Origin of the sequence: Pseudomonas sp. SWRI99, assembly GCF_014270125.1 — a bacterium.
Lineage (GTDB): Bacteria > Pseudomonadota > Gammaproteobacteria > Pseudomonadales > Pseudomonadaceae > Aquipseudomonas > Aquipseudomonas hamedanensis.
Genome location: NZ_JABWQR010000040.1, coordinates 1 through 46,016 on the forward strand (window position 1 = coordinate 1; position 46,016 = coordinate 46,016).

Here is a 46,016-nt window from a genome sequence, read left to right on the forward strand (position 1 = left end):
ACAGTTGGGATTGGGTGAATCTGATGGAAATGAGGCGGCTGGTCGGCCGTCATCGCGAGCAGGCTCACTCCTACAATGGTCATGTGGCGAATATGCACTTTGTGTACGACACAGCACCCATGGGAGCGAGCCTGCTCGCGAAGAGGCCCGACGGCTCGCCGCAACACTTGGAAATGAGTAACATGGCAGCCCTCCCCGCAGCCCACGTTCTGCGCCCTGCCGAATAAGCCGATTCCATGCCCTTCGAACTCAGCGTTGACCTCACCACCCTGGCCATCCTGGCCGCTGTCGCCTTCCTTGCCGGTTTCATCGATGCCATCGCCGGTGGCGGCGGTCTGTTGACCACGCCCGCCCTGCTGACGGCCGGCCTGCCGCCGCATCTGGTGTTGGGCACCAATAAGCTCAGTTCGACATTCGGTTCGGCCACCGCAAGTTTCACCTTCTACAAACGCAAACTGTTCCACCCGCGACAGTGGACCCATGCGATTGTCGGCACCTTGGTCGGCGCGCTCACCGGGGCCATCGTCGCTCATTACTTGCCGGCGGAGTGGCTGAACAAAATGCTTCCGGTGATCGTTTTCGCCTGTGGCCTGTATCTGTTGTTTGGCGGCACGCCGAAAGCGCCGCTGGACAGTGACGCGCCGATCAAAAAGAAATGGCAATCGACCCAAGGCTTCAGCCTCGGCTTTTACGACGGTGTGGCGGGCCCCGGCACTGGCGCGTTCTGGACGGTGAGCAGCCTGCTGCTCTACCCGATCGACCTGGTCAAGGCCAGCGGCGTGGCGCGCAGCATGAACTTCGTCAGTAACATTGCTGCGTTGTCGGTGTTCATATTTTCCGGTCAGGTCGACTGGGTCATCGGCCTGTCCATGGGCCTGTCGGTGATGGTCGGCGCGTTCTTTGGCGCACGCACAGCGATCAGCGGCGGCGCCAAGTTCATTCGTCCGGTGTTCATCACCGTGGTGCTCGGGCTGACGGTACGCCTAGCCTGGCAGCACTGGTTCAGCGTGGCCTAAGCGGCGCGCCACGTAGACGTCGATCAGGTAGCGTGCAATCGATCTGGACGCCGGCAACGGCGGCAGCGCATGCACGTTGAACCACTGGGCGTCTTCGATTTCATCTTCCTGGCAGACGATCTCGCCGCCCGCATATTCAGCGTGAAAGCCGAGCATCATCGAATGCGGGAACGGCCAGCACTGGCTGCCCATGTACTGAATATTCTTTACTTCGATCTGCACTTCCTCACGCACTTCACGAATCAGGCACTCTTCAGCCGACTCGCCCGGCTCGGCAAATCCGGCGAGCGTGCTGTAGACACCGGCGACGAAGCGCGGCGAGCGTGCCAGGAGGATTTCGTCGCCGCGGGTGATCAGCACGATCATGCTCGGTGAAATTCGCGGATAGCTGCGCAAGTCACACGGCTGGCAATACATCGCCCGCTCGCGTGGCACTTGCGTCATGGCTTGTCCGCAATTGCCACAGAAGCGATGCTCACGGGCCCAGGTGCCGATCTGCGCGGCGTAACCAAGCACTTTATAGATCGTCTGGTCGCCTTCCAGCATGAACGCCCGCAAACCTTTCCAGCCGCATCCCGGCACCTCGCTTGAACGGTGCAGTTCGAGCAGGTAGACCGGCTCGCCGTCGAGATGGCCAATGCCGTGTTCGGCAAGGACGCAGAGGTCCTGACGCTTGAGCCACTGCCGTGGGAACAGTGCGCCATTGTCATCGAACAGAAAGCCTTCGGGGCTGCGCGCGACGGCCCAGCCGCCGGGTTGGTCGGTGTCCAGTACTGCGGTGGTCCAGCGAGATGTCATGGTTTCTCAGTCCAGAAATTCGGGTTTCTGTTTGCTCATATGGGCGGCCATGGCCACGCGCAAGTCGTTCGATTGCAGCATGGCGGCGTTCCAGGTGGCAACGTATTCGAGGCCGTCGTCGATGCGATGGTCGCGCATGTAGCTGATCATTTCCTTGGTACCGGTGACCGCAATCGGCGACTTCGAAGCGATGTCGCGGGCGATGGCGAATACGTCCTCAAGCAACGCGTCCTTGTCGCTGTAGACGCGATTGACCAAGCCAATGCTGCGGGCCTCGTCAGCGCCGAAGGTGCGTCCGGTGTATGCCAGTTCACGCAGCATGCCGTCTCCGATGATCCGCGGCAACCGTTGCAAAGTGCCAACATCGGCGGCCATGCCGATATCGATTTCCTTGATCGAGAACTGCGCATCTTCGGCGGCGTAGCGCATGTCACAGGCGGCGATCAGGTCGATCGCACCGCCCAGGCAATAACCCTGAACCGCGGCCAGTACCGGCTTGCGGCAGTGGTCGACGGCATTGAACGAGGCTTGCAGGGCTAGGATCTTGCGCCGCAGCAAACGCGCGTTGCGGCCAACGTCCTTGCCCAGTTCATTGGCAACGCCGGCGAGCATCATCAGATCAATGCCAGAGGAGAAGTGTTTGCCATTGCCGCTGAGCACCACCACGCGCACTTCGTCGGTGTCATCGATCCACTGGAAGATTTCGATGATCTCGCTCCAGAACGCCGCGTTCATCGAGTTGATCTTTTCCGGACGATTGATCTGCACATGAGCGATGTTATCGGCCAGTTCGACGCTGAAGGCGGAGTATTGAGGCATGGCAGTGTTCCTTTTACCGGGCGGGAAATGAGGCTCGAACTATAACAAGGCCATGGGGTGGCGGTTCGGCCAAACACGGGACTGGCTGACGTCTTGCGCCAGCCAGTCCGGCCTCTTCGCGATCAGGCTCGCTCCCACAGGGAGAATGCATTTGATCGTTCTCACGCTCTGCGTCCCAAGATCAAAAGATCGCAGCCTTCGGCAGCTCCTACACAGAGCGTTTAAGGCGTTTGTTTTAGACCGACTTTGTAAAGCGAACCGTTTTCGTCATCCGTCAGCACATACAGATAGCCATCCGGCCCTTGTCGCACATCGCGGATGCGCTGATTCAACTCGCCCAGCAAGCGCTCTTCGTGCACCACCTTGTCGCCGTCGAACTGCAGGCGGATCAGCTCGTGAGTGACCAGCGCGCCGATGAACGCATTGTGCTGCCACGGTTTGAAGCGGTCAGCATCATAGAACGTCATGCCTGTGACACCCGGTGACTTCTCCCAGACATGGTGCGGCGCCACCGCCCCTTCGACAGTCTTGCCCTGCGCTTCGGGGATGGGCTGCATCGAGTAGTTGATACCGTGGGTTGCCAGCGGCCAGCCATAGTTCTTTCCGCGCTCGATGATGTTCACTTCATCGCCACCGCGCGGACCGTGTTCGTTTTCCCACAGCGTGCCGGTCCACGGGTTAAGCGCCGCGCCTTGCGGGTTACGCAGGCCATAGGCCCAGATCTCGGGGCGCACGCCGGACTGGCCGACAAACGGGTTGTCGTCCGGCACCTTGCCGTCGGGGTAGAGGCGTACGATCTTGCCTTGCAGCTTGTCGAGATCCTGCGCGGTGGGCCGGTCGTTGTTCTCGCCCAGGGTGATGAACAGATAACCGTCGCGGTCAAACACCAGCCGCGAGCCGAAGTGATTGCCCACCGAGAGCTTCGGCTCCTGACGGAAGATCACCTTGAAATCCTTCAAACTCTTCAAGTCATCGGACAGCCGTCCGCGCCCAACCGCGGTGCCGGCCTTGTTCCCCGCGCCGCCACCTTCGGCATACGACAGATAGACCAGGCGATCCTCCTTGAAGTCCGGCGACAGCACCACATCGAGCAAACCGCCCTGCCCCTTGGCCCAGACCTGCGGCACGCCGGAAATTGGCGCCGACAGCTCCCCGTCGGCAGTCACCACGCGCAGATTGCCCGGCCGCTCGGTCACCAGCATGCCTTGACGGTCCGGCAGAAAAGCCAGCGCCCAAGGGTGCTCAAGCCCTGCGGCAAGGGTGGTGACTTCGAGCGTGCCCTGTTCGCTGTTCAGCTCTTTGGGCACGGCGGCAAATCCCGGCGTGCTGATCAGCGCGCCGGCACACAGTGTGGCTAGAAGAGTTTTACGCAACATGCACGATTCCTTTTGTTCGTTTGAAAGGCTGACAGAACCGCAGTCCTGCCGTTCAACGGTTGCTGCCGGTATCCCGCGGGGGCGGGTTGGGAATGAAGGTTGGCGGTTTGGCCGGCACCGAGCGAATCGGCTGACCGTTGCCAATCCCGCGGTTTTCCAGGGTGGGCTGACGCGGCGTCGGCACGGTATTGGGCGCGCGGACCGGGGGCGTGCTCGGCTGGGTGCCCTGCATGCTGTTGGGGTTGGCCCGGCGGACCGGGCTGTTATAGGGATTGTTGCTGTTGCCGGTTGGGCTTTGAGCCAACAGGACGTCCGCCTGAACCAGACCGCCACTGAGGGCCAGGACGACGATGCCAAGCACGATTCGGTTCATGACGCTGCCTCTCGATGGACCGGGGATAGAGCCTTCGAGCCCACGCTACGCTCAGGGTTCGGATTTGTTAACCCGTCAGCCTTAAACAACATGTAACACGACTTGACCAAGTGACGGCCAACCCTGCATTCCGGGGAAACTTTCCGTAACGGCCGCAGGTCATCCGATCATCACTCGGAGAACTGACCATGGCTCGGGCAATCTGGAAAGGCGCAATCAGCTTCGGACTGGTACACATCCCTGTTGCGCTGGTTTCAGCGACATCCTCGCAAGGCGTGGACTTCGATTGGCTCGACAGCCGCAGCATGGACCCGGTCGGCTACAAGCGCATCAACAAGGTCACCGGCAAGGAAGTGACCAAGGAAAACATCGTCAAGGGTGTCGCCTACGAAAAGGGCCGTTATGTGGTACTCAGCGAAGAGGAAATCCGCTCGGCACATCCAGTGTCGACGCAAACCATCGACATCTTTTCCTTCGTCGACGCCGAGCAGATTCCCCTGCAAAACATCGACACGCCTTACTACCTGGCCCCCGACAAGCGCGGTGGCAAGGTCTACGCCTTGCTGCGAGAGACCCTGAGCAAGACCAACAAGGTAGCCCTCGCCCGCGTGGTGCTGCATACGCGGCAATACCTCGCGGCATTGATGCCGCTGGAGTCGGCGCTGGTGCTGGTGAAGTTGCGCTGGCCGCAGGAAGTGCGCAGCCTCGATGAGCTGGCATTGGGCAGCGAAGTGACCAAGCCGCAGTTGGCCAAGGGCGAGCTGGACATGGCCAAACGTCTGGTGGAAGACATGAGCGGCGACTGGAGTCCCGAAGATTACAAGGATGAATTCGAAGACAAGATCATGGCCCTGGTCGAGAAGAAGGCCCACGAAGGCAAGATCGAGGACGTCGAGACAGAGGCTGGCCAGGAAGAGCGCAAGACAGCCGATGTTATCGATCTGACCGAGCTGCTTAAACGCAGCCTGGGAGGGAAAACGGCGGCGAAGCCGAAGGCCAAATCAAGCGCTAAGGCGGCGCCGGCGAAGAAGACCAGGAAGGCGTCAGGTGGTTAATGCTTTGAAGCGAATGGCCCCTTCGCGAGCAGGCTCGCTCCCACATTGGATTTGGGTGTATGCCAGTTCAGCGTTCACTCAAAACCCTGTGGGAGCGGGCTTGCTCGCGAAGGGGCCAGCAAGGCCAATCTAGGAATCAGATCAGAATGAAGATCGCCAGCAACCCAGCGAAAATCGCCCATTTCTCCAGGTAATACCGCGTGCGATTACGTTTCTTCAACTCTTTGCCACGCAAACGAATCTTGTAGATTTTGGTGAACAAGCGGTTGATGCCGCCAGTCTTGTCGCCGGCATCGTTCGGCGCACCTGCCGCCGACATTACGGTACGGCTGAACCAGCCGTTGAATGCCGCCGCCCAGCGATACTTCATCGGGCGCTCGATGTCGCAGAACAGAATGATGCGGTTTTTGTCGGTGGTGTTTTCCGCGTAATGGATAAACGTCTCATCGAACATTACCGCTTCGCCATCGCGCCAGTGGTAATTCTCACCGTCGACATTGATGTAGCAACCGGCGTCGTTCGGCGTGTCCAGGCCCAGATGATAGCGGTAGGAACCTGCATAAGGATCGCGGTGGCGCACCAGTTTCGAACCCGGTGGCAGTTCGGCAAACATCGCCGCTTTGATCGAACCGATGCTCTGCACCAGTTCAGTGGTGCGCGGACACAGTTTCATCGCCGAAGGATGGCTATCGCCGTACCACTTCAGGTAGAAACGTTTCCAGCCAGTCTTGAAAAACGAGTTGAAACCGACATCGTCGTACTGGTTCGAGCGCTTGATCTCGCCAGCGCGCAACAGGTTCTGGCCTTCGGCGCGAATCTCTTCCCAGTGCGCCTGCAGCGGGCGCAGATCGGGGAAATCCGCCGGATCCAGATATGGCTTGTTGGGGATTTTCGAGAACAGATAAAGGAAGCAGTTGATCGGCGCGAGAAACGTCGAGTGGTCACTCAGTTGCCGTCCCAGCTTGTGGCGGACACGTCCACGCAAATGAACGTAGGCAATGGAAATGACATAGATAGCAGCAATGATGAGTTTCACGGAAATCGTCACACGTCAGAAGTGAACAAACTGCGCGCCCCGGCGGCCTGAGGCCCAGCGTCTTATGCAGCGGTCTGAATACACATGGCACGTCCCTGGCCCGCGCCGTAACCGGACGCTCGGTGAAAAGGTGGCATTTTAGCCACACTTTGTAACCGATAGTGAACCTTCATCTGTGAAAAACTGTGCGGCGCCTGCGAACACGCGCCGGCCGTGGCTCGTCATGTTTCGTTAAAAAGAACCGACCATGCCGGCGCAAAGATTGAAATCCTTGCGCCGGCGTTCGGCCCGAGTGATCAGTAACGGTAAACGGCGGCGGCGCCCGTCTCGGTCGGCATCGAGCGCTCGGGCGGTACAACCACCACGTCGCCGCCCTGGCGGATCACCGCCAGAATCAGCTCGTCGAGTATGTCCTCCGAATGAATTTTTGCGCTGGGCGACGCGTCGCGATTGATTGCATTGGCCGCCAGGGTGCCGGCAATCTCACGTTCGGCTTCAACCAGCAACAAAGCCACCCTGCCCTCTGCCGCTGCTTTGGCAATGTCCGGCAAATCGCGCCCTGCGGTCCCTTGACCGAGCGCCACGCCAAAGCGATCGAACGCTTTGTCCAGTGCATCGTCGTGGCGCTGGCGCAACAGGGTTGCGCAAGTCGCGGCGAGCTGCGCTGGCTGCAACGTCGCCGGATCGCGCTCGATGCCATCAGGCAACAGAAACGGGTTATGGCTTACGGCACGAAAAACCGCCTGGTTTTCCGCCAGAGCGACCAGCACCAGCGGCAGGCAGCACTGGCGTGAGCAGTGTTCGGTAATCGCCTTGTCGACAGCGCGGAAGAAGCGCTCGCGGTCGATGTTGATTTCGTCTTGCTTACCGCCGCCGCCCGACTCATGCATCATCGGGTCACCGCGCTCGCCGCCACCGCTGAAACCGTCGGGGTGGCCCTGTTGATCGCGCGGCGTCAGTTCGTCGCCAAGCGCGTCGACCTGACGGGTGGGAACCGCGGCAGGCAGCTCGACCTCCTCCATTTGCTGCGCCGTGCCTTGGTACATCCGCACGCTGTCACGGGACAGGCAGAGCACCTGGCAGCGATCAGTCACCGGCGCCAGCCGCAGCAACGGTTTGAGATACGGGTGGCTGTTGACAATGACAATTTCCCGCACCGCCTGCTGCAGCCCCAGAACAATGAAATGCTCATCGCCAGCGAACACTGCAATGGACGCCGGGCAGGTGTTCCAGAACGCCTGATCGTCCAGCAGCTCATGAAACGGCGCGAGCAGACGATCCTTGTCTGCCTCGGGACTGTGTTCCTCAAGCAGACCTTCCAGTTGCCTGATCAGGTTCTTGAAGCGGATCGGGTCTTGCGTGCGCTCCGGAAAGGTTCGATGAGCCGGCATGAACAGGCTGAGGTTGAGACGACCACTGAGCGCCAGCAGCGTGCCCAGCGTCTCGTGGGTAAACGGTTGAATCCGGGCCATGACAACACTCCTTACTCTTTCTCCAGATCAGCTTGTTTGGCGAGGAACTCGTCCTCGAGCAGGGCGTCGATTGCCGCTGGCGAATCTTCCCGCACCGGCGGTGCCGTCAGGCGTCCGGTGGATTCGACGCGCGGCGACAAGCGCCCCACGAGATGCTCAAGGGCATGGCTGATTTTCTTCGCCGCGCCGGCGACGGCCAGCTCGAGACTTTCGGCGTGATGGGTGGCTGAAAGCGAGGTGTGCCCCTTCGGATGGGCCTCGATCTGGCAGCGCTTGTCCTGCGCTCCGGCTTTTTGCGCATTGACATCGCCAACGTGAATTTCCAGCCGGGTCAAAAACGATGAGTAGCGGTCCAGCTCATCGACCACCAGGCTGCCCACCCACTCCTGCAGTTCGGCGCTGCCTTCGATATGGTTACTGTCTACTTGTACTTGCATGGTGAAATACTCCGCGTGCTGGGGTCCGTGTTTTCGTCAGTCATCGTCATTCTCCTCTGAGGCTATGCCGGATCCTGCGGGACCTTTCGGCAACCGTAGCGACGAGGTCTTCAGGCAATCTCGCTGTTCGCGCGCAAGGCTTTGCACGGTGAATTCATAGGCGTCGTCCGCCGCGTTTTTCAGCAATTGCCAGTCGTCGCGAGTGATCCACTCGTGCAGCAGCAATTCGTCGGCCCGCGAAATCAGCGTGCGGTGATAATCCTCCGGAAAATCCAGGCGATAGGCGTCGTCTTCCAGCAACAGGCGCCACGCTTTCAGTTCCATTTCAAGATCGGTTTCACTCACGGCGGTGTCCTTCTCGAGTCGGTGGTTTCACATCACGCTCGATGTGAAACCACGCGTTGCACACGGCTCAGCTCACTTGGTCGAGCAGGTCTTTGCGAATGATCTGGCGAACCGTGGCCAGGTGTGTTTCTTCCTGGTCCAGTGCGTGCTTGAAGCGTTTGGCGATCAGCGGATGACCGCCCTTCTGCGCCAGTTCGATGAGCAACTCCCAAGCCGCGTTGTCCTCCAGTTCAATGGTCAGGATCGCACTCATCGACTGCGACACGGTGGTGCGCGGATCGGTCAACACTTGCAGCACGCCCATCGCCTTGACGCCGGCCACGTCCGCGCACGGCGTCATCGCAGTGGGGTCGCCGCCGAGAGTTTCGATGGCTTCACGCACGATGTTCATGTGTTCCAGCTCCTCGGCCTGAATCTGCCGTAGCGTGTCGACCAGCGCTGGATCGGCGCCGGGTGCCGACGTGGCCTTGGCGACCATGGCTTCATACAGGCGCACGCCGGTGCGCTCGAACGCCAGACGCTCGCCGAGTTTGTCGATCAGCACTTCCGGGGCCTTGCCGATGGTTTTGTCTATCGCGGTCTTGACCATGCCTTTGGTGGTTGCCGGCGGCGGCACCGAACCGATCAGGTCAGCCTCGCGAATCGCGCGTTCACGTTCAGCGGTGTAGTCGCTCATGTCGCCCGGCACATCGGCCGGAAACATTCGGGTCGCCTCCAGTTGACGAGCCGTGCCTTCTGGCGAGGTTTGAACGCCGGTGCGATTGGTGCCGAGGGTTACTTGAGGTTCGCTCATTGCTGTTCTCCCACTTCGTTGAGTTCCGTACCGGGTTTGAAGGTGTAACCGGCCGAGACGATATTGGCGGGCACGCCTTCGCTGTTGAGCTGAGCGCGGTAATCAAGGGAGGGTCGTGCTTCGCGCTCCTTGGGCACGTAGTCGATGCCATGCGCACGCAGGTCAACCTCGCGCGACAAGGTTTCGCGCACGAAATCTCGCTGACTCTTGAACTCGATCATGCGCGGCAGTGGCCCGGCGAGCACTTCGGCGGGATCGCGTCGTTCGTACTTTTTGAACAGTTCACACGCAAGGTTGAGGTGCCCCAGTTCGTAGTCGACAAAACGTTCCCACATCGCTTTCAACCGCGGGTTTTCCTCCTGCTCGGCGCAACTGGCGTAGGTGTAGACCTCCATCGCTTCGTGGACCAACCACTTTTCCATGAACGTCTCGGCAGGGTCCTGCAACGACCCGTACTGGGTGACATGTTGCTCTTCGACGGAGGCGATCTCGGCGTACAGCGCACGCGCCACCGGATCGGCAAACAGCGGGCCGATGTTCATGTAGTAATCGTGAGTCTGGTATTCGGCGCCGGTTATCAGCGCGGCATGGATTTTGGTGATCAGCGCGGCGCTGTCTTTTTCGTAGTTATCGCGCAAGTCGTCGCCGGGTGCGCGATGGTGCTCGCTGGTCGGCCGACCGGGCACCAGGTCCGTGTAGCCTTGCAGGATGTTATTGGCATCCTTGCCTTCGAGCCGGTCGAGCATGGCCGCGTAGCGATACAAGTGATCGAAGTCTTCGAGCAGGCCAAACCGGTAAGTCTGCGCCTGATACGGATCCGGCTCGTTTTGTGCGACCGCCGCCGTGACTTCTATCGCCACTTGCTCATAGGCCACTGTGGTTTCAAGTGGCGAATGGTCGGCCGAGAGCAGCCAGTTGATCGAGGTCATCTGATGCTGCTCGGCGCGGCGAATCTGCGCGAGCGGCAATTGCAGTTCCTTGTGAAATCGCGCCCCGAAATGCTTGAGTCGCAGGGCGTCGGACTCTACCCCATTCATCAGGATCACCCGCACGCGGGTGAACGCATCGTCATCCAGCTTGCTGATCGGCTTGCCGGCCAGCTCGCGCCAGGTAAACGTCTGCTTGTCCAGCGGGGTGCCTTTGTTATCCAGCAGATTGTCAATTTTGGTCATCAGTTGCTCTCCTTCATCAGTCAACACGCAATGGCTGTCGAGGCCCGCTGTTCAAAGTCGACTGCGTCCGCGATCCGCCCATTCCGCTGCCTCGACGGATGGCGTTTCACAGCGAAACGGCCGTATGCAAAGGTTTGCGGTCTCAAGGAGATGACCAGAAAATCGAGGAAAAACATCGGTTTTATTGTGCTGAAACCCGATGAGCGGTGAAGCGCTCCGAACCGCCGGCAAGCGCAGCGAAGCTGGCAAAACCAGCACAACCCTCAGCGCTCCTGCAACATCGCCTGCATCTGCCAGAGCGTGCGAAAGCGTCCTTGGCGAAGGCGCAGTTCATCAGGCGGGCCGTCTTGCACAATCTCGCCTCGCTCCAGGACCAGCACCCGATCGAAGCTGGCAATGGTCGAGAGCCGGTGCGCCACCGCGAGCACCGTTCTGCCACGCATCAGGTTGGTGAGGGCGCGCTGGATAATCGCTTCGGAATCCGAGTCCAGCGCCGACGTCGCCTCGTCGAGAATCAAAATCGGCGCGTCCTTGAGAAAGGCCCGGGCCAGCCCCAGGCGCTGACGCTGACCGCCGGAAAGTGTCACCCCACGCTCACCGACCAACGTGTGATAGCCGTTGGGCAAGGCCTGCACGAACTCATCGCAGAACGCCTGCCGCGCGGCATCGATAATCTGCTGCTCCGTGGCGTGAGGCTGGCCGTAGCCGATGTTTTCCAGAATGCTGCGATTGAACAGGGCCGGCTCCTGCGGCACGACGGCGATCTGTCGACGCAAGCTGTCCTGGCTGACCGTCCGGATGTCGCGGTCGTCGATAAGGATGACGCCGCTTTGCACGTCATCCAGGCGTTGCAACAAGCTGAGCAAGGTCGACTTTCCCGAGCCGGAGGTGCCGGCAATGCCAACGCTTTGCCCGGCCGCAATGTCGAGGAAGAAATGCTTGAACACCTGGCAGCCGTCCGGGTAGGCATAGCTGACGTCGAGCAATTTGATGCTGCCGCGCGTCGGTGCCAGCTCGTGCGGCGTATCGCGCAGCTCGTGCGGTTGAGCGATGATCCCGAGCGTCTCGGCGATCACGCCCATTTGCTGGCTGGTGTCCACCAGTGCCAACGCAAGGTCGCGCGAGCCGTGCAGGATGCGGAACGTCAGCGCGCTGACCATCACCACATCGCCCGCGGTGACTTCACCCTGGCGCCACAACAGGATCGCCCACCCCAGCATTGCGCCGGCCATGATCGACAGGCAGATATCGTGCAGCACCCGCGCCTTTTCCAGGTAAATCCAGCTGCGCCGATGCGCGCGGGCCTCCACGCCTATCTCGCGCTCCAGGCGCTGGCGTTCGCGTTCACGGCCGGAGAACGCCTTGATGGTCCAGACGTTGGACACCAGGTCGACGATCTCGCCACCGACGCGCGCCGACTGCGAGGCAAAAGCGATGTGGCGATTCCGGCCGCGCACGCCGACCACCGTGAGCAATGCCGCCACCAGCAACACGCAGACGATCAAGGCCAGCGCCATGGAATCGCGGACCGCAAACAACACCACCACCGCACCGAGAAAGTCCACACACGGCGGGACGATGCGCCACGCCAGACCACCGTAGACAACATCGGCGGCACCGCCCGCCGCGGCCACCCGGTTGGCCAACGACCCGCTGAAGTGCCGTTTGAAATAGCGCATCGGGTGGCCGGTCAGGTGATGAAAAAGATCCACGCGCAAATCCGCGCAACTGCCGACCACGGTGTGACAACCCACCCAGCCGCCCAGGCGCCACAGTACATTTTCGACAACGATCAACGCGATGAACAGGCTGAACGCGCGCCACACTTGCTCGGTCTGCGCGTCTCCGGCCATCGCATCGACGAGCATTTTCATGCCGTACTGCACCGCCACCGCACAACACGCAGCGCCAATCACCAGCGACAACATGGCGCTGAAATGGAACGGACGCACCCTGACGTAACGCCATAAAAATGCGCTGGCGGTGGCCGGCAGTGGCGCGTCACGCAAGTGCTGAAAGTTCATCGCTGCCAACGCTCCCGTTGCTTGCCATCAATGCCGTGCGTGCATGCGTTGATCTGTGCGCCAACCTGGGCAAGCTCGACGCACAACGGATGAAAACCTGCGCGCTCACCTTCGCCATCGGGGTAACCGAAGACGCCGGTGGGGCAATAACGGTCATCATCCCAACCCGGATAATCGAGAAACGGATACCAACAAATGCCTTGCACCGGCACCCCACGCTCGAGCGCCAACCGCACTTGATCGACGACATAACGCAGCCAGGGCACCCGCTCGAGATCCTCCGCCCCGGTTTCTGAAATCAGTAACGGTCGCTGGTAACGTTGATGCAGCTCTTTGAGCATGCCGGCTAGCGGGCGGTAATCCGGCTCACCGCGCTGGATCCGAGCCCCCTCGAAATACCACTGGTTATGCGGGTAAAAGTTGGCACCGATGATGTCCAGGTAATGCTCTTGACCGCCCAGTCCGGGCCACTGGCGCCCGGTGAGCAAATCCCAGGCTTCGAACTGTGCCAGCCGGTAGCGCTCGGCGTGTTCCCTGTCCTCGCTGCGCCGCGAAGCCGAGATGACGTTGATCAGTGGGTCGCATTGCACGAACCGCGCATCAGGCGCGTGCGCTCGAATCGCTTCGATCGCGGCGATGCTTGCCCGCACCAACTGATGCTTGAGTTCCTGCCCGCGTCCCTGGGCGCCGGGGTTGAAATAACCGACGTCGCCCCCCGCCCAACTCCAGAACGATATTTCGTTGATCGGCGAGAAAAACGGCACGCTGATACCCTCGTCGATCATCAATCGCGCCACGGCCCCGGCGAACCGGGCGAAGTGCTCGACGAAGGACGGCTGCCAGATATCCAGGTGATCCGGGTAGCCGTAATGGCAGAGGTCCCAGACCACTTGCAATTGCCGGCCTTGCGCCGCTTTGAGCATCGGCAGAAAACTGCTCCAGTCGTAGCGACCCGGACTGCGCTCGATCAAGTGCCAGCGCAGTCCGTCCCGCGCGCAACGGATATTCAAATCGCTCAGATGCCGATAATCCCTGTCCACCCATTGCGCATGGCCTGTGCTGCAGAGCAAGTCCAGACGCCGGCCATCCCGGCGCCGATGACTGGAACACTCGTAGCCGGCCATCACGAAGCTGTCGAAGAGCGTGCGATGCACACGCTCGGCGGGTTCGCGTCCGTCACCCTTCGACTGTGCCGTCATCAGGCGTCCAGCCCCGCTTCGGCCGGCAACGCTGCGCTCTGCGCTTCAATATCGCGGTACAGCGCGAGCGCCTGCCCGACGACCTGATCCATGTTGTAGTACTTATAGGTGCCCAGGCGACCGAGAAACGTCACGTTCGGCGTTTGCTCCGCGAGCGCCCGATAGCGTTTGTACAACTCGGCATTTTCAGGCCGTGGCACGGGGTAATAGGGATCGCCGTCGTCACAGGGAAATTCGTAACTGATGCTGGTACGCGGATGAGTCTGCCCGGTCAGATGTTTGTATTCGGTGATGCGCGTGTACGGCACCTCGGGGTCGGGAAAATTGACCACCGCCACCGGTTGATAGCGTTCCTGCTCCAGCGTCTGGTGTTCGAAGCGCAACGAACGATAGGGCAAGCGACCCAACTGGAAATCGAAATATTCATCGATCGGCCCGCAATAGATAACGTGCCTGAACTTCACGGCATGGCGCACTTGCTTGAAGTCGGTGCTCAACAGCAGATCGATTCGTGGGTGATCGATCATCCGCTCGAACATCCGCGTGTAACCGTCCCGGGGCATGATCTGGAACGTGTCGGTGAAATAACGATCGTCTTCATTGGTGCGAGTCGGCACCCGCGAGGTGACCGACTTGTCCAGCGCCGAAGGATCAAGCCCCCACTGTTTGCGGGTATAGCCGCGAAAGAATTTTTCATACAGTTCGCGACCGATCTGGTTGACCACCACGTCTTCGGACGTGCGAATCGTCGCCACCGGTTCCGCGCGCTCGGCCAGAAATTGTTCGGCCTGTGCCGACGTCATCGACAAGCCGTAGAGCGCGTTGAGCGTCGCCAGATTGATGGGGATCGGCAGCAACTGACCGTCAACTTTCGCCAGCACCCGGTGTTCGTAGGGGCGCCACTGGGTGAAGCGCGACAAGTAGTCGACGATGCGCTGGGCGTTGGTATGAAAAATGTGCGGACCGTATCGGTGCACCAGCAGGCCAGCCGCATCGTAGTGGTCGTAGGCGTTGCCGGCGATGTGATCGCGACGATCGATCAGCAACACCTGGCGGCCGAGACCTTCGGCCAGCCGTTCGGCAATGACACTGCCGGCAAACCCGGCGCCGACGATCAAGTAATCATAGGCACTGTCTGCGCCCTGGCGGGATGGGCCGGATCGGGCGGCTTCAAGGGTTATCTGAGGCATTCGATCTGCTCCTTCATGAAACGGCAGGTGTTGTCCCAAGACATGCCTTCAATGGCCGCATTGGCTTTTTGCAGAAACTCGTCGGTCCCTTTGAGCGCCAACGCGCGTTCAATGGCTTCGATGAACGCCTCGGCCGTGCCCGCGATGAACACGGCGCCGCTTTGCCCGTAGCCGCTGATGACGTCGTGGATCGGCGTCGACACCACCGGGCACCCGCCGGCCAGATATTCCGGGGTTTTGGTCGGGCTGATAAAACGTGTGGAAGCGTTGAGCGCGAACGGCATCAGCGCCACGTCCCAACCGCTGAGATACGCCGGCAGCTCGGCATATTGCCTGGCGCCCAGGTAATGAATGTTCGGCCGTCGCGGCAGCGTCTGCGGGTCGATCTTGACGACCGGCCCGACCAGCACGATTTGCCAGTCGGCACGCCGCTGTGCCACTTGCTCGATCAACTCAATATCGAAACGCTCATCGATGACGCCAAAAAACCCCAGGCGTGGCCGCCCGATCGGCGCCTGATCCGCCGGTTCCGGCAAGGCCTGGCGCGCTACCGCAAAGTGCGCGATATCGACACTGCTGGGCACCGGGTAAGCGTTGCCATGCTGGCGTTGCTTGACCTCCCACAAACTGACACCACCGGTGAACACGACGTCCGCCCTGCCCATCAATAGCCGTTCCATGTCGATCAGTTGCGCCGGTGCGCCCTTGAACGCGGACAACTCATCCATGCAGTCGTAGACCGTGACCTGAGCGTCCAGGTGATCAGTAAAAGCCAGGCTCATCGGGGTGAAATACCAGAGCAGAAGCTCGCCCTGTGCGCGTCCGGCCAGCAACCGGTCAAGCAAACTGCGTTGCGCCTGCACGACGGCTTCCGGACTCATGCCCTCGGGCATGTGCGGGACCACCACCTGGATTCCTTCTGCCGGGGTCGAGGTGTCCAGCCAGGGCGTATCGCCAGGCGAAATCACCGGTTCTTCAAAGAAGATCACGTCGTAGTTTTTTGCCAGACGCGACATCACATGCTGCGGTCGCTGGAAGACAAATCCCCAGCGCAAGTGAGACAGGCACACCAGTGTGGGTCGAAGCTGTGGCGACAGTTCGACAACATTTTGTGCAGTGAGAATCGGCGACTGTTCAGGTTGTTCGGCAAGGTTCATGGCAAGGCCCTTATCAAGAGAAGGAAAGACGGCTCAAGGTCGAGCCATCGGGCCGTAACACCTGTGAAACAACGGGTGTCCGGCATCTCTCGATGAGTCCGTACGGCTCTTGAAGCTTGGAAACACGGCGTTCACAAGGCGTTCAAAAGATCCGTGATCGAAGCCGATGAACTGCACATACCGGCTGGCCAACCGGTTTGAACTCCGCACTCAAAGTGCCCCCCTACCCTTCAACAGGCAACGTTGCTGCTGCCGCTGCGACGGCGGCAAATCAACGAAACAGCCAGCGAAAAAATCATCGTGATTGAGGGCGGGCGCATGATCTTGATAACGGGCGGTGCGGGATACATCGGTGCGCACGTCGCACTGGAGCTGATGAACAAAGACGAGGACGTGCTGATTCTGGACAACTTGTGCAACAGCCGACGTTCAGCCATCGACCGCATCAGTACGCTGGCCGGCAGGCGGCCCGGATTCGTCCAGGGCGATGTGCGAAACCGGCACTTGCTCGATACGCTGCTGCGCGATTACCCGGTCGATGCGGTGGTGCATTGCGCCGGACTCAAGGCCGTCGGTGAAAGCGTGCATGAGCCGTTGCGCTACTACGACAATAATGTCGGCGGCAGCCTGACCCTGTGCCAGGCGATGGCCCAGGCTGGGGTGTTCACGCTGGTGTTCAGTTCATCGGCAACGGTGTATGGCGACTGCACGACGATGCCGATCAACGAATCGTGTGCCACCGGGCAACCGACCAATCCCTACGGGATGTCGAAACTGATGGCGGAGAACATCATGAAAAGTGTCGCCAGCTCCGATCCGCGCTGGTCCATTGGCCTGCTGCGTTACTTCAATCCGATCGGCGCGCATCCCTCAGGTCTTTTGGGCGAGGCGCCACTCAACCAGCCGAATAATCTGCTGCCTTATCTGCTGCAGGTTGCGAGTGGGCAACGCGAGGCTTTGTCTGTGTTCGGTACGGACTACGCAACGCCGGACGGGACCGGCGTGCGCGATTACATCCATATCGTTGACCTGGCGCAGGGACACACCTGCGCCCTTGAGGCGTTGGGTCAACGCAGCGGGGTGAATATCTGGAATCTCGGAACGGGACGCGGCTATTCCGTTCTGGAACTGGTCAGCGCCTTTGAACGGGTGAGCGGCGTGCCGATTCCGCTGGTGTTCAAGGCGCGCCGGCCGGGCGATGTGACCTGCTGCTGGGCGGACCCGCAAAAAGCCGCCGATGAATTGGCCTGGCGCGCGCGCCACTCGCTGGAAACAATGCTCGCCGACGCGTGGCGCTGGCAATGCAACCAGCTGCAAACCGAGTGGGTTCAACAGGCCAATTGAAACCTGCGTTGCCCTGAGGCGGGTCGCACCGCCCGCCCCGCGCAAGACCGCCCGCTGCCTGCCATCGCCGGTGGCGGGCGATGGCTTGTCGCGTCGCCATACAACTGCCTTCTTGATTATGCGACAATGCGCGCAATGTCCAACATGATCCCCGCATGCATCGCTCAGCAGCCTGGCCACCACGGCCAAAGGTTGCTGGCGGCGCATGCGCGTTGGCTCAACTCAAGCTCAGACTGGGCGGAGCCGGAAAAGCTCCAGATTGGTATCAAGTCGGTATCAGGCACATATGACCAGCTCTAAACCATTGATAGGTAAGGTAATTGATCTCCACAGCTAACATCACGATGCAGTTCGGCGCCAAGCCGCTCTTCGAAAACGTTTCGGTCAAATTCGGCGCGGGCAATCGCTACGGCCTGATCGGCGCCAACGGTTGCGGCAAGTCGACCTTCATGAAAATCCTCGGTGGCGATCTCGATCCGTCCGGCGGTCAGGTCATGCTTGAGCCGAACGTGCGTCTGGGCAAGCTGCGCCAGGACCAGTTCGCTTACGAAGAATTCACCGTGATCGACACCGTGATCATGGGTCACGAAGAGCTGTGGAAGGTCAAGGCCGAACGCGATCGCATCTACTCGCTGGCGGAAATGTCCGAAGAAGACGGCATGGCCGTCGCCGAGCTGGAAACCGAATTCGCCGAGATGGATGGCTACACCGCCGAATCCCGCGCCGGCGAACTGTTGCTGGGTCTGGGCATTCCACTGGAACAGCATTTCGGCCCGATGAGCGAAGTCTCGCCAGGCTGGAAACTGCGTGTGCTGCTGGCGCAGGCACTGTTCTCCGATCCGGAAGTGCTGTTGCTCGACGAACCGACCAACCACCTGGACATCAACACCATTCGCTGGCTGGAAAACATCCTGACCCAGCGTAACAGCCTGATGATCATCATCTCCCACGACCGTCACTTCCTGAACAGCGTGTGCACGCACATGGCTGACCTGGATTACGGCGAACTGCGTCTGTTCCCGGGCAACTACGACGAATACATGACCGTGGCGACTCAGTCCCGCGAGCAATTGCTGTCGGACAACGCCAAGAAGAAAGCGCAGATTTCCGAACTGCAATCGTTCGTCAGCCGCTTCTCGGCCAACGCCTCGAAAGCCAAGCAAGCCACCTCCCGCGCCAAGGCGATCGACAAGATCCAGCTGGCCGAGGTCAAGCCTTCCAGCCGCGTCAGCCCGTTCATTCGTTTCGAGCAGAACAAGAAGCTGCACCGTCAGGCAGTCATGGTCGAAAAAATGGCCAAGGGTTTCGATGGCAAGCCGCTGTTCAAGGACTTCAGCTTCCAGGTTGAAGCCGGCGAGCGCGTCGCGATCATCGGCCCGAACGGTATCGGCAAAACCACCCTGCTGCGCACCTTGGTCAACGAACTGACCCCGGATGCCGGTAGCGTGAAATGGACCGATGCCGCGGAACTGGGCTACTATGCTCAGGACCACGCCCACGACTTCGAAGACGACGTGACGCTGTTCGACTGGATGGGTCAGTGGACTCAGGGCGAGCAGATGATTCGTGGCACACTGGGCCGCATGCTGTTCTCCAACGACGAGATCCTCAAGTCGGTCAAGGTCATTTCGGGGGGTGAGCAAGGTCGCATGCTGTTCGGCAAGCTGATCCTGCAAAAGCCGAACGTGCTGATCATGGACGAACCGACCAACCACTTGGACATGGAATCGATCGAGGCGCTGAACCTGGCGCTGGAAAACTATCCGGGCACGCTGATCTTCGTCAGCCACGACCGTGAGTTCGTATCGTCCCTGGCCACGCGCATCATCGAGCTGAGCCCGAACGGCGTGACCGACTTCAGCGGCACCTACGACGACTACCTGCGTAGCCAGGGCGTCGTGTTTTAAGAGCAGCTTTTAGCTTCAAGCTGCGAGCTGCAAGAGAAAAGCCCTGTCCCTGGTGACGGGGCTTTTTGCATGTGATCACGACATTTTCGCCAGTACTGACTCCATCGCGAGCAACGCCATCAATCCCTGTAGGAGTTGCCGAAGGCTGCGATCTTTTGATCGTTAGCCTGCTTTCCTTTATCCCAAGCCCGCGCCATGATGTTCGCAACTCTCCCACCGCCGCCCGCGAACGAGTTCCCATGTCTGTGCAGCAGCCGCCATCTCAAAGCTCTCTGGCGATCACCCTGCAGATCGTCTCCATCGTTTTCTATACCTTTATTGCTTTTCTCTGCATCGGTTTGCCGATTGCGGTGTTGCCCGGCTATGTGCATGAGCAACTGGGTTTCAGCGCGATCGTTGCCGGGCTGGTGATCGGTTCGCAGTACCTCGCTACCCTGCTCAGCCGGCCGATGGCCGGGCGTATGTCGGACACGCTCGGCACCAAACGGGCGATCATTTATGGCTTGTGGGGGATCGTGCTCAGTGGCGTGCTGACGCTGCTCTCGACGTTGTTGCAAAGTTTTCCCCTGACCAGCCTGTTGATTCTCATTGCAGGGCGCTTGCTGCTTGGCATCGCCCAAGGTCTGATCGGTGTTGGCACCATCAGTTGGTGCATGGGCCAGGTCGGCGTCGAGCACACAGCCAAATCCATCGGCTGGAACGGCATCGCCTCTTACGGCGCAATTGCCATTGGCGCGCCGCTGGGCGTGGTGATGGTCGCCGAATACGGTTTTGTCAGTCTGGGGATTGCCTTGTCGGCGTTGGCGGCGGGGGCATTGTGGTTGATCCGCAATAAGCCATCGGTGCCGGTGATTCGTGGCGAGCGCCTGTCGTTCTGGACTGTGTTCGGCAAGATTGCGCCGTATGGCCTCAGCCTGACGCTAGCCTCGATTGGCTACGGCACGCTGACCACGTTCATTACGCTTTATTACCTCAACCGTGGCTGGACCGGCGCGGCCTACTGCCTGACCGTGTTTGGCGCATGTTTCATTCTGTCGCGGCTTCTGTTTATCTCGGCGATTGCCCGGTTCGGTGGGTTTGCTTCGGCTATCGTCTGCATGACGGTGGAAACCGTCGGACTGGTGATGTTGTGGCTTGCGCCCTCCACCGCTTATGCACTGATTGGCGCGGGGTTGGCGGGGTTTGGCCTGTCGCTGGTTTATCCTGCGCTGGGCGTTGAAGCAATCAAGCAAGTGCCGAGTTCCAGTCGTGGGTCGGGACTGGGCGCTTATGCGGTGTTCTTCGATCTGGCGCTGGCAATTGCCGGGCCGTTGATGGGCGCGGTGGCGTTGAATCTGGGGTATTCGTGGATCTTCTTCAGCGCGGCGCTGTTATCGGTAGCCGGGTTGGGCCTGACCTTGCTCCTCAAGCGCCGCACTACTTCCTGAAACCAACGATCCCCATTGTAGGAGTGAGCCTGCTCGCGATAGCGTCGTGTCAGTCAGCACATTTATCAACTGACACACCGTTATCGCGAGCAGGCTCACTCCTACAGGGGATAGGTGGTGGCAATCAGATTATTGATCCGCCGTCTGCATCCCCGCCCTGCTCGATTGGCCCAGCGCATGGGCGAAGAAGCGTCCGGCTTCGGAGATCAGGTTGCGGTGGATGTCCTGGCGGTCAACGCCATCTGCATCGGTGCACAGCGCCGGCATGGCGAGGATCTGCTCGGCGGTGCACGGCGCCATGAAGACAAAGTGCCCTGCCCCGGCGAGCAATTTGAAATCCGGCGCCGTCGGCAGTTTGCGCGCCAGCGCGGCGGCGTTTTTGTCGAAGGCGACCAGTTTGTCGCCATCGCCGCTATAGAGCAGCACCGGCACATGCACATCGGCCAGGGTATGCCGGCCGAATTTCAGGCTCAACGGCGCCATCAGCAGTAACGCATGCACGCGCGGGTCGGCCACCGGCTGCAAATCATCGCGGTCGACAATCAGTTCGCCCTGGGTGTTGCAGGCGTCATGGTCATCCGGCCGCTCCTGGCAGTAGCGGCGCAAGCGATCCAGGTCCGGCTGCGCCCCCGACAGGATCAACGCCGTCTCGCCGCCCGCTGAATAACCGATCACACCGACCTGATCAGCGTTGACGTAGGGCGCAAGCATGGCATCGCCGAGGGTCGCAGTGATTGCCGCAGAAATCTGAATCGGACGCCCGTAGAGATTGCTCAAGGTGCCAAGTCGACTGTGGTCACGCGAGTTGTCACCGGGGTGAATCACGGCCACCACCACAAAGCCCTTGCGCGCTAGTGACGTGGCGAGGTCGTGCAGCGCCAGCGGTGTGCCGGTGTTGCCGTGGGACAACATCAACATTGGAAAGCGGCCAATGGCGACTTTGCTGTCTTCGCCGGCCTCGACCGAGTAGCCCTCAAGCAGACTCAGGTGCTCGCGGTCGCTGGACGGATAAAACGCAATGGCACGCATCGGTTGCAGATCCAGCGGATCGAGCACGGTCATTTCGTGGTAGCCAACGCTCCAGACAGGGTGCCGCCCCGGCGCAGCCTGCACTGAATTCAGGCTGCCGAGCAGGCAAATCAGTAACGCTGCACAAAGACGCATCATCGGATGCCCCACCCTGTTGGACGTAATCGCCGGATGTACTGGAACTGCATAACCTGGGCCAGATTATGTAACAGCCAGAAACAAAAAACTCCGTATTCGGCCCTTGCGGAACCAGAATACAGAGTTTTTGGCGACTTACCTGAACAATGGCTGTTCTTTACGCATGCCTTACGCGGCGGCGAACAACTGCTCACTGATGGTGGCCTGAGCGGCGCTCATCGCGTTGTTGCGGACTTCTTCGCCATAGGCCAGGCCTTCGGCGCGGACGATTTCAATGTCGGTGATGCCGAGAAAGCCCAGCACCAGCTTCAGGTATTCTTCGTGAGCGATGCCGCTGGCTTGACCGGCATGGATGCCGCCAGACGTGGACACGATCACCACTTTCTTGCCACCGCACAGGCCTTCGGGACCGGCTTCGGTGTAGCGGAAGGTCTGGCCGGCAACCGCGACACGGTCGATCCACGCCTTGAGTTGGGTCGGCACGGTGAAGTTGTACATCGGTGCGGCGATCACCACGGCGTCGGCTGCGATGAACTCGGCCAGAGTGGTGGCGCTCAGTCCGGCTTCATGCTGCTGTGCCGCATCGCGCAGTTCAGCGCTGGTGCCGGCGGCGACCAGGGTGGTCGACGAAAAATGGCTGATGGCGTCAGCGGCGAGATCGCGGTAAGTCACTACAGCGCTTGGCTCGGCGGCCTGCCAGGCTTTGACCACTTCACGGCTCAACTGACGGGAAGCCGAGTTGTCGCCCAGAATGCTCGAATCGATATGCAGCAGTTTCATGTGAAATCTCTCCTGGAATGAATCGCCGGTGGCGGCGCAATGGAGACAATCCTACGCAAGAAACCAATGGATGATTAGCCGCCAACAATGCGATAGTTCGTCCCACTGATAGAACAGCGGAAGCCCCATGCAAGACCTCAACGATCTCTACTATTTCGCCAAAGTCGTCGAGGCCGGCGGCTTTGCGGCGGCGGGCCGCTTGCTGGGCATACCTAAATCACGATTGTCGCGGCGCATTGCCGAACTGGAAGAGCGTCTCGGTGCGCGTCTGCTGCAACGCACCACCCGGCAGCTCAACCTCACCGCCGTGGGCGAGCGCTATCTGCGTCATTGTCAGGCAATGCTGCTCGAAGCGGAAATGGCCGACGAGGCGGTGGCGAGCATGTCCAGCGAGCCGCGCGGGCGCTTGCGGGTGTCCTGTCCGACCGGTCTGGCCCATGAGATGTTGCCGGCGGTCATCAGCGATTTCCTCGGCAAGTTTCCGCAGGTTCAACTGGAGGTCGTCCTGCTCAATCGGCGGGTCGATCTGGTGGGCGAAGGCTTTGATGTCGCGTTGCGCGTGCGCGAACACGGTGACGAGGACCCGTTGTTGGTCACACGGCGTCTGCGTCAGGCGCAAATGGTCGTGGTGGCCAGTCCGGCTTTTTTACAGGGCCGCACGATCATTCATCCGCAAGACCTCAAGCACCTGCCCGTGCTGGGCGCTCTGGAGGCAGATCGCATGGTGCATGTGCGCTTGCTCGATGAGCAGGGCCACAGTTTCGAGCTGAACATGGAAGCCCGCCTGGGGATCGATGACTTTGTCGTGCGCAAGGCCTGCGTCCTCGCTGGCCAGGGCTTTACCCTGCTGCCGATGATGTATTGCGAAACCGAACTGCATAACGGCACGTTGGTGCAGATGCTGCCGGACTGGTCGTTGCCCGGTGGCTGGTTGCAGGCGGTGTACCCGCATCGACGCGGGGTGATGCCGGCGGTCCGCGCCTGGATCGACCACTTGGTCGAGTCGTTCAATGCCTGTGGGGAGCGGTTGTTATGAGCAAGGGAAAAATGAGCGAAGCCGACGTCGCGGCATTTTGTCTGGCTTTGCCGGGTGCGCGGGAAGATTACAAGTGGGGCGGCGTGCGCGTCTTTTCGATTGCCGGCAACAAAATGTTTGCCTTGCAGGGACTGCGCGGGGATTCGTTGGCATTCAAGGTCGACAAGGATCTGTTCCTCGGCCATTGCGACCGCCCGGGCATTCACCCGGCGCCGTATCTGGCGCGGGCGCAGTGGATCATCATGCACCCGCCCTACCCGCTGGGCGCCGAGGAATTGCAGGGCTTGTTGCAGCGCTCGCATCAGCTGGTGGTGAGCAAGTTGCCCAAGAAGACCCGCATCGGCCTATTGCTGTAACACGGTCCCTTGTAGGAGTGAGCCTGCTCGCGATAGCGGTTTACCTGCTGAAGCGATGTCGACTGACACTACGCTATCGCGAGCAGGCTCACTCCTACAGGGGCTTTGTATGCTTAATCAGAACAAGGTCAACAGGTTCGAACCGAGGAATAGCTGGTCAATCCAGAACACCTGATGCAACAGCACGATCACCCAGAACAGAATCTGAAACGACACCTTGCGCGTCTTGTGCCGCAATACCTGCTGGGCGATCAGTGCGCCCGGCCAGCCGCCGGCCAGTTCAACTGCATGCAGGATGTTTTCCGGGGTGCGCCAGGCGTCGGCGCGCGCCTTGCGTTTGTCGGCCCAGTACAGGAAAAACGCCAGCACGCTGACGATCCCGTACGCCGCGAGGGGCAGCAGGGAAATCCCCCGCAGCCACATCGACACTGAGCCGAACAACGGCAAGGCACACACACCCAGCAGCACCAGCAGCTTGAGCTTCAGGTGCTGAATGTTGCCACTGGAAGATCGGCCCTCAGGGCGACGTCCACGGGAATCGCTCATGGCTTGACCGCCGTCCAGTCCACCCAGCCGAACTGCCAGGTGGCGAGTATCACCAGGCCGAACACGATCCGGTACCAGGCAAACGCCGCATAGCTGTGGTTGGCGATGAACTTGAGCAGGCCACGCACGGCGATCATCGCGAAAATGAACGCGGTGACGAAACCGATGGCAAACACCGGAAAGTCCGCCGGCACGAACAAGTCGCGATATTTGTAGCCGGAATACACCGCCGCGCCGACCATGGTGGGCATGGCGAGGAAGAACGAGAACTCGGTCGCGGTCTTGCGCGACAGGCCGAACAGCAGCCCACCGATGATCGTCGAGCCGGAGCGCGAAGTGCCAGGAATCATGGCCAGGCATTGCGCAAAACCGACTTTCAGTGCGTCTTGCCAAGTGATCTCGTCGACCGTTTCGGCATGCACTTCGTGCTGGCGCTTTTCCGCCCACAACATGATGACGCCGCCGACCACCAGGGCCGCCGCCACGGTAATCGGGTTGAACAGGTATTCGTGGATCAGGTCGGCGAAGATTACGCCCAGCACCACCGCCGGCAGGAACGCGATCAGCAGGTTGGCGGTGAAACGCCGAGCGCCCGGTTGGGTCGGCAACCCTACCACCACGTCGAAAATCTTGCGGCGAAACTCCCAGACCACCGCGAGAATCGCGCCGAGCTGAATAATGATGTTGAAGGCCATGGCCCGTTCGCCGCCGAAGTTCAGCAAGTCAGCGACGATGATCTGGTGTCCAGTACTCGAAATGGGCAAAAACTCCGTCAGCCCTTCTACAACTCCCAGTATCAATGCCTGCAAGGCGGTCCAAAGATCCATCAATCCCCCAAAGAGCGATGCACGCCGGCATGCCCCGATAGTATTTTTTTACGTTCACTGCGTTCAGCGTAGCTTGAAAAAGCTGTACCGATTCCGCGCGCACAGGATCCACACGAAACGGTAAAAATTCCGTGAAATATCAATTTGCATTCAGGTTTTCACGCGCGGGGCCGAAATCCTAACAGACAAGCCTTAATAGCGCTGCGGCGTTATACGACTTGGGTCGCGTATGCCCGATCGGCAAAAGCTGATTGGATGCTCGCGGTTGTTTATTACAAGAACAAGAATCCGGAGTGACAGCGTTATGAACAGCTTGCGCAGTGTGTCGATCAGCCGACGCTTGTGGCTCATCTTGATTGTGGCGGTGGTCATGTTATTGACCTTGGGCGTGTTGATGCTCAAGCAGATCCACGAAGACCTGTATCACGCCAAAGCCCAGAAAACCGAACATGTGGTGCAGACCGCCAGCGGTTTGCTGACCTACTACCACGGCCTGCAAACCGCCGGCACCCTGAGCAAGGAAGCCGCGCAGACACAGGCGCTGACCGCGATCCGTGGCTTGCGCTACGACCAGAGCGATTACTTCTGGATCAACGACCTCACCCCCGTGATGGTCATGCACCCGACCAATCCCAAACTTGAAGGCCAGAATCTTTCGGCGATTCGCGACCCGGACGGCTTTGCGGTGTTCAACGAAATGGTCGCCATCGCCAAGGCCAAGGGCGCTGGCATGGTCAACTACCGTTGGCCGAAACCGGGCGCCACCGACCCGGTGGCGAAGACCTCCTACGTCAAGTTGTTCGAACCGTGGGGCTGGGTGATCGGGTCCGGGGTTTATGTGGATGACGTGCAGGCGGAGTTTCAGGATCAGATGATCAAGGCTTCGGCCATCGGCTTGGCGATTGCGCTGATCATGGCGCTGCTGGTGATTCTGATTGCGCGCAGCATTGTCCGTCCGCTACAGGAAACCGTGAACGCCATGGCCAACATCGCCAGCGGTGAAAGCGACCTGACGCGCAGCCTCGATACCCATGGCAAGGACGAGGTCACGGAACTGGCCCATCACTTCAATGCCTTCACCGCCAAACTGCGTCGGGTCATCGGCGAACTGCAAGTGTCGGCCAGCGCGCTGGGCCAGTCCTCCAGCGAACTGGGCAACGATGCCTCCCAGGCCCAGCAACGCAGCCAGCAGCAATCGCAGCAAATGGAGTTGGTCGCCACGGCGATCAACGAAGTGACCTATGGCGTGCAGGATGTGGCCAAAAACGCCGAGCACGCTGCTGCGGAAATGCGCGATGCCGAAGCGCAGGCGCAACAGGGCCAGATCAATATCGATGGCAGCTTGCAGCAGATCGACAAGCTGTCCGGAACCATCGATCAAGCGGTTGAAGTGATTCGCACCCTGGCCGCTGAAAGCACCCAGATCGGCAGTGTGCTGGAGGTGATCCGCTCGATTGCCGAGCAGACCAACCTGCTGGCGCTCAACGCCGCGATCGAAGCCGCGCGGGCCGGCGAGCAAGGTCGCGGTTTTGCCGTAGTGGCCGACGAAGTGCGCTTGTTGGCGCAGCGTACGCAAAAGTCGACCGCCGAGATCCAGTCGATGATCGAGCGCCTGCAGAATCATTCAGAGGCCGCCGTGAAGGTGATCGGCGACAGCAGCAAAGCCTCGCAACTGACCATCGAACAGGCGGGGCTTGCCGGTGCGAGCCTCAATGCCATCGGCCAGGCGTTACGTAACCTCAATGGCCTGAATGCTTCGATTGCCAGCGCCACCCTGCAACAGGCGCACGTGGTCGAGGACATCAACCAGAACGTTACCCAGGCCGCCGGACTTTCCCACAGCACGGCCATCGCCGCGGAGCAATCGAGCGCTGCCAGCGTGCGCCTGGGCCAACTGAGCGAACAGCTCAACGGCCTCCTGCGCCAGTTCCGCGTCTGACCCGGACTGCGGGAGTGATGCTTGCTCGCGACTGCATTGTGTCAGCCAACATTTCCGTTGCCTGACACACCGTCTTCGCGAGCAGGCTCGCTCCCACACTGGGTTCTGCGTCGGGATGCTCATCTCAATTCAGACAAAATCCCTGCGTGGGCATGATGGAGTCAAGTCAGCACATCCGCTCAATCCCCTCGCCTGCCATTGCTCGATCATCGCGGTCATCTCCACTGCCGCTGGCCGCTGATCATGATCGACCGTGTCTCCACGCACCTCACTCTGCTTGCGCTGCTCTGCGGGGTGAACGCAACCGCGCACGCCAGCGGCTTTTTCGACGATGCCAGCGGCGAAGTGCTCAGTCGCAACTTTTATCTGAACAACGACTACCGCTCGCCCTCAGCCAGCGAAAAAAACTATAAACAGGAATGGGCACAAGGCTTTATCGGAACTTTCTCATCCGGTTTCACTGCCGGTACGCTTGGATTCGGACTCGATGCACACGCTTTTTCCGGCCTGAAGCTGGACGGCGGCAAAGGTCATTCGGGGACCGGGTTGCTGCCGGTCGACAGCGACGGGCGCAGCGCGAGCAATTACGCCAGCGCCGGTGGTGCGCTGAAGCTCAAGGCCTCGCGCACTACCCTCGCCTTTGGCGAAATGACCGTGGAAACCCCGGTATTCGATACCTCGGACAAACGCCTGCAACCGGAATACGCCAGCGGTTTTCTGCTGAGCAGCCAGGAGATCGACAACGTCAATTTGCAGGCCGGACATTTCACTGCGTTCAAGAACCAGGACAGCACTTCGGGCAAAGGCGATTTTTACGGTTACGGCGCGAGTACCGAGCACGGTGCGATCAGTTTTGTCGGCGCCGACCTGTTTGCAGACCGTCCGCTGGGCGGCGCACTTTACGCCGCCGAATTGACCGACACCTGGCATCAGTACTACGGCAACCTGCACTTCAAACAATCGGGTCTGCTGATCGATGCCAACCTCTACCACACCCGCGATACCGGACAAGCCCTGGCCGGTGCGATCGACAACACCGCTGTCAGCCTGTCTGGTAAATACGCCTTCGGCCCGCACGCGGTGATGCTCGGCTGGCAACGCATCCATGGCGACACGCCGTTCGATTTCGTCGGCGGCGACTCGATCTACCTCGCCAACTCGATCAAGTACGCTGACTTCAACGGTGCCAACGAGCGCTCCTGGCAGGCGCGCTACGACCTCAACCTCGGCGCCTTTGGCCTTCCCGGTCTCACCTTCATGACCCGCTACGTCGCCGGCAGCCACATCGACGGCACCCACGCGCCCAAGGGCGGCGCCTACAACCCGTTTGATGCCGACAGTGGCGAGTACCAGCCGCAGCAAGGCAAAGACGGCAAGCACTGGGAGCGCGATATCGATGTGAAATACATCGTTCAGTCGGGGGCGGCAAAGGACTTGTCGGTACAGCTCTCGCATGTTTCCCATCGCGGCAACGAGGCGCAGGCCGGCGATGATATTGACCGTCTCTATGTGGTGGTTCAGTACCCGCTGGGATTCTGAGGGCATCCACCCTGCATCGTCGGGCGGACCGGCTGAATTGCGCGTCACCAAAGGCCGAAAAATCGAGAATTACATTGCCCCCGCCGCCATGGAACCTGCAGGCTCGCTCCGGCAGGGTCATGGGCTTATCATGGCGCCCATGAATATCCCGCCTTCACGAGACCGCGCATGACTTTCGATTTTGATCAGCTGTTCGACCGCCACCACACCGGCAGTACCAAGTGGAGCCGCTACCCGGCCGATGTGCTGCCGATGTGGGTCGCTGACATGGATTTCGCCGCGCCGCCAGTGGTGATCGAAGCCTTGCAACAGCGTCTGCTGCACCCGTTGCTCGGTTACAGCGTGGCTCAGGACAACCTGCGTGAAGCGATCGTCGCCGATCTTTGGAACAAATACGCCTGGCAGGTCAAGCCACAGGAACTGATCTTCCTGCCCGGCGTCGAGTCCGGTTTCAACATGGCGCTCAAGGCGCTGGTGCAGGCGCCGCAGAATGTCGTGGTGCAGGTACCGAACTACCCGCCGCTGCGCCACGCGCCGGGGCATTGGGGCCTGAACAAGGTTGAACTGCAATTCCTGGCTCAGGCCGATGGCACCTATGCCACGCCACTGGATGTGCTGCGTGAATCGCTGAACGGTGGCGGCGCGCTGCTGCTGAGCAACCCGCACAACCCGATCGGCAAGGTGTTCGGCCGCGAGGAACTGCAAGCGGTAGCCGACATTTGCGTGGCGCAAGACGCGTGGATCATCTCCGACGAAATCCACGCCGAGTTGTGTTTCGACGGGCGCGTGCACATTCCTACTGCATCGCTGAGCCCGGAGATTGCCCGGCGCACGATCACGCTGATGTCGGCGAGCAAGGCCTACAACATCGCTGGGCTGAAGACTTCGTTCATGATCATTCAGGACGCCGCCCTGCGCGAACGCGTCAACCATGCCCGTTGTGGCATGGTCGACAGCGTCAATCCGCTGGGCATGGAAGCCACCCGCGTGGCTTACAGCGAAGCCGGGCCGTGGCTTGCGGCGCTTAAAACCTATCTGCAGGCCAACCGTGACTGGCTGGTGGACGCGGTGCGCAGCCGCCTGCCGGGCGTGACCCTGAATGTGCCGCAAGGCACCTATCTGGCGTGGCTCGATTGCTCGGCACTGGACCTGAGCAATCCGCAGCAGTTTTTCCTGGAGCAGGCCAAGGTCGGCCTCAGCCCGGGGGTGGACTTCGCCGATCAGAGCCAGCAGTTCGTACGCCTGAACTTCGGTTGCCCGCGTGCCCTGCTGGAAGAAGGGATTACGCGGATGGAGCGGGCTTTGGCGCAGCGCGCTCGCTAACCCCAGACCGTCAATCTCTGCTGGCGATAGCCGCGCAATTCGCACTATCGCCAGCACGCTGGCTCCCGCCGTTGCTTTGCCTAAGCGCGGCGCCCAATAAAACCTGACCTTTCAGGCAGTTATTGCTCGTTGCCCTCGCCGCCCGCTTGCGGCATCCTGCGCCTCCATTTTCTGACCCGGCCGCGCTTTGTGGCACGCACCTCACCATGACCGCCTCTGATAAAGCCCCGCGCAACAACGATCTGATCTACGGCCTCAACGACCGTCCGCACCTGACCGCCACCGTGTTTGCGGCGTTGCAGCACGTGCTGGCGAGTTTCGTCGGCATCATCACCCCCACCCTGATCATGGGCGGCGCCCTCGGCCTGCAGAGTGAAATCCCCTACCTGATCAGCATGGCGCTGTTCGTGTCGGGCCTGGGCACGTTTGTCCAGGCCAAGCGCTTCGGCCCGGTCGGTTCGGGGCTGCTGTGCCTGCAAGGCACCAGTTTTTCCTTTATCAGCGTCATTCTCAGCGCCGGGTTCATGGTCAAGGCGCGTGGCGGCGGTACCGACGAAATCCTCTCGACCATCTTCGGCGTGTGCTTTTTCGCGGCGTTCATTGAAGTGGTGCTCAGTCAGTTCATCGGCAAGCTGCGCATGCTGATCACCCCGGTGGTCACGGGGACCATCATCACGCTGATGGGCCTGTCGCTGATCAAAGTCGCCATGACCGACATCGCCGGCGGCTTCGGCGCGGCGGATCTGGGCGCGGCCAGCCATATAGCCCTGGCGGCGCTGGTAATTGGCACTATCGTGGTGCTGAACCGCGTCGACGTGCCGTTCCTGCGGCTGGGCGCGATCGTCATCGGCCTGACCCTCGGCTACGGGGTGGCGTGGTTGATGGGCACGGTGGATTTCGCCTCGATGCCCGAAGTACCGCTGGTCAGCGTGCCCGTGCCGTTCAAGTACGGTTTCAACTTCGACTGGGTCGCGTTCGTCCCGGTGGCGGTGATTTTCCTCGTCTCGCCGCTGGAGGCGGCGGGTGATCTGACTGCCAATTCGATGATTTCCCGGCAACCGGTGAAAGGGCCGCTGTATATTCGGCGGATCAAGTCGGGGCTGCTCGCGGACGGCCTGAACTCGGCGATGGCCGCGGTGTTCAACAGCATGCCGATGGTCACGTTCGCGCAGAACAACGGCGTGATTCAGCTGACCGGCGTCGCCAGTCGTTATGTTGCGTTCTTCATCGCCGGTCTGCTGGTGCTGCTGGGGCTGTTCCCGATGATTGGCGCGGTGCTGCAACTGATGCCCAAACCCGTGCTCGGCGGCGCTGAACTGGTGATGTTCGGCACCGTGGCCGTGGCCGGGATCAAGATCCTCGCCGAGGCCGGCCTGCATCGGCGCAACATGCTGATCGTAGCGATTTCCCTCGGCATGGGCCTGGGCATTGCTGCCGTGCCCGAGGTGCTGCGTGAGTTGCCGCAAGCGCTGCGCAACATCTTCGAGTCGCCGATCACCGTCGGGGCGTTGTGCGCTATCGTGCTGAACATCTTCCTGCCAGAAGAATTCATCGAGCTGGAGGAAGACGATTTCGACCCGGAAGCCTCTATTCTACAAGTCATGGAAAACCCGGACATGCCGGCCAAGGGTGAACCTGCCCCATCGGCGGCTGTCGCACAGTTGAACCGCTGACTCCGGGCCTCGACAGAAAGGGCTGCACCGGCAACGGTTCAGCCCTTTTTTCGAGAGAGTATTTATGCGCCGCGTCCACGCCGTCATCCTGTCGCTACTGCTGCTGTCGCTCAGTGCCTGCGCGCTGTTTCCCCATCGCGATCCGGTGAACATCAACGTGGTCGGCCTCGAACCGCTGCCGAGCCAGGAACTGGAGATGCGCTTCGCCATCAAGCTGCGCGTGCAGAATCCCAACGATACCGCCATCGACTACAACGGCATCGCCCTGGATCTGCAAGTCAACGGCCATTCGCTGGCGTCAGGTGTGAGCGATCAGAGCGGCTCGATCCCACGTTTTTCGGAAACCGTGGTGACGGTCCCGGTCAGCGTTTCGGCGTTTTCGGTACTGCGCCAGACATTGGGCCTGAGCCAGACGCAAAGCCTCGACAATCTGCCCTACGTGCTACGCGGCAAACTGGCGGGCGGGTTGTTTGGCACGATGCGGTTTACCGATAGCGGCAAGCTGAGTTTGCCCAAGGCCAGTGCTGCGACCTGGTAGCCAGTCACGCGCACATCTGAGCGGTCTACTCCTACTTGTGGAAGCCACACAAAACCATTGTAGGAGTGAGCCCGCGATAGCGGTGTGTCAGGCGATAAAGATTTATCTGATGAACCGATATCGCGAGCAGGCTCACTCCTACAGGACCTTCTTCAGCCTGATGTCTATGTGTTGAAACGCACCCCCGGCTTGACCCGTTCATCGACGGACAACTCAAACACATCCGGCCGCGCATAATGGCCGACCACGTCATAGTCGTAGCGGACACGGATCAGTTCGTCGGTGTCTATTTCAGCGGTCAGCAGCCCCGCCTCACCGCGCAGTGGCCCGGCCAGCACATCGCCCATCGGCCCGACGATCACGCTGCCGCCGGCGATCAAGGGGCGATCCGCAGGCCAGTTGGCAATCTCCACGCCCAGCTCATTGGGCGACGCCTGCACCTGACAGGCGCTGACCACAAAACAGCGCCCCTCGTGGGCAATGTGGCGCATGCTCACTTGCCACATCTCGCGCTCGTCCACGGTCGGCGCGCACCAGACTTCGACACCCTTGGCGTACATCGCCGTGCGCAGCAAAGGCATCATGTTTTCCCAGCAGACCACCGCGCCCAGCTTGCCGACCTGGGTGTCGAGCACCGGCAGGGTCGAGCCGTCGCCCTTGCCCCAGATCAGCCGCTCGGTGCCGGTGGGCATGAGTTTGCGGTGTTTGGCCACCAGTCCGGCTTGCGGATCGAAGTACAGCGCCGTGCAATACAAGGTGCTGCCGGCGCGTTCGATCACACCGATCACCAGATTGGCCCCGGTGCGGGCTGACAGCCCCGCCAGCGCTTCGGTTTCTGCGCCAGGCACATCAATGGCATTGGCGAAATACCGCGCATAGGCCTCGCGCCCCTCGGGCAAGCGATAGCCCAGTTGCGTGCCGAACCCCTCGCCTTTCGGATAACCACCGAGCAGCGCTTCGGGCATCACCACAAGCGCGGCGCCGGATTCGGCGATGGCGTTCTCCCAGTCGAGGATCTGTTCCAGGGTTTCGCCTTTGCCACCGGGCAAGGCGCCGATTTGCAGCGCGGCGACGATTGATTTGGGCATTGCGGTACTCCATCAGGTTCAGAGGTTGCCGATTCTGCGGCGCCACGCGATCATGAATAAAGACCGAATCACTGCTGAATGATATGAGCCAAATGAATATCGCCGACATCGATCTCAACCTGCTGAAAGTCTTCGAAGCGCTGCATGAAGAATCCAGCGCCAGCCGCGCCGCGCTGCGCCTGGGCGTGACGCAATCGGCGGTCAGCGCGGCGCTGCGGCGTTTGCGCGAGGTTTATGGCGATCAGCTGTTCGTGCGCACCGGTCGTGGCCTGGCGCCGACGCTGCAAGCCAATCAGTTGAAACCGGTGGTCAGCGAGGCGCTGAACAAATGTCGGCAAAGCCTGGCGATGGTCGATCCGGCGGCGCAAGCGTACGACGGTCGTTCGATCACGATTGGTCTTTCGGATGATTTCGAAATCGCTTACGGCCGACGCCTGATCGAGGCAATCGCCCGCCACGCGCCGAAACTGCGGCTGATTTTTCGCCAGACCCACAGCCAGATTGTTGCCCGTGCCCTGATGGAGCGCAGCATTGACCTGGCAATCACCGCCGGTGGCTTTGCCGAGCGCCTGCTCAGCCGGCAGGTGTTGGGCGAAGGCGGATACGCCTGTCTGGTCGACGCCGACAGTCTGGAATCCGGCCAGGAGGACATCGGCTTGCAAGAGTTTGTTACCCGCGAGCACATTCTGGTGTCGTCCGGCGGGTTTATCGGGATTACCGATGAAGGATTGGCCGCGCTGGGCCTGAGTCGACAGGTGTGCGCCTCGACCACGCATTTCGCCGCGCTGCCGTATTTGCTCAAGGGCAGTCGGGCCGTGGCGACGATTCCCGCGCACGCGGCCGCAAGCATCGCGGCGCTCAGCGGCCTGGCGCTGCTGCCCTGCCCGCTGAAGCTGCCGCGTTATCCGATCGAATTGGGCTGGCGCACCAGCACGCGGGTCGATCCGCTGGTGGTCAAGGTCCGCGAGGTGATTGCCGCGACGTTTGTCTGAAGCGCTACTTGTTCGCGGCCATCAGTCGATTGACTTCACTGCGCACCATGTTGGCAAATTCCGGTGGCGACATGCCGTCCAGTTCGGCACGGACCCACTCGGCCCATTTGCCCTTGCGCTTGCCCCGCTCGCCAAACAACCGCGCGGCTTCGCCTTTGGCTTTGCCCAGATTGTTTTGCCAGAGTTCGAACAGACGGGATTTCTCATCTTCCAGCGCGGCGCGCTCGGCGAGGGATTTGTCGGCCAGATTGAAACTCATGGGGAATTATCCTGCTGCGTAAAATGACGACATCTTACACGCTCGACAGAAATCTCCCGCGCAGGTTTTGTGACTGAGCTAAATTCAGTGCAACTTTCCAGCCGGCGCCACACTCCATTACTCACTGTCCATTCACCTGCAAGGAGTCACCCAATGGCCCGTAAAACCGCCTCGCAAGCCGCCAATGATCAAATCAAGGATCAAGCCTTCAGCGAGCTTCAGGCCCTGATTGAAGAATCGGACAAACTGCTCAAGAGCAGCGCTTCACTGGTTGGCGAAGAAGCGGAAACGCTGCGTGCACAAATAGCGTTGAAACTGCAGCAGGCGCTGGATTCGGTGTCCAGCGTGCGTGATCGCACCAAACCGGCGGTCGAGGCCACTGAAAATTATATCGGTGGACACCCGTGGCAGACCGTGGCGATCTCCGCCGGGTTCGGTCTGGTGGTAGGGTTGTTGCTCGGGCGTCGTTGAGTCTGACGTCCATGTAAAAGGCGAACCTTGGGGTTCGCCTTTTTTGTTGCCGTTATTTCCTCAGGCGCCTTACTGCCCTGCCAGTTCGCGCAACTGCGCCAGCGTCGCCTCGTCCAGCGCAATCCCTTGCGCCAGCGATCTGGCGCGCTGCTGATGTCGGCGATCGCCCGGCAACCGCTTGAGCCCGACACCGTGCATCTGCCGCACCAGCTCTTCACTGCGCTCGGCAAAGCTTTGCCCCGCCGCCTTGCTCGGGTCAATGACGACCAAAAGTTGGCCGGTCCACGGCGTTTTCGCCCCGGGATGGTTCGACCAGTCGAACTCAAAGGAGAAGTTGCCGCCGGTCAGCGCCGCAGCCAGCAACTCGACCATCATCGACAGCGCCGAGCCCTTGTGCCCGCCAAACGGCAGCAACGCGCCGCCTTCCAGAATGGCGCGTGGGTCCTGGGTCGGTTGACCGAGACCGTCGACGCCCATGCCGACCGGCAGTTTTTCGCCCTTGCGCGCAGCGATCTGCACGTCACCGTGGGCGATGGCGCTGGTGGCCAGGTCGAAAACGATCGGTGCGGCGCCGGCCCGGGGTGCAGCGAAGGCAATCGGGTTGGTGCCGAACAACGGCCGGTCGGCGCCATGCGGCACCACGCAGGTCATGCTGTTGACCACGCTGAGCGCCACCAGGCCTTCGTCGGCGAACGGTTCGACGTCCGGCCACAGCGCGGCGAAGTGATGCGAATTGCGAATCGCCAACACGGCGATGCCCGCGTGCCGCGCCTTTTCGACCAGCAACGGCCGAGCGGCCGCCAGGGCCGGCTGGGAGAAACCGTTGCCGGCATCGACGCGCACGAATCCGGGGGCAACGTCTTCGACTTGCGGCACCGCCTGTCCGTTGACCCAGCCACTATCAAGAGTCGAGACGTAACCAGGAATGCGAAACACGCCATGGCTGTGCGCGCCATCACGTTCAGCGCCGGCACAGTTGGCGGCCAGCACTCGCGCGACTTCCGCAGAGGTGCCATGCCGCAGGAAAATCGTTTCAAGCAATTGCGTCAGCGCTTCGAGAGACAACGAGGACGAGACAACAGGGGACACATGATCGTGTGGCGCAGACATCTGAAGCTCCAGAATGATTATTGGAGGGAACAACAGCGTACGAACGACTTGCCCAGCGATTAACCATGGCGCAGCTGTCGGCTGTCAACCCTTCGATGACACGACAATCAAGGACTCGCCTGACTGCACATTTCAATCAGGCGTGTGCGGTAACTGTCTACCGCCAGCCGCTGAGGCCACCTATTTATTCTGACGGTCCCGCCCCATGGCGCCCTCGTTCAGAGTCCCGATGATGCCCAGCTCGACTGCTCCACTGCTGTTTCCAGACATTCTTCAATCCCCAGGTCAGCGGGCTACCTCGGGGTCCACCCACGCCCTCGGCAGCGAAGACCTTGCGTGGCTCGCCCACGTGAAACTGGCCACCCACTCCCTGCGCATCGCGCAGACACCGCTGATGTTGGCCGAACGCATTCTGCTCAACGCCGACAAGCAACTGCCTGTCCCCTTGGCCGGCAGCTTCATGCTCAGCTCCAGCGCGGATGGCCATGGCGCGTTTCTGTACACGCCCTACGATGGCCTGAAAAAATTCAGCGATGCCCCAGCGCTGATCGCTGCCTTGCAAACGCGCCTGGACAAGGCGAAGGACACGGATGATCTACTCGCGTTTGTCACCCTGTCACGGCGCAAGGAGCTGACAGGTAAGGAAGCCATTACGCTGAGCCGCGAAACGATTGAGGGGGATGTATTCGAAGATCAGAAAGCCGCGATCAACGAATCCCAGGAGGCTTGCGCGCGCGATCTGCTGGATGAATTGACGCGTCTGCCTTCACTCACCGCATTGCTGGAAAAAAATCTCGACGAACTGCTCAAGCCCCACTTTGCCGGCTTGCGACAGTCACATACCCGGGTCCGATTTTTCGCGGATACCCCGACGCTCTCCACGCAAAACAGGCAATTGCTCGCTTCGCTGTCGCTGAGTGAGGCGCTGCTGCTGCATTTCCACCGTCAGGGCTGGCCGCCGGGTCAGACCGTCGAGTTTGCCAATCCGGGCCGTTCAAGCGTGGCGGCCGACCAGATCGCCTGGGGCAATGCGATCAAGTCCGCGTCCCGCGAGCTGACCATGCTGCTGTTTCGACAGCTGGAGCTGTTCTGGAATGCCGCCTCGTTCGAGGGCTCGCCCCGCCGTACATTCTTCAGCCAGACGTTACAGGACCAGGCGCGTGCCGATCTGATGATCAAACGCGAGTCGGCACTTCTCTCGGCCACCGAGTTTGACGCCCTGCACTGCTTGATCCGGGAGCCGAGCGGACCGGTGCGCAAGCCGACTTTCAAAACCGTGTGTTTACGCGACGAGACTGGCGCTGTCGAACTGTCCGGCTCGCTGATGACCAGCCATGACAAGGCTTGGCTCTACCGCCCCAGCCAAGGCTGGCAAGCATTCAGCAACGACGCCGCACTTAAACAAATGCTGATCGCCACACACACAGTGGCCGGCCAGGAAGACGAACTGTATGGGCTGATGAATCTGGAGGAGCGCAAACGTTACCTTGGTTTCGCCAACGCACAGGTGGCCGGAGAGCGCATCGCTGGCGAAATCATGACGGCACTGTTTGAGGCGATCATCACCAAACAACGCCAGAACGTCGAATTCGCCTTGCAGCAATTTCGCCAGGGTGCACGCACTACCGATGTTCATGCGCTTTTTGATAAGGCACTGGATATCCGCTCGATGCTCCACGAGCGCCTGCTCAAACTTGACGTCGATGGGCGCTGGAGTAGCCGTCCGATTGATTCCAACACGCCGCCAACCTCGCTCGCGCAGGTCGACAAGGCAGCGCAACTGGCGAAAACGCTCGGACAGACTCTGGACAATCTCACCAGCGTTTTCAAAGCTCAGCCAACCCTCAGCAGCACCGAACAGCGTGTTTTTCTCCAAAGCAATCGCTGGAAACTGGCGCAGGCCTTCGAAGATGGGCTGCGCGCTGAATCGCAGATCAGAAACCTCAGCGGTTCATGGCTGGCGGCAGAACGCAACATCGTCGATTGCGTGTTCGACACGAAACTCAGCACACGTCTGGATCGGCAGACACTCAATGGCTTTCGGCCGGACGCCTGGTCACTGACCCTCACCCGCACCGACCAAAGTGGCGAATTACCGCTTGCCCATTGCCTCCTGTTGACCGAACGCGGCGGCATGGACGTCGAGCATTCAGGGCGCGCCATTCTGTGGACCCCGGCCATCGGCCTGGAATCGTTCGACAACATCGATATTGCGAAAACGCAATTGCAGCAGCGGCTCGACAACAATAACCAGAGTCAGACAGTGCTGGAGAACCTGGCAGTTGAGCAACGTCGACTGGATCAGCAGTACACACTGGGCACTTTCCATTTGATTGAGGGCAAAGTGTCGACCGACCGCATGCAGTCGGCCATTGAACACTTTCTCGCACATTGCGAAGTGTTACGCGCCTGCACCAAGGATCAGGCCACACTCCCAGCGTTTCTCGGCCACATGAAAACCACCGTCATCGATACCAACCTGAACCGGGCGGTCCAGTTCGCGCAGGCCCTTTCTCGTCACTTGGACTTCCCCGACTGGTTGCGCAAAGCGCCAGTGGCCGAACAAACCACGCAACTGCACTTGCTTGATCAATGGCGACGCAGCGTTATCGACGGCAAGGATTTTCTCGAAAATGTCCCGACGTTGGCCTCTCATGTCGAGCAGACACTGAAAACATTACTCGACAGCCGATTCCCGAATAACGGACTCAAGCCCCAGGATATTCAGATCATCCCGAATCTGACGCTCGCCGGCCCTGCCTGCCATCTGCTCGATTTTGCCCTCCAGCATTACAACATTGCGCAAGGCACTGGCTTCAAAGTGGCTTCGAACACGACCACAACGTTACCCGCAAAGCTCGATCAGTCAGCGGTACGACAACTGCTGCAATCGCTCCGGATTACCACCGCCTACACTGACAAAGTGGTGCAGGCGCTGTCAGGTGACAGTGCTTCTGCCAGTACCAGCAAAGAACGCTTTGTGCGTCAGCTACCCTGGCAAATGATGCAGCACGCGCACTCGTTGAAATTGCAGCAACAGTTGTCGGACACCGGGTACGACTTCATTTGCCAGGTTCTGGACATGCCCGACGGGGTAGCGCGTGCGACGGTGGAAGGCGCTCACGCCATCGTTAGCCCGTTGTCATTGATCAAGACCGGCAGCGCAGACTTTGTCGACACGCTTGGGCTGTATGTCATCGGGCCGGGCACCGGGCACACAGGCCCATGCGTGCTCTATGCGCCGTACGCGAGTGAAGTATTTCGAGAATTCGAGAGTGACGAGCAGTTGATCGAAGCCTTGAATGCGCCCGGGGACTTTCAGGAACTAATCATCCGCCGTCTGCCTTCCGCGCAACAAGCGATCTTCAGGAGTCGGTTGGAAACAACCGTTGGCAAAGCCAGCGACGTCAAACTTCAACGCTCGCCCATCACGGGCAATCTGTTGGAGCAATTACACAAGGACACCCTCAGCCTCTTAACCCACTTGCTTAAATGCCAGCCGCAGGTAAACGCGCAATCGGACTGGGAAGCTGTGAAGTGTCTCTTGCGTCATGGCATTCATCTGGTTCCGCACGTGTTGCCAGGTAAAATCGCTTCTTTGGTTTTTCTATGGAAAAGTTATCAGGATTTCAAAAAATCCGCCGAAGGACTTCAAGACCACCATTGGGCGAACGCCGTGAAAAACTTCATCGCCGGCGGGATAACCCTGGCCAGTCTGGGGCGCCTGTCCTGGGAAACCGAAGCAGAACAGGAAACGGCCGAATTTGCCTCTCAAGCGCAGGTTCCCGTATCGAAGGCTGGCGAAACTGCCGGCGAGACGACAATAGAAACCGCTGCGCGTTGGGCGAAAGTATCACCCGTTACGTCCCCTCGCCTTGACTTGCAGCGTTTTGAAACCACCACTGCTCTGGAGAAGCTCAAACTCGAGGGCAATAAACTGGTTTACGGGGATGCCGCCGCCACGCATAAGTACGCGGCAATCGCCGGCAAAGTTTATGGAGTGGTCCAGTCTGAAAAAAGCTGGTGCTTGCGCAAAAAAGACGGGGGTACAGGGCCGGCCCTTGAACAGAAGAACGCCAGATTAGTATTGGCGCGCGCGGGTCAGCAGGTTCAGCGCTGTCGCTCGAAACAGCGCAACCGTATTCAAACCGAGGTCGAGTCAAGCCGCTCGATCATGATGTACATCCAGGCCAAAGGGATGGCCCAAATCAATCAGCGCTATCCCGCCCGAGCCTTCGTGATACAGCAAGCTGTCGGGCGGGCGCGGAACTACGCACTCAATTGTCTGCATAACTTCGTCATACATCGCGACAACCTTGGTGGCACACGGGTAGAAAGGTTGCTCAGGCATTTCTTCGAAGTACCGCAAGTCACACCCATGCTGCTCAGAAAAATCGAGAAAGTCATCCTGCCCATTTGCCGCGAACTGACAGATCCCAAAGACGACATGCTCTATACCGAGCGCTTTTTCGCCGGCTTGAATACACGCTACAGCGACGACACCGTTGCCTTTGTTTTCAAGGAAGACAAACGCAAGATCCTTCACCTGACCGAACATTTTTTTAACCCGTGCATGGATGCGTACACCGATGTATTGCCGCCCAGATTCAATGTCGACTCGCATGCTCGCGCCGTCGCGCTGCTGCACGAGCTTTCGCATCTGATCTGCGATAGCGAAGATCTGGTCTCCGCTGAGGCGATGGCGCCGTTTCCACACCTTATCGATACAACCACTGCCAAGGGGCAATTGCTCAAAGCAGACCTCGATCAACAGCGCAAATCCTTGTCGCGCTTCACTGAAGCTTCGCATCTGTTCGCGCACAAGGACGAGAACGGAGTGTGGGTCGATCTCGACCAGTTGCCGGACGCCGCCGATGCCTGCAAAAAAGTTCTCAGCGTTACAAAAACCAAAAACCTCGCAGATGCGCGTAAAGCCTTCCGCGATCCTCTGGCGGATGAGGCGCGCATTGACGTGATGCTGGCCAACGCTGATTCAATCGCCCTGCTGATCAGCGAAATGGGCAGCGAACTGGACCCGCTTCCGGCGCCGATACCGCTGCCAGCGCCAACGTCGGGCGAAAAAGGAACCACGCAATCCTCGCCATGACAGCCCAAAAAAAAGCGCCGGCGTGACGCCAGCGCTTTTTCTACCCGTAACACTTAGTGGATGAACCGCCTGGTTAATCCTTTTGGTCGCGCAACACGTTGCCCGACGCCCCGTCGATGCGGAATTCATACACGGAGCCGTCGGCCTTGCGCCCCTCGCCTTCCCAGTAACCGTCATTGTCGGCGCCGATTTCATAGACCTCGACGTAGCCGGCCTTGGTCTTGGCAACTTCGATGGCTTTTTCGATGGTGATCCAGCCTGCGCCAGGCTTGTCGGCCAGGGCGGTGCCGGCGCCGAGCAGACCGGCAGTGGCGATCAGGGCAGCAAAAGTCGTTTTGATCATTTTTTCACTCCATTTATGGATAGTAGGCAGTTGCGTCCTGTTTTTTTGGGTAACGCTGCGGAAAATAAGTTCCACTTTTGATGGGCAATTGCCATGACTGCTGTTCTCGGCCACTTCCCGCAAAGGGTAGAATGAGCAAAATCAGGATGACTCAATGACCCAAGACACCCTCTCGGAAGCCGAATACGATGCGATCACCGATGCCGCCGCGCACTGGTGCATGCGTCTGCACGCCGCCGATTGCACGGATGAGGAGCGTGATGCATTCGAGCAGTGGCACGCGGCTCATCCGCTACATGCGTTCGAGTACGAAGCCATGCTCGAAGTCTGGGAGGTCGCCGAACACTTGCCTCGCCCGGCGCCCGCGCTTGCCACAGCACCGCAACAGTCTTCGCACGCATGGCGCCAGTACGTTGCGGTCGCCGCAGCGTGCGCACTCGCACTGCCCCTGGCGGCCTATGCCGGCTGGAATCTTGGCTGGTTGCCCAACAGCCATGAGCATTTCTCCGCCACCGACGAGGTGCGTCGAGTCACCCTCAGCGACGGCAGCGAGCTGGAACTGAACCTCAACACCGATCTGACCTTTAGCAACTACAAGGATGAGCGCCGTGTCACGCTGAAAAAAGGCGAGGCATTCTTTACTGTCAGTCATGACCTCGCCCATCCCTTTGTCGTGCGCGCAGGGGAAGGCAAGGTTCGGGTGACCGGCACGCGTTTCAATGTGTGGATGTATGAGGATCAAGTGCGGGTCAACCTGGTCGAAGGCTCGGTGCTGGTGTCCAGCGATCGCGCCCTGCCGGGTGACGGCCTGCGTCTGGGGCCAATGATGCAGGCGCGCTACAAACACGGCGACTACATCCCGCAGATCAGCCAGACCTACCCCGACGATGCAGCGTTGGCCTGGCGCAGCGGCAAACTGGTGCTGGACAATCTGGCGCTGAACGACGCCCTGCCCCTGATCAACCGCTACCTGACCCACCCATTGATGCTGGCGGACAGCCGCACCGGTTCGCTTCGCGTGGGTGGCATCTACAACATCAAAGAGCTGAACAACCTCGCCAACAGTCTGCCCAAAGTGCTGCCGGTCTACCTGACGCGCAACAAGGAAGGCAACCCGGTGATCAACTCGATGCCGCAACAACCGCCAAAAAGCTGAAGGCCGCACCCCTTGCAGGATGCGGCCCTCAGCTTCGACACCATGAACACACCGGGAATTACTGAGCAGCGACTTTCCCCGCGTTGCCCAGCGTCTCGCGTACAGTCTGCACCTGATATTGCGGATCAGCCTTAATTTGCTGCTCGGTAAACGGCAGCACACTCCACTGCTTCTTCGAAAACGCCTCGGTCTGATCCCGCGAATACTTCGACGCCGGATCGCTCGACAGCGAAAACGCCAGCAACCCCTGGGCGTGCGGACCGTTTTCATCGAACGTCACGACTTGCAGATAACTGGTACCGCTGACCACTTCGAGCTTGCCGTCCTCACGAGGCACGCTCTGAATCGCGTTGTAAATTCCCAACGTGCCCGGCCCGCCGTGAATAGGCGTCTGTTGCCCGCCACTGCTGACGACCTGGATGTCGCCCCAACGGCTCTGCGGCTTGAGGCCCATTTTCGCAGTCGATTCGACCGACGCCAGCATCGCCTCACGCAACGCCTTGGCCACCGCTGGCTGCTCGATCGCCAGACCTCGCGGCGTGTGCCGGGCATCGTTGGGATCGAACGCGACACGCCAGACATCCGGCAAATCCTGCAGCGCCTGCATGATGTTGTGGAAATGCACCAGCCCCACCCCCGAATCCAGATTGGCCCGACCGTCCCAGGCCTTGAGACTGGCGCAAAGCGGTTTCAGCGCCTGCGCATTGGCACCGAGGCTCGCGGCACAGAACTTCAGCAGATCCGGCATCACCTGGGTGGCCAGATACACCTGATCATCCATCACCATGTGTTGCAAATCCTTCACTGCCAGCGGACCTTTCTTGCTCAACGTGGCTAGACGATCCAGCGCAAAACGCGAGCGCCAGCCCAGCGGTTGACCGTCCTGACTGATCAGCGGTGAAAAACCGCTCAGCGGTTGCGCCGGGTTGGTCAGCCATGCGGAGTCATTGGAATGCTGGACGAAGTCTTTGCGCTGCAATTGCGGCAACTGGCTGGCGGCATAAATGCCCTTCTGCGCGGCGTGCGGGTCAACGTCCCAGGCGCAGGCGCTGTTGGAGCCATCGAGCACAATCAGTTGCGTGCCAATCCGCGGATCGCTGCACTGCGCGAGTTTGTCAGCACTGACGTTGGGCACCACCGACAGGTTCATGTACAGCGTCTGCCCCTGGTCATCGACGGCCAGCGTATTGACCCACGGTATGCCTTGGATCTTGTGCACCGAATCCTGCAACTGCTGGAGCGTGGACGCCTGATTCATCGCGTACCACTGATTCAACACCCGGTCATTCTCCAGGTTGGCATCGCGCAGGCTATAGGCGTATTGCTTGTCCCAATCGAGCTTGCCCGGCCACTGCACAATCGGCCCGAACTGCGAACTGAAGACGTCACGCGAGACCGCCACCACCTGCCCCTCAGCCTGCTTGACCTGCACGGTCACGGTCTGCTTGTTCATCGGCAGCGACTTGCCGTCGAGCAGGTAGCGCGTCGGGTCTTTCGGATCGAGTTGCAAGCGATACAAGGTGAAGTGTTTCGATGAATCGACCGTGTGCGTCCAGGCCAGGTGCTGGTTAAAGCCAATATTGATCACCGGCAGACCGGGCAAGGCAGCGCCCATGACGTCGAGCTTGCCCGGGATGGTCAGGTGCATCTGATAAAACCGCATCCCGCCGACCCACGGAAAATGCGGATTGGCCAACAACATCCCGCGCCCGTTGAACGAACGCTCACTGCCCACAGCCACCGCATTACTGCCGCGATCCAGGGCAAAGCGTTGCTGGCGCGCATCGGCCAATTGATAAGCCTGCCTATCGTGTTCAACCACCGCTGTCGCTTGCGGCGGCGTAGCGCCGACCAAGGCCTCGGCAAACTGCCCGACACCGCCCTCGACCAGCAAACGACGGGTCAGCTTGACCAGATCCTGCGGTGCAATCTTGCGCACCCACTCGCCCTGACACTGTTGTGGCAAACCCTGCTGACGGCGCTCGTCCAGATAACGGTTGTAACCGGCAGCGTAGCCTTCGACCAGATCCCGAACCTGAGCCGGTTGAGCCTGCCAGAAGGTGTCGACCGCCTCGGGGGTATTGAGCCAGTTGAAGAACACATCGCTGACTCGATTTTCACGCTCTTCAACGGTGAACTGATCCGGACCGAAGTAACGTGAACGCTGGCCATTGACCGTCACGATCTCGTTCGCCAGCAGGCACAGGTTGTCCTGCGCATAGGCATAGCCAATACCGAACCCAAGCCCGCGCTCATCATGGGCACGAATATGCGGCACACCAAAAGCGGTACGGCGAATATCGGCACTGACCTCATTGGCCAGGCTCAATGCATGAGCTGAACAACTCAGGCCGAAAAACACGCCGGCAAAGGTCAGCCCGGTTAATTGTCTGGAAATCGTCACGCTTGCTCCTGATCGACATGCCAACGAACGGACCAGACGCCACAAACAAGGCGTACGGCGGATCCGCTCTGGAAACACCCCTGCGTCCACGCGCAATGAGCCTGTCGAAGAAACGAAGCTGGAAGGAAAAATTTAATGGGTTCCTGTCATTCGGGAAACAGAGCAGGTTCGGTCAATGGGTTCGAGTTCAGTCAGTAGCAGCATGGGTGGCTGTCAGGACGCCTTCGCGAGCAGGCTCGCTCCCACAGTGGGATTGTGGTGGGTCAGGAGGATTTGGGTCGGCTGGCAGGCCGCCTTCGCTGGCAGGCCAGCTCCCATAGTTGGGATTGGGTGAATCTGATGGAGATGAGGCGGCTGGTTGGCCGTCATCGCGAGCAGGCTCACTCCTACAGTGGGATTGTGGTGGGTCAGGAGGATATGGG

The 46,016-nt window shown here is 60.2% G+C and carries 41 protein-coding genes; 17 read left to right on the forward strand and 24 right to left on the reverse strand.

The genetic code is table 11. The features are described from left to right. Positions 1 to 227, forward strand: a 227-nt coding sequence (locus HU743_RS27270) for a hypothetical protein (protein ID WP_238351788.1), incomplete at its 5' end; no start/stop codon positions are given. Positions 228 to 236: 9 nt separating this feature from the next. Beyond that, entirely contained in the window at positions 237 to 1,016 is a 780-nt protein-coding gene (locus HU743_RS24995; RefSeq protein WP_186651877.1) for a TSUP family transporter, read from the forward strand. On the opposite strand, the gene nudC is transcribed toward HU743_RS24995, so the two are convergent. From nudC to HU743_RS25015, 4 genes are all read right to left on the reverse strand, one after another. Continuing rightward, entirely contained in the window at positions 984 to 1,814 is an 831-nt protein-coding gene (gene nudC, locus HU743_RS25000) for an NAD(+) diphosphatase (protein ID WP_186651879.1), read from the reverse strand. The genes HU743_RS24995 and nudC overlap by 33 nt on opposite strands. A 6-nt stretch (positions 1,815 to 1,820) precedes the next feature. Further along, positions 1,821 to 2,633: a crotonase/enoyl-CoA hydratase family protein gene (locus HU743_RS25005; RefSeq protein ID WP_186651881.1), complete on the reverse strand. Its 813-nt coding sequence runs from the start codon at positions 2,631 to 2,633 to the stop codon at positions 1,821 to 1,823. Between the two features lie 221 nt (positions 2,634 to 2,854). Next, on the reverse strand, positions 2,855 to 4,009 hold the full coding sequence (locus HU743_RS25010) for a PQQ-dependent sugar dehydrogenase (protein WP_186651883.1): 1,155 nt from the start codon (positions 4,007 to 4,009) through the stop codon (positions 2,855 to 2,857). A 52-nt stretch (positions 4,010 to 4,061) separates the two neighbouring features. Then, a complete protein-coding gene (locus tag HU743_RS25015; protein WP_186651884.1) occupies positions 4,062 to 4,382 on the reverse strand; it encodes a hypothetical protein in 321 nt (106 codons plus the stop codon). Positions 4,383 to 4,570: 188 nt separating this feature from the next. Here HU743_RS25015 and HU743_RS25020 point away from each other — a divergent pair, with 188 nt between their 5' ends. Beyond that, positions 4,571 to 5,437 carry a Ku protein gene (locus tag HU743_RS25020; protein WP_186651886.1) on the forward strand — a complete coding sequence of 289 codons (867 nt, stop codon included), beginning with the start codon at positions 4,571 to 4,573 and terminating at the stop codon, positions 5,435 to 5,437. Between the two features lie 136 nt (positions 5,438 to 5,573). On the opposite strand, the gene lpxO is transcribed toward HU743_RS25020, so the two are convergent. From lpxO to HU743_RS25070, 10 genes are all read right to left on the reverse strand, one after another. Then, positions 5,574 to 6,473, reverse strand: a complete 900-nt coding sequence (gene lpxO, locus HU743_RS25025; RefSeq protein WP_186622329.1) for a lipid A hydroxylase LpxO — start codon at positions 6,471 to 6,473, stop codon at positions 5,574 to 5,576. A 296-nt stretch (positions 6,474 to 6,769) separates the two neighbouring features. After that, positions 6,770 to 7,945, reverse strand: coding sequence for a hypothetical protein (locus HU743_RS25030; RefSeq protein WP_186651888.1), 1,176 nt, complete (start codon positions 7,943 to 7,945; stop codon positions 6,770 to 6,772). 11 nt (positions 7,946 to 7,956) lie between these two features. After that, on the reverse strand, positions 7,957 to 8,382 hold the full coding sequence (locus HU743_RS25035) for an HPF/RaiA family ribosome-associated protein (protein ID WP_186651890.1): 426 nt from the start codon (positions 8,380 to 8,382) through the stop codon (positions 7,957 to 7,959). Positions 8,383 to 8,418: 36 nt separating this feature from the next. Further along, positions 8,419 to 8,727 (reverse strand): hypothetical protein, encoded by a 309-nt coding sequence (locus tag HU743_RS25040; RefSeq protein ID WP_186630386.1) that lies wholly within the window; start codon positions 8,725 to 8,727, stop codon positions 8,419 to 8,421. 67 nt (positions 8,728 to 8,794) lie between these two features. Beyond that, on the reverse strand, positions 8,795 to 9,520 hold the full coding sequence (locus tag HU743_RS25045) for a ferritin-like domain-containing protein (protein WP_186548107.1): 726 nt from the start codon (positions 9,518 to 9,520) through the stop codon (positions 8,795 to 8,797). Continuing rightward, complete coding sequence (locus HU743_RS25050; protein ID WP_186548105.1) at positions 9,517 to 10,692, reverse strand: hypothetical protein; 1,176 nt, start codon at positions 10,690 to 10,692, stop codon at positions 9,517 to 9,519. Before HU743_RS25050 ends, HU743_RS25045 begins: the two co-directional genes overlap by 4 nt. A gap of 263 nt (positions 10,693 to 10,955) precedes the next feature. Further along, on the reverse strand, positions 10,956 to 12,716 hold the full coding sequence (locus HU743_RS25055) for an ABC transporter ATP-binding protein (protein ID WP_186651892.1): 1,761 nt from the start codon (positions 12,714 to 12,716) through the stop codon (positions 10,956 to 10,958). Further along, the gene (locus HU743_RS25060) at positions 12,713 to 13,915 is read right to left on the reverse strand and encodes a beta-glucosidase (protein WP_186651894.1); all 1,203 of its coding nucleotides are present in this window, start codon (positions 13,913 to 13,915) and stop codon (positions 12,713 to 12,715) included. The genes HU743_RS25055 and HU743_RS25060 overlap by 4 nt, the downstream gene beginning before the upstream one ends. Continuing rightward, complete coding sequence (gene glf / locus HU743_RS25065; RefSeq protein ID WP_186651896.1) at positions 13,915 to 15,105, reverse strand: UDP-galactopyranose mutase; 1,191 nt, start codon at positions 15,103 to 15,105, stop codon at positions 13,915 to 13,917. The genes HU743_RS25060 and glf overlap by 1 nt, the downstream gene beginning before the upstream one ends. Then, positions 15,093 to 16,262 (reverse strand): glycosyltransferase family 1 protein, encoded by a 1,170-nt coding sequence (locus HU743_RS25070; protein WP_186651898.1) that lies wholly within the window; start codon positions 16,260 to 16,262, stop codon positions 15,093 to 15,095. Before HU743_RS25070 ends, glf begins: the two co-directional genes overlap by 13 nt. Before the next feature lie 318 nt (positions 16,263 to 16,580). Between HU743_RS25070 and galE the strand changes: the two genes are divergently transcribed. From galE to HU743_RS25085, 3 genes are all read left to right on the forward strand, one after another. Then, positions 16,581 to 17,606, forward strand: coding sequence for a UDP-glucose 4-epimerase GalE (galE, locus tag HU743_RS25075; protein ID WP_186651900.1), 1,026 nt, complete (start codon positions 16,581 to 16,583; stop codon positions 17,604 to 17,606). A 320-nt stretch (positions 17,607 to 17,926) separates the two neighbouring features. Further along, entirely contained in the window at positions 17,927 to 19,513 is a 1,587-nt protein-coding gene (locus HU743_RS25080; protein ID WP_016774693.1) for an ABC-F family ATPase, read from the forward strand. Positions 19,514 to 19,752: 239 nt separating this feature from the next. Next, entirely contained in the window at positions 19,753 to 20,940 is a 1,188-nt protein-coding gene (locus tag HU743_RS25085; protein WP_186651902.1) for an MFS transporter, read from the forward strand. Between the two features lie 129 nt (positions 20,941 to 21,069). Here HU743_RS25085 and HU743_RS25090 read toward each other — a convergent pair whose 3' ends face one another. Both HU743_RS25090 and HU743_RS25095 read right to left on the reverse strand, forming a co-directional pair. Continuing rightward, positions 21,070 to 22,107 (reverse strand): dienelactone hydrolase, encoded by a 1,038-nt coding sequence (locus tag HU743_RS25090; RefSeq protein WP_186651904.1) that lies wholly within the window; start codon positions 22,105 to 22,107, stop codon positions 21,070 to 21,072. Positions 22,108 to 22,275: 168 nt separating this feature from the next. Further along, positions 22,276 to 22,887, reverse strand: a complete 612-nt coding sequence (locus HU743_RS25095) for an FMN-dependent NADH-azoreductase (protein ID WP_186651906.1) — start codon at positions 22,885 to 22,887, stop codon at positions 22,276 to 22,278. A gap of 127 nt (positions 22,888 to 23,014) precedes the next feature. Here HU743_RS25095 and HU743_RS25100 point away from each other — a divergent pair, with 127 nt between their 5' ends. Together HU743_RS25100 and HU743_RS25105 are read left to right on the forward strand one after the other, a co-directional pair. Beyond that, positions 23,015 to 23,923 (forward strand): LysR substrate-binding domain-containing protein, encoded by a 909-nt coding sequence (locus HU743_RS25100; protein WP_186651908.1) that lies wholly within the window; start codon positions 23,015 to 23,017, stop codon positions 23,921 to 23,923. Then, positions 23,920 to 24,279, forward strand: coding sequence for an MmcQ/YjbR family DNA-binding protein (locus HU743_RS25105; protein WP_186548083.1), 360 nt, complete (start codon positions 23,920 to 23,922; stop codon positions 24,277 to 24,279). The genes HU743_RS25100 and HU743_RS25105 overlap by 4 nt, the downstream gene beginning before the upstream one ends. Positions 24,280 to 24,396: 117 nt before the next feature. Here the strand turns inward: HU743_RS25105 and HU743_RS25110 are convergent, their stop codons facing one another. Together HU743_RS25110 and HU743_RS25115 are read right to left on the reverse strand one after the other, a co-directional pair. Then, positions 24,397 to 24,825: a DUF1294 domain-containing protein gene (locus tag HU743_RS25110; protein WP_186651910.1), complete on the reverse strand. Its 429-nt coding sequence runs from the start codon at positions 24,823 to 24,825 to the stop codon at positions 24,397 to 24,399. Further along, positions 24,822 to 25,652, reverse strand: coding sequence for an undecaprenyl-diphosphate phosphatase (locus HU743_RS25115; RefSeq protein ID WP_186622351.1), 831 nt, complete (start codon positions 25,650 to 25,652; stop codon positions 24,822 to 24,824). The genes HU743_RS25110 and HU743_RS25115 overlap by 4 nt, the downstream gene beginning before the upstream one ends. 304 nt (positions 25,653 to 25,956) lie before the next feature. On the opposite strand from HU743_RS25115, the gene HU743_RS25120 reads away from it, so the two are divergent. The 5 genes from HU743_RS25120 to HU743_RS25140 all read left to right on the forward strand — a co-directional run bounded on the left by HU743_RS25120 (position 25,957) and on the right by HU743_RS25140 (position 32,664). Continuing rightward, positions 25,957 to 27,591 carry a methyl-accepting chemotaxis protein gene (locus HU743_RS25120; RefSeq protein ID WP_186651929.1) on the forward strand — a complete coding sequence of 545 codons (1,635 nt, stop codon included), beginning with the start codon at positions 25,957 to 25,959 and terminating at the stop codon, positions 27,589 to 27,591. Positions 27,592 to 27,834: 243 nt separating this feature from the next. Further along, positions 27,835 to 29,130 carry an OprD family porin gene (locus tag HU743_RS25125; RefSeq protein WP_186651931.1) on the forward strand — a complete coding sequence of 432 codons (1,296 nt, stop codon included), beginning with the start codon at positions 27,835 to 27,837 and terminating at the stop codon, positions 29,128 to 29,130. Positions 29,131 to 29,298: 168 nt separating this feature from the next. Beyond that, positions 29,299 to 30,453: a PatB family C-S lyase gene (locus tag HU743_RS25130; RefSeq protein ID WP_186651933.1), complete on the forward strand. Its 1,155-nt coding sequence runs from the start codon at positions 29,299 to 29,301 to the stop codon at positions 30,451 to 30,453. 206 nt (positions 30,454 to 30,659) lie between these two features. Continuing rightward, positions 30,660 to 32,126 carry a nucleobase:cation symporter-2 family protein gene (locus tag HU743_RS25135; RefSeq protein WP_186552435.1) on the forward strand — a complete coding sequence of 489 codons (1,467 nt, stop codon included), beginning with the start codon at positions 30,660 to 30,662 and terminating at the stop codon, positions 32,124 to 32,126. A gap of 64 nt (positions 32,127 to 32,190) precedes the next feature. Next, entirely contained in the window at positions 32,191 to 32,664 is a 474-nt protein-coding gene (locus tag HU743_RS25140) for an LEA type 2 family protein (RefSeq protein WP_186651935.1), read from the forward strand. A 164-nt stretch (positions 32,665 to 32,828) separates the two neighbouring features. Here HU743_RS25140 and HU743_RS25145 read toward each other — a convergent pair whose 3' ends face one another. Further along, positions 32,829 to 33,752: a carbon-nitrogen hydrolase family protein gene (locus HU743_RS25145; protein ID WP_186651937.1), complete on the reverse strand. Its 924-nt coding sequence runs from the start codon at positions 33,750 to 33,752 to the stop codon at positions 32,829 to 32,831. 83 nt (positions 33,753 to 33,835) lie between these two features. Between HU743_RS25145 and HU743_RS25150 the strand changes: the two genes are divergently transcribed. Then, positions 33,836 to 34,744 (forward strand): LysR family transcriptional regulator, encoded by a 909-nt coding sequence (locus HU743_RS25150; protein ID WP_186651939.1) that lies wholly within the window; start codon positions 33,836 to 33,838, stop codon positions 34,742 to 34,744. Positions 34,745 to 34,748: 4 nt separating this feature from the next. Here the strand turns inward: HU743_RS25150 and HU743_RS25155 are convergent, their stop codons facing one another. After that, positions 34,749 to 35,003, reverse strand: a complete 255-nt coding sequence (locus tag HU743_RS25155; protein ID WP_007917411.1) for a hypothetical protein — start codon at positions 35,001 to 35,003, stop codon at positions 34,749 to 34,751. A 153-nt stretch (positions 35,004 to 35,156) separates the two neighbouring features. On the opposite strand from HU743_RS25155, the gene HU743_RS25160 reads away from it, so the two are divergent. Beyond that, positions 35,157 to 35,474 (forward strand): DUF883 family protein, encoded by a 318-nt coding sequence (locus tag HU743_RS25160; protein WP_186651940.1) that lies wholly within the window; start codon positions 35,157 to 35,159, stop codon positions 35,472 to 35,474. 69 nt (positions 35,475 to 35,543) lie between these two features. On the opposite strand, the gene HU743_RS25165 is transcribed toward HU743_RS25160, so the two are convergent. Further along, on the reverse strand, positions 35,544 to 36,584 hold the full coding sequence (locus tag HU743_RS25165; RefSeq protein WP_186651942.1) for an Ldh family oxidoreductase: 1,041 nt from the start codon (positions 36,582 to 36,584) through the stop codon (positions 35,544 to 35,546). Positions 36,585 to 37,044: 460 nt separating this feature from the next. On the opposite strand from HU743_RS25165, the gene HU743_RS25170 reads away from it, so the two are divergent. Continuing rightward, complete coding sequence (locus HU743_RS25170; protein WP_238351789.1) at positions 37,045 to 41,691, forward strand: DUF6543 domain-containing protein; 4,647 nt, start codon at positions 37,045 to 37,047, stop codon at positions 41,689 to 41,691. 73 nt (positions 41,692 to 41,764) lie between these two features. Here the strand turns inward: HU743_RS25170 and HU743_RS25175 are convergent, their stop codons facing one another. Further along, on the reverse strand, positions 41,765 to 42,034 hold the full coding sequence (locus HU743_RS25175) for a PepSY domain-containing protein (RefSeq protein ID WP_186651946.1): 270 nt from the start codon (positions 42,032 to 42,034) through the stop codon (positions 41,765 to 41,767). A 154-nt stretch (positions 42,035 to 42,188) separates the two neighbouring features. Between HU743_RS25175 and HU743_RS25180 the strand changes: the two genes are divergently transcribed. Beyond that, a complete protein-coding gene (locus HU743_RS25180) occupies positions 42,189 to 43,190 on the forward strand; it encodes a FecR family protein (protein WP_186651947.1) in 1,002 nt (333 codons plus the stop codon). Between the two features lie 58 nt (positions 43,191 to 43,248). Here the strand turns inward: HU743_RS25180 and HU743_RS25185 are convergent, their stop codons facing one another. Beyond that, entirely contained in the window at positions 43,249 to 45,594 is a 2,346-nt protein-coding gene (locus HU743_RS25185) for a penicillin acylase family protein (RefSeq protein WP_186651949.1), read from the reverse strand. A 213-nt stretch (positions 45,595 to 45,807) separates the two neighbouring features. Further along, positions 45,808 to 46,016 (reverse strand): hypothetical protein (locus HU743_RS27280; RefSeq protein WP_238351791.1); only part of this gene is annotated, 209 nt, incomplete at its 5' end.

Excerpts from the sequence above, each read along its gene's own strand:
- HU743_RS24995 (WP_186651877.1), top strand. The coding sequence starts at position 237 with ATGCCCTTCGAACTCAGCGTTGACCTCACCACCCTGGCCATCCTGGCC.
- nudC (WP_186651879.1), bottom strand. The coding sequence starts at position 1,814 with ATGACATCTCGCTGGACCACCGCAGTACTGGACACCGACCAACCCGGC.
- HU743_RS25005 (WP_186651881.1), bottom strand. The coding sequence starts at position 2,633 with ATGCCTCAATACTCCGCCTTCAGCGTCGAACTGGCCGATAACATCGCT.
- HU743_RS25010 (WP_186651883.1), bottom strand. The coding sequence starts at position 4,009 with ATGTTGCGTAAAACTCTTCTAGCCACACTGTGTGCCGGCGCGCTGATC.
- HU743_RS25015 (WP_186651884.1), bottom strand. The coding sequence starts at position 4,382 with ATGAACCGAATCGTGCTTGGCATCGTCGTCCTGGCCCTCAGTGGCGGT.
- HU743_RS25020 (WP_186651886.1), top strand. The coding sequence starts at position 4,571 with ATGGCTCGGGCAATCTGGAAAGGCGCAATCAGCTTCGGACTGGTACAC.
- HU743_RS25030 (WP_186651888.1), bottom strand. The coding sequence starts at position 7,945 with ATGGCCCGGATTCAACCGTTTACCCACGAGACGCTGGGCACGCTGCTG.
- HU743_RS25035 (WP_186651890.1), bottom strand. The coding sequence starts at position 8,382 with ATGCAAGTACAAGTAGACAGTAACCATATCGAAGGCAGCGCCGAACTG.
- HU743_RS25045 (WP_186548107.1), bottom strand. The coding sequence starts at position 9,520 with ATGAGCGAACCTCAAGTAACCCTCGGCACCAATCGCACCGGCGTTCAA.
- HU743_RS25050 (WP_186548105.1), bottom strand. The coding sequence starts at position 10,692 with ATGACCAAAATTGACAATCTGCTGGATAACAAAGGCACCCCGCTGGAC.
- HU743_RS25055 (WP_186651892.1), bottom strand. The coding sequence starts at position 12,716 with ATGAACTTTCAGCACTTGCGTGACGCGCCACTGCCGGCCACCGCCAGC.
- HU743_RS25060 (WP_186651894.1), bottom strand. The coding sequence starts at position 13,915 with ATGACGGCACAGTCGAAGGGTGACGGACGCGAACCCGCCGAGCGTGTG.
- glf (WP_186651896.1), bottom strand. The coding sequence starts at position 15,105 with ATGCCTCAGATAACCCTTGAAGCCGCCCGATCCGGCCCATCCCGCCAG.
- HU743_RS25070 (WP_186651898.1), bottom strand. The coding sequence starts at position 16,262 with ATGAACCTTGCCGAACAACCTGAACAGTCGCCGATTCTCACTGCACAA.
- galE (WP_186651900.1), top strand. The coding sequence starts at position 16,581 with ATGATCTTGATAACGGGCGGTGCGGGATACATCGGTGCGCACGTCGCA.
- HU743_RS25085 (WP_186651902.1), top strand. The coding sequence starts at position 19,753 with ATGTCTGTGCAGCAGCCGCCATCTCAAAGCTCTCTGGCGATCACCCTG.
- HU743_RS25090 (WP_186651904.1), bottom strand. The coding sequence starts at position 22,107 with ATGATGCGTCTTTGTGCAGCGTTACTGATTTGCCTGCTCGGCAGCCTG.
- HU743_RS25095 (WP_186651906.1), bottom strand. The coding sequence starts at position 22,887 with ATGAAACTGCTGCATATCGATTCGAGCATTCTGGGCGACAACTCGGCT.
- HU743_RS25100 (WP_186651908.1), top strand. The coding sequence starts at position 23,015 with ATGCAAGACCTCAACGATCTCTACTATTTCGCCAAAGTCGTCGAGGCC.
- HU743_RS25105 (WP_186548083.1), top strand. The coding sequence starts at position 23,920 with ATGAGCAAGGGAAAAATGAGCGAAGCCGACGTCGCGGCATTTTGTCTG.
- HU743_RS25110 (WP_186651910.1), bottom strand. The coding sequence starts at position 24,825 with ATGAGCGATTCCCGTGGACGTCGCCCTGAGGGCCGATCTTCCAGTGGC.
- HU743_RS25115 (WP_186622351.1), bottom strand. The coding sequence starts at position 25,652 with ATGGATCTTTGGACCGCCTTGCAGGCATTGATACTGGGAGTTGTAGAA.
- HU743_RS25120 (WP_186651929.1), top strand. The coding sequence starts at position 25,957 with ATGAACAGCTTGCGCAGTGTGTCGATCAGCCGACGCTTGTGGCTCATC.
- HU743_RS25125 (WP_186651931.1), top strand. The coding sequence starts at position 27,835 with ATGATCGACCGTGTCTCCACGCACCTCACTCTGCTTGCGCTGCTCTGC.
- HU743_RS25130 (WP_186651933.1), top strand. The coding sequence starts at position 29,299 with ATGACTTTCGATTTTGATCAGCTGTTCGACCGCCACCACACCGGCAGT.
- HU743_RS25135 (WP_186552435.1), top strand. The coding sequence starts at position 30,660 with ATGACCGCCTCTGATAAAGCCCCGCGCAACAACGATCTGATCTACGGC.
- HU743_RS25140 (WP_186651935.1), top strand. The coding sequence starts at position 32,191 with ATGCGCCGCGTCCACGCCGTCATCCTGTCGCTACTGCTGCTGTCGCTC.
- HU743_RS25145 (WP_186651937.1), bottom strand. The coding sequence starts at position 33,752 with ATGCCCAAATCAATCGTCGCCGCGCTGCAAATCGGCGCCTTGCCCGGT.
- HU743_RS25150 (WP_186651939.1), top strand. The coding sequence starts at position 33,836 with ATGAGCCAAATGAATATCGCCGACATCGATCTCAACCTGCTGAAAGTC.
- HU743_RS25155 (WP_007917411.1), bottom strand. The coding sequence starts at position 35,003 with ATGAGTTTCAATCTGGCCGACAAATCCCTCGCCGAGCGCGCCGCGCTG.
- HU743_RS25160 (WP_186651940.1), top strand. The coding sequence starts at position 35,157 with ATGGCCCGTAAAACCGCCTCGCAAGCCGCCAATGATCAAATCAAGGAT.
- HU743_RS25165 (WP_186651942.1), bottom strand. The coding sequence starts at position 36,584 with ATGTCTGCGCCACACGATCATGTGTCCCCTGTTGTCTCGTCCTCGTTG.
- HU743_RS25170 (WP_238351789.1), top strand. The coding sequence starts at position 37,045 with ATGCTCAGCTCCAGCGCGGATGGCCATGGCGCGTTTCTGTACACGCCC.
- HU743_RS25175 (WP_186651946.1), bottom strand. The coding sequence starts at position 42,034 with ATGATCAAAACGACTTTTGCTGCCCTGATCGCCACTGCCGGTCTGCTC.
- HU743_RS25180 (WP_186651947.1), top strand. The coding sequence starts at position 42,189 with ATGACCCAAGACACCCTCTCGGAAGCCGAATACGATGCGATCACCGAT.